This window comes from Acinetobacter sp. YH12043 (assembly GCF_013419915.1).
Taxonomy (GTDB): domain Bacteria; phylum Pseudomonadota; class Gammaproteobacteria; order Pseudomonadales; family Moraxellaceae; genus Acinetobacter.
In genome coordinates, this window is the sequence record NZ_VOZD01000017.1 from 1 (window position 1) to 57,671 (window position 57,671).

The 57,671-nt window shown below is 42.7% G+C and carries 44 protein-coding genes, 6 tRNA genes and 2 pseudogenes (1 of these 52 running past the window's edge); 18 read left to right on the forward strand and 34 right to left on the reverse strand.

The annotated features are described in order from the left end of the window. The 8 genes and pseudogenes from FTU01_RS09480 to FTU01_RS09515 all read right to left on the reverse strand — a co-directional run. Positions 1-88: pseudogene (locus FTU01_RS09480) on the reverse strand (IS1595 family transposase); the annotation flags it as partial. 39 nt (positions 89-127) lie between these two features. Next, positions 128-538 (reverse strand): annotated as a pseudogene (locus FTU01_RS09485) (glutathione S-transferase family protein); the annotation flags it as partial. A gap of 123 nt (positions 539-661) precedes the next feature. Next, the gene (locus tag FTU01_RS09490; RefSeq protein WP_159123387.1) at positions 662-1,558 is read right to left on the reverse strand and encodes a LysR substrate-binding domain-containing protein; all 897 of its coding nucleotides are present in this window, start codon (positions 1,556-1,558) and stop codon (positions 662-664) included. A 1-nt stretch (position 1,559) separates the two neighbouring features. Beyond that, entirely contained in the window at positions 1,560-2,762 is a 1,203-nt protein-coding gene (locus FTU01_RS09495; RefSeq protein WP_179992630.1) for an MFS transporter, read from the reverse strand. 41 nt (positions 2,763-2,803) lie between these two features. Then, positions 2,804-3,367 carry a TetR/AcrR family transcriptional regulator gene (locus FTU01_RS09500; protein ID WP_166137661.1) on the reverse strand — a complete coding sequence of 188 codons (564 nt, stop codon included), beginning with the start codon at positions 3,365-3,367 and terminating at the stop codon, positions 2,804-2,806. A 142-nt stretch (positions 3,368-3,509) separates the two neighbouring features. Next, positions 3,510-4,031: an acyl-CoA thioesterase gene (locus FTU01_RS09505; protein ID WP_004784949.1), complete on the reverse strand. Its 522-nt coding sequence runs from the start codon at positions 4,029-4,031 to the stop codon at positions 3,510-3,512. A 316-nt stretch (positions 4,032-4,347) separates the two neighbouring features. Next, positions 4,348-4,524, reverse strand: a complete 177-nt coding sequence (locus tag FTU01_RS09510) for a hypothetical protein (protein WP_162835329.1) — start codon at positions 4,522-4,524, stop codon at positions 4,348-4,350. Positions 4,525-4,857: 333 nt separating this feature from the next. Next, complete coding sequence (locus FTU01_RS09515) at positions 4,858-5,853, reverse strand: patatin-like phospholipase family protein (RefSeq protein WP_180105062.1); 996 nt, start codon at positions 5,851-5,853, stop codon at positions 4,858-4,860. A 121-nt stretch (positions 5,854-5,974) separates the two neighbouring features. Between FTU01_RS09515 and chrA the strand changes: the two genes are divergently transcribed. Continuing rightward, complete coding sequence (chrA, locus tag FTU01_RS09520; protein WP_180138885.1) at positions 5,975-7,189, forward strand: chromate efflux transporter; 1,215 nt, start codon at positions 5,975-5,977, stop codon at positions 7,187-7,189. Positions 7,190-7,241: 52 nt separating this feature from the next. On the opposite strand, the gene FTU01_RS09525 is transcribed toward chrA, so the two are convergent. Then, positions 7,242-8,717 carry a sodium:alanine symporter family protein gene (locus tag FTU01_RS09525; RefSeq protein WP_180138887.1) on the reverse strand — a complete coding sequence of 492 codons (1,476 nt, stop codon included), beginning with the start codon at positions 8,715-8,717 and terminating at the stop codon, positions 7,242-7,244. Between the two features lie 42 nt (positions 8,718-8,759). Beyond that, positions 8,760-9,998: a sodium/glutamate symporter gene (gene gltS, locus FTU01_RS09530; RefSeq protein WP_180138889.1), complete on the reverse strand. Its 1,239-nt coding sequence runs from the start codon at positions 9,996-9,998 to the stop codon at positions 8,760-8,762. Positions 9,999-10,924: 926 nt separating this feature from the next. Here gltS and FTU01_RS09535 point away from each other — a divergent pair. Beyond that, entirely contained in the window at positions 10,925-11,632 is a 708-nt protein-coding gene (locus tag FTU01_RS09535; RefSeq protein ID WP_180138892.1) for a nitroreductase, read from the forward strand. 79 nt (positions 11,633-11,711) lie between these two features. Here the strand turns inward: FTU01_RS09535 and FTU01_RS09540 are convergent, their stop codons facing one another. Further along, positions 11,712-12,923, reverse strand: a complete 1,212-nt coding sequence (locus FTU01_RS09540) for a multidrug effflux MFS transporter (RefSeq protein WP_180138894.1) — start codon at positions 12,921-12,923, stop codon at positions 11,712-11,714. A gap of 145 nt (positions 12,924-13,068) precedes the next feature. On the opposite strand from FTU01_RS09540, the gene yccS reads away from it, so the two are divergent. The 4 genes from yccS (at position 13,069) to FTU01_RS09560 (ending at position 19,551) form a co-directional block, all read left to right on the forward strand. Continuing rightward, complete coding sequence (gene yccS, locus FTU01_RS09545) at positions 13,069-15,243, forward strand: YccS family putative transporter (protein WP_180138896.1); 2,175 nt, start codon at positions 13,069-13,071, stop codon at positions 15,241-15,243. Positions 15,244-15,328: 85 nt separating this feature from the next. Continuing rightward, positions 15,329-15,889: a YcxB family protein gene (locus FTU01_RS09550; RefSeq protein ID WP_004784963.1), complete on the forward strand. Its 561-nt coding sequence runs from the start codon at positions 15,329-15,331 to the stop codon at positions 15,887-15,889. Positions 15,890-16,073: 184 nt separating this feature from the next. Continuing rightward, positions 16,074-18,659, forward strand: coding sequence for a sulfite reductase flavoprotein subunit alpha (locus tag FTU01_RS09555; protein WP_180138898.1), 2,586 nt, complete (start codon positions 16,074-16,076; stop codon positions 18,657-18,659). Positions 18,660-18,756: 97 nt separating this feature from the next. Further along, a complete protein-coding gene (locus FTU01_RS09560; protein WP_180138932.1) occupies positions 18,757-19,551 on the forward strand; it encodes a YdcF family protein in 795 nt (264 codons plus the stop codon). Between the two features lie 17 nt (positions 19,552-19,568). Here the strand turns inward: FTU01_RS09560 and FTU01_RS09565 are convergent, their stop codons facing one another. The 9 genes from FTU01_RS09565 to FTU01_RS09605 form a co-directional block, all read right to left on the reverse strand. After that, positions 19,569-20,030 carry a DUF2750 domain-containing protein gene (locus FTU01_RS09565; RefSeq protein ID WP_004784968.1) on the reverse strand — a complete coding sequence of 154 codons (462 nt, stop codon included), beginning with the start codon at positions 20,028-20,030 and terminating at the stop codon, positions 19,569-19,571. Between the two features lie 70 nt (positions 20,031-20,100). Further along, positions 20,101-20,176, reverse strand: a tRNA-Val gene (locus FTU01_RS09570). Between the two features lie 30 nt (positions 20,177-20,206). Continuing rightward, positions 20,207-20,283, reverse strand: a tRNA-Asp gene (locus FTU01_RS09575). Between the two features lie 13 nt (positions 20,284-20,296). After that, positions 20,297-20,372: transfer RNA gene (locus FTU01_RS09580), tRNA-Val, on the reverse strand. Positions 20,373-20,393: 21 nt separating this feature from the next. Then, positions 20,394-20,470 (reverse strand) — tRNA-Asp (locus FTU01_RS09585). 49 nt (positions 20,471-20,519) lie between these two features. Beyond that, positions 20,520-20,596: transfer RNA gene (locus tag FTU01_RS09590), tRNA-Asp, on the reverse strand. Positions 20,597-20,626: 30 nt separating this feature from the next. Beyond that, positions 20,627-20,702 (reverse strand) — tRNA-Val (locus FTU01_RS09595). A 510-nt stretch (positions 20,703-21,212) separates the two neighbouring features. After that, positions 21,213-21,725, reverse strand: coding sequence for a cell wall-recycling L,D-carboxypeptidase ElsL (gene elsL / locus FTU01_RS09600; RefSeq protein ID WP_159123377.1), 513 nt, complete (start codon positions 21,723-21,725; stop codon positions 21,213-21,215). After that, positions 21,722-22,159, reverse strand: coding sequence for a YbaN family protein (locus FTU01_RS09605; protein ID WP_125278257.1), 438 nt, complete (start codon positions 22,157-22,159; stop codon positions 21,722-21,724). Before FTU01_RS09605 ends, elsL begins: the two co-directional genes overlap by 4 nt. 88 nt (positions 22,160-22,247) lie before the next feature. On the opposite strand from FTU01_RS09605, the gene FTU01_RS09610 reads away from it, so the two are divergent. From FTU01_RS09610 to dapE, 3 genes are all read left to right on the forward strand, one after another. Then, complete coding sequence (locus tag FTU01_RS09610; RefSeq protein WP_004784973.1) at positions 22,248-23,123, forward strand: DUF1853 family protein; 876 nt, start codon at positions 22,248-22,250, stop codon at positions 23,121-23,123. A 115-nt stretch (positions 23,124-23,238) separates the two neighbouring features. Beyond that, complete coding sequence (locus FTU01_RS09615) at positions 23,239-23,388, forward strand: entericidin A/B family lipoprotein (protein ID WP_004784975.1); 150 nt, start codon at positions 23,239-23,241, stop codon at positions 23,386-23,388. Positions 23,389-23,511: 123 nt separating this feature from the next. After that, complete coding sequence (dapE, locus tag FTU01_RS09620; RefSeq protein ID WP_004784977.1) at positions 23,512-24,648, forward strand: succinyl-diaminopimelate desuccinylase; 1,137 nt, start codon at positions 23,512-23,514, stop codon at positions 24,646-24,648. A gap of 58 nt (positions 24,649-24,706) precedes the next feature. Here dapE and FTU01_RS09625 read toward each other — a convergent pair whose 3' ends face one another. The 6 genes from FTU01_RS09625 to pilG all read right to left on the reverse strand — a co-directional run bounded on the left by FTU01_RS09625 (position 24,707) and on the right by pilG (position 33,286). Further along, entirely contained in the window at positions 24,707-25,165 is a 459-nt protein-coding gene (locus FTU01_RS09625) for a hypothetical protein (RefSeq protein WP_159123374.1), read from the reverse strand. After that, positions 25,166-29,683 (reverse strand): Hpt domain-containing protein, encoded by a 4,518-nt coding sequence (locus tag FTU01_RS09630; RefSeq protein ID WP_180138900.1) that lies wholly within the window; start codon positions 29,681-29,683, stop codon positions 25,166-25,168. Between the two features lie 167 nt (positions 29,684-29,850). Beyond that, entirely contained in the window at positions 29,851-31,920 is a 2,070-nt protein-coding gene (locus FTU01_RS09635; RefSeq protein WP_159123372.1) for a methyl-accepting chemotaxis protein, read from the reverse strand. Positions 31,921-31,966: 46 nt separating this feature from the next. Continuing rightward, positions 31,967-32,503, reverse strand: a complete 537-nt coding sequence (locus FTU01_RS09640) for a chemotaxis protein CheW (RefSeq protein WP_159123371.1) — start codon at positions 32,501-32,503, stop codon at positions 31,967-31,969. A 5-nt stretch (positions 32,504-32,508) separates the two neighbouring features. Continuing rightward, positions 32,509-32,877: a response regulator gene (locus FTU01_RS09645; RefSeq protein ID WP_004784985.1), complete on the reverse strand. Its 369-nt coding sequence runs from the start codon at positions 32,875-32,877 to the stop codon at positions 32,509-32,511. Positions 32,878-32,902: 25 nt separating this feature from the next. Next, a complete protein-coding gene (gene pilG / locus FTU01_RS09650; protein WP_004784987.1) occupies positions 32,903-33,286 on the reverse strand; it encodes a twitching motility response regulator PilG in 384 nt (127 codons plus the stop codon). Positions 33,287-33,569: 283 nt separating this feature from the next. Between pilG and FTU01_RS09655 the strand changes: the two genes are divergently transcribed. From FTU01_RS09655 to FTU01_RS09670, 4 genes are all read left to right on the forward strand, one after another. Further along, entirely contained in the window at positions 33,570-34,214 is a 645-nt protein-coding gene (locus tag FTU01_RS09655) for a hypothetical protein (RefSeq protein ID WP_159123370.1), read from the forward strand. Positions 34,215-34,265: 51 nt separating this feature from the next. Next, positions 34,266-35,393 carry an efflux RND transporter periplasmic adaptor subunit gene (locus FTU01_RS09660; RefSeq protein ID WP_166139290.1) on the forward strand — a complete coding sequence of 376 codons (1,128 nt, stop codon included), beginning with the start codon at positions 34,266-34,268 and terminating at the stop codon, positions 35,391-35,393. An 18-nt stretch (positions 35,394-35,411) separates the two neighbouring features. Beyond that, positions 35,412-38,519: an efflux RND transporter permease subunit gene (locus FTU01_RS09665; protein ID WP_180105053.1), complete on the forward strand. Its 3,108-nt coding sequence runs from the start codon at positions 35,412-35,414 to the stop codon at positions 38,517-38,519. A 97-nt stretch (positions 38,520-38,616) separates the two neighbouring features. Further along, positions 38,617-40,335, forward strand: a complete 1,719-nt coding sequence (locus tag FTU01_RS09670; RefSeq protein WP_180138902.1) for a proline--tRNA ligase — start codon at positions 38,617-38,619, stop codon at positions 40,333-40,335. Positions 40,336-40,392: 57 nt separating this feature from the next. On the opposite strand, the gene FTU01_RS09675 is transcribed toward FTU01_RS09670, so the two are convergent. The 6 genes from FTU01_RS09675 to FTU01_RS09700 all read right to left on the reverse strand — a co-directional run bounded on the left by FTU01_RS09675 (position 40,393) and on the right by FTU01_RS09700 (position 48,301). Next, entirely contained in the window at positions 40,393-41,808 is a 1,416-nt protein-coding gene (locus FTU01_RS09675; protein WP_180138904.1) for a hypothetical protein, read from the reverse strand. Positions 41,809-41,824: 16 nt separating this feature from the next. Further along, complete coding sequence (locus FTU01_RS09680) at positions 41,825-43,999, reverse strand: DUF6160 family protein (RefSeq protein WP_180138906.1); 2,175 nt, start codon at positions 43,997-43,999, stop codon at positions 41,825-41,827. A 29-nt stretch (positions 44,000-44,028) separates the two neighbouring features. Then, positions 44,029-44,745, reverse strand: a complete 717-nt coding sequence (locus tag FTU01_RS09685) for a hypothetical protein (protein ID WP_159123364.1) — start codon at positions 44,743-44,745, stop codon at positions 44,029-44,031. Positions 44,746-44,757: 12 nt separating this feature from the next. After that, positions 44,758-46,782 (reverse strand): hypothetical protein, encoded by a 2,025-nt coding sequence (locus FTU01_RS09690; RefSeq protein WP_180138908.1) that lies wholly within the window; start codon positions 46,780-46,782, stop codon positions 44,758-44,760. A 233-nt stretch (positions 46,783-47,015) separates the two neighbouring features. Further along, positions 47,016-47,585, reverse strand: coding sequence for a dCTP deaminase (gene dcd / locus FTU01_RS09695; protein ID WP_004785008.1), 570 nt, complete (start codon positions 47,583-47,585; stop codon positions 47,016-47,018). Between the two features lie 122 nt (positions 47,586-47,707). Next, positions 47,708-48,301: a LysE family translocator gene (locus FTU01_RS09700; RefSeq protein ID WP_180129796.1), complete on the reverse strand. Its 594-nt coding sequence runs from the start codon at positions 48,299-48,301 to the stop codon at positions 47,708-47,710. Between the two features lie 647 nt (positions 48,302-48,948). Between FTU01_RS09700 and FTU01_RS09705 the strand changes: the two genes are divergently transcribed. The 3 genes from FTU01_RS09705 to FTU01_RS09715 are packed head-to-tail and all read left to right on the forward strand — an operon-like array spanning position 48,949 to position 52,450. Next, positions 48,949-49,953 (forward strand): TAXI family TRAP transporter solute-binding subunit, encoded by a 1,005-nt coding sequence (locus FTU01_RS09705; protein WP_159124389.1) that lies wholly within the window; start codon positions 48,949-48,951, stop codon positions 49,951-49,953. Further along, complete coding sequence (locus FTU01_RS09710; RefSeq protein WP_159124390.1) at positions 49,953-50,438, forward strand: DUF1850 domain-containing protein; 486 nt, start codon at positions 49,953-49,955, stop codon at positions 50,436-50,438. The genes FTU01_RS09705 and FTU01_RS09710 overlap by 1 nt, the downstream gene beginning before the upstream one ends. Continuing rightward, the gene (locus tag FTU01_RS09715) at positions 50,435-52,450 is read left to right on the forward strand and encodes a TRAP transporter permease (protein WP_034701993.1); all 2,016 of its coding nucleotides are present in this window, start codon (positions 50,435-50,437) and stop codon (positions 52,448-52,450) included. The genes FTU01_RS09710 and FTU01_RS09715 overlap by 4 nt, the downstream gene beginning before the upstream one ends. A 40-nt stretch (positions 52,451-52,490) precedes the next feature. On the opposite strand, the gene apbC is transcribed toward FTU01_RS09715, so the two are convergent. After that, positions 52,491-53,750, reverse strand: a complete 1,260-nt coding sequence (gene apbC, locus FTU01_RS09720) for an iron-sulfur cluster carrier protein ApbC (RefSeq protein WP_180138910.1) — start codon at positions 53,748-53,750, stop codon at positions 52,491-52,493. A gap of 289 nt (positions 53,751-54,039) precedes the next feature. Further along, a complete protein-coding gene (locus FTU01_RS09725; RefSeq protein WP_180138912.1) occupies positions 54,040-54,843 on the reverse strand; it encodes a hypothetical protein in 804 nt (267 codons plus the stop codon). Between the two features lie 314 nt (positions 54,844-55,157). Here FTU01_RS09725 and metG point away from each other — a divergent pair, with 314 nt between their 5' ends. After that, on the forward strand, positions 55,158-57,218 hold the full coding sequence (gene metG / locus FTU01_RS09730; RefSeq protein WP_180138914.1) for a methionine--tRNA ligase: 2,061 nt from the start codon (positions 55,158-55,160) through the stop codon (positions 57,216-57,218). Positions 57,219-57,412: 194 nt separating this feature from the next. Continuing rightward, on the forward strand, positions 57,413-57,671 hold the 5' portion of the coding sequence (locus FTU01_RS09735) for a hypothetical protein (protein WP_034581100.1). 98 nt of this gene lie beyond the right edge of the window; 259 of the gene's 357 nt are visible here — the first part of the coding sequence; the start codon lies at positions 57,413-57,415; its stop codon lies off the right edge, out of view.

Sequence of the window (57,671 nt, forward strand, 5' to 3'; positions counted from 1 at the left end):
AGGCTGTTTTGGAAGCAGGAATATCAACACAAAAGCATTGAATAATTTTTTTAATCTTGTAGTGACTTAATTTACTGTTTTCTATCATGATTCTAGACTAACATAATCATTTTGCTAGTCTAGAGCCAAAATCAAATACCGCGGCTTCGTTACCAAAACTTAAACTGGTTCGGACCTTTTCAATCTGTTCTTGAGATACTTGTAAATTTTTTACATCAATATATTCAGTCAGTGGCCCATGACAGAAGAAAATCCATTTTAAATAAGTACCACGCTTGGGATCATCTAAAGCGGGTGCCAATCCTTTGTCCTGATACTTATCTGCCAGATAGATGATAATAGCCGCCATTTCTGAAATTACGACGCCTTGATCAACCAGACAGGGAACTTTACCCATCGGATTGATCTGAAGATATTCAGGTTGATGCATATCTTTAAAAGGAACTTCCACCTGCTCAAGCTGGTCTTCAATCTGTAGTTCTTTAAGGATAGGCAGCAAGGTCATGCCGCGTGACTGAGGGTTGTTATAGAGCTTCATCATTCTGCTTCAACCGATTTCTTATTTTTTGAATTTCAGTATAAAGCGATTTTCCTCTGCGATTAAAAAGCATGTGCTACAGATCATTTCTGTAGCACATTTCATTTATGGAAGATCAATAATTTACTTAAAAAGGTCTACACAAAACTTTTCTTTAAGCACTTTCAGAATCAGTTCAATCGCAGGATGTTGGTTATTTTTACGGTAACTGACATAGAGAGCAATCATCGGTAAAGGTTCCAGCGTTTTCTTCACCACAATATTATCGCCGAGTAATGGAATCACATAGGCTGGTACCAGACTCCAGCCAACCCCCATGCCGACCAGATTGACATTCAGCAGAATATTGGTGGAATACTGCACCACATTCACGTTCAGTTTCGACTGCCTAAAGAAATCATCAATAATCTTATGCAGCTGTGGTGAGGCTTGTTCATCACTAATCACAAAGTCCTGATTTTCAAACTTCTTGATGCTGACATAGGGCATTTCTGCGACCGGAGAATTTTTCGGCACAATCAGCGTCAGTGGCTCATCAAAAATCTGAACGGACTCAAACTCATCCGACTGATCTCGGTAGCGGGTAAAGGCAATATCAATACTGCCCTGTCTCAGCGCGCTAAACTGTTCTGCATCGGTCAGGCTATGAAACAGTGCTTTCAGTTCAGGAAAATGTGCACGGATATTCGGCATGATATAAGGAAAAATTTTCATTTCCGCGACCGGTACGAAGCCGATATTCAGCTGACCCTTATGTGCATGGGCGATCTGACGGGCTGCCTGCACGGCACGTTCCGCATGTTCTAAGCTCAACAGAGCTTCCTTTAGAAAAGCCTGTCCAGCCTCGGTCAGCTCAACCTTGCGGTTATTCCGCTCCAGCAATTGCGCATCTACTTCACGCTCCAGATCCTTAATCTGCTGACTGAGTGAAGGCTGTACAGTATTCAGTTTTTCAGCTGCCCGGGTGAAGTTCAGCTCTTCAGCCACTGTAACAAAATAACGTAAATGTCTTAATTCCATTTTATTCTTCCGGTAAGGATGCTGAAATCGAAGGTCGCTTCCTGGCCACATATTGACGGTAAATCAATAAAGTGAAAATCACCATCACTGCACAGAACATATAGGTCTTTTCAAAACCGTATTGCGCAATGATCATACCCATCACTACTGAACCCACTGCCAGTCCAATATCAAAAAGGGTAAAAAAGGTAGAAATCGCATGGCCCATGCGCTGTTTTTCGACAGATTGAATCGCCAGCGTCTGTAAACATGGAAATAATGAACCGTAACCAATTCCGATAAATACCGCAGACAACCACATAGTCCATTGGCTGGACATGACACCGACAATCATCATGCCAATCGCAAAGAAAATAAAGGAAGGATAGATAACTGCACTTGGTCCTTTACGGTCGTAAATTTTGCCCACCCAAGGCCGTACCAACAACATTGAGGCCGCAAAAACAATAAAGAAGATGCCGGTATAAGCCAGTAGTTGCTTGGTTTCACTAAAGGGCGTGATAAAACTCATGATACTGGAGTAAGCAAAAGCCGTGAGCAGTGCCACAAAACTCACCGCCAGCACTTTGACTTCAATAATGTCATGCAGGCTGAATTTTGATTTTTCGACCACTGTAGCTTGAGGTTTTGCTAATTCGGTAATTTTCAGCATGAAGGAAAAGATCAAGCCGATAGAGATAATCACGGCAAGCAAGCCAAACAGCACTTTAAAGCTGGTGAACTGAACTACGGTTAAGGCCAGTAATGGACCAAATACCACACCCAGATTAGTCGACATGACAAAATAGCCCATGCCCTCACCCTTACGAGATTCCGGAATAAACTCATTTGCAACGGGAACGGTGACCGTCGTCAGTATGCTGAACCAGATCCCATGTAAGAAACGCACTGCCAATAATGACCACATGCTATCGACCAGCAGATAACTAAAGGAAAATAAGGCAAAAATAACTCCGGCTCCGCGCATTGCCAATTTCTTGCCGAGTTTCTCGATGATCATGCCAGAAAAAGGTCGAATGGCGATGGATGAAACTAAGAACAGGGTCAAAGCTAAACCTGCTTCTTTGACTGATCCGCCCAGATCTTTCATGATATAAACCGGCAGAATGGTCAGTAAGGCAAAGTAATAGACAAACAGGAACAAATTGTTCAATAAACACAGAATAAAGGAGCGATTCCATAAGCGCTCAGGACTAGCAGACATAACACGCAACTTTTAAAAACAAATTTAAGAACTGACTAAACTCAGGGAGAAATCAAAGCTGGGCTTAAGGCCAGATCTACCAGATTCTGGATATATTGATCATCCGGCATGCGGTTGAAGAAAATGATCTGGTAATGAATCGGCCCGTATAAGGTGTCCAGCATCAGATCAAAAGGATAATCCGCACGTAATTCCCCACGCTCGATGGCCTGTTGAATCAATTGGTGGGTTTGTTTTCGACGTGGTAATAGATACTGCTGAAAAAAGTCTGCAGCCAGCTCCCGATGATTGGCCATAACGACCAGCAAAGCTCGGCCTACCGGATGATTAAGCGCCTGAACCAGCAGAGTTAGCTGTTGAACCAGATTGCTGCGCAAGCTTTGTGAAGCATCCAGTTCAAATACCCCTGCTGTGCGCTGCTTGAAAGCATCTAGTACCAGTTCAGATTTATGTTTCCACCAGCGGTAAATCGTAGATTTGCCAACCCCTGCCCGTGCAGCCACATCTTCAATGGTTAGCTGATGATATTCACCTTCTGCCAGTGCATCCGAAACCGCCTGCAGAATACTGTGCTGACGCCGTGAACATTTTTCTTCTTCACTCATGCTTAAAACCAAAAAACGAAACGATACGTATCGTTTCATATTAGATTAAAAAAGAAGCTTAAGCTAGAGTTAAATGAATTTTATAGGCAAAAAAAAGACCTCACATTCAAGGTCTTTTTAATAAGCAAATTAAGTTTAGTTCTTAGCTATGCGCTGATTTTTTATAGATACTGCATGAAGGATGATGATTTTCCTGCAGACGGGCAACTTTACGTTGTTCAGCTGCTTCAAAACGGCAACGTTTCCAGTCATTGTCCAGATTCAGCGGTGGAATCTGTTTAGGCTTACCATTTTCATCAACAGCGACCATCGTGAAGTAGCAACTATTGGTATGGCGTACAGTACGTTTCTGAATATTTTGCGCTTCTACACGAATGCCAATTTCCATTGAAGTACGACCTACATGGTTCACACTTGCCAGGAAAGTCACCAGCTCACCCACATGAATCGGTTCTTTGAAATTTACTTTGTCTACAGACAGGGTTACGACATAACTACCCGAATAGCGACTCGCACAAGCATAAGCAACCTGGTCCAATAATTTCAGAATTGTTCCACCATGTACATTTCCTGAAAAGTTCGCCATATCTGGCGTCATAAGAACCGACATCGTTAACTCTGACTGGTCATCCGATGCTGTTGCAATTTGATCTAAAGGGGCCATCGTTTTCTCTGAACTCTTTGAATGACAATGATATAGACCATTATTATAGCGTTTTTGGTCTAAATAAAATGTTCAATTCGGCAAATAAAACATCATAATTCTTGATATGAAATTTTTCTCCATACAAAAAAAAAGATATCCCTCTGAGGATCCATAGAAATCATCAGAAAGTTATTTTCAGTAACTATAAAATAAACAGGAATTTATCCACTAAATTATTTTCTTGAATCAATGCACTGTGATGAAGAGATTTTCCATTAAACATGCAGAACTCGGTTTAAGAAAACTGCATGCATTAACAAAAAATAACCTCGAATTAAGCAGGCACCTGCCTCAACATTTCTCGCGCCACATTCTCATAACTTAAAGTCTGCTGGCCATGCAATATCGTTTCAACGGTAAAAGAACCATCGGGATGAACTTTAGTTACAGTAAAAATCGTATTTTCAAACTGAGCTAGTGTGACTTGCTGGCCAATTTCGATGTGATTCATATGGCTTTTACATTTATTAATCTGTCGATTTTTATTCTGTCATGATCTTCTAAGCTTTTGAACAGTTGTTTAACTTAAGTCTGTGAATAATTTTGTTAAAATCAAAAAATAGCCTTAAAATATTTTCATAAAATCACTATAGTTTTATAATTCAAAGATTTATTTCCCATTGAAACTTGGGCTTTAAGTGACTTTCAATAGGTAGAAAACATCAGCTCATCTCTAAAAACGATGAGCAAAAATGAACTGCTTTTCACCTATATGAGAAAAGCAGTGAATATTTTTATACATCTATTTGAAAATTAAATATTTTCTTAAAACCATCAGAGCAAACTATTGTTGCTGAGCCAAGAGCAATGGAATCTGATGACCTTGGCTATAATTATGCTTCTGATAGACCTGAGCAATTTCTGGTAGCTTGAGTTTAGCCGCCTCAATCCCAGCATCCATGGTCAATTCCCTGCCACGCACATCAAAGATATGACCTTTTTCGCGTAAGTCTGGCTGAATCACCACATCGGCGTATTGCAGTTCTTCAGAAGCTAAACGTTGCTGCATGATATTAATATTCTGGTTGAATAAGCCCCAGACATTGGTGGTTTCAGTATGGATGGGCTGCGCCAGAATATCGACAGCAATCACAATATCAGCGCCCAACTCACGAGCTACTTTGACCGGTACCGGACTGACCAGTCCTCCATCCACATATTCTTTTTTCTGGATGACAGTGGGAATAAACATGCTTGGAATAGAAACGGATGCACGTACTGCCTGACCGGTATTACCATAATTGAAGACTACCCGCTTACCCTCTTTCAAAGCTGTTGCTACCACAAACATCGGGATTTTCATGGCTTGCAGAGGCGTCTGATCAACCTGTAAATTCACATAATTTTCAACTTTTTTGCCATCAAAAAAGCCTTTGCGGTCTAGCTTGATGTCGCGAACATCAGTGGCTTTCATGCTTAATGCAATATTACGCAGTTCAATCGCTGGTTTACCACTAGCATAAATGGAACCTACGATACTGCCAGCACTGGTTCCCACAATAAAGTCAGGTTGTATGCCTGCCTGCTCCAACACTTCAATCGCACCGATATGCGCATAGCCACGCGCACCGCCACTGCCAAGAACCAGTGCTATCACTGGACGGTTTTCTGTTTGCTTGATCTTACGGAAATTGATCTGGTTTGGACGCGCCTGGGCTTCTGCTACTGAACTGGCAGATTTAATATGACTAGAGTTAGATGGATTAAAACTAGATGTCGTTTGGCAGCCGCTCAGACCTACCATTGTCATCGCCAATATACTCAGTACATATTTCTGCATGCAGAGCACGTCCTCGTTTTGTTAAAGCAGCATAGTGTATAAACACATGCTTAAATAATCTGTAGAATTTCGTAAAACTGTCATACAGTTGCACTAATGTCTTTCAATTTTCAGCCACTGTATGAATACACCTTCACTGTACCGGATCTTTCTCACTTTCCTGCAACTGGGCTGTATGGCATTCGGTGGACCGGCAGCGCATCTGGTGTTTTTTCACCGTAAATTTGTCGACCAATTACAGTGGTTAAATACGACACAATATGGCCAGCTGGTTGCATTAGCGCAGCTTTTGCCCGGCCCAAGCAGTAGTCAGGTAGGCCTTTCAATTGGCTATCTGCAAAGAGGTTATGCTGGGGCATTCGTGGCCTGGCTTGGATTTACTCTGCCTTCAACGCTTCTGATGAGCTTGATCGCCGTACTTGGTCAGTACTATTTCCATATTCTAAACTCAAACAGCTTTCATAGCATTCAATTGATCGTTTTTTCTGTAATCGTCTGGGCATTCTGGCAAATGCTCAATAGCTTCTGCAAGAGCATCTGGCAATATGTACTGGTCTTCATTTCCGTCCTGATTCTGAGCTTCATTAGTATCAGTTTGAACCAGCTACTGGTCATTATTTTAGGGGCAGTTTTTGGCCTCGTAATGGCAAAATTTTCCAATTCTCCTCAGGAAAATAAGCCTGCTTCAAATTCATCTACCATTCACTCAAGTTATATTCGTCCACGTCATGCACCCTACTGGTTCATCGCATTTTTATTACCGTTTTTCCTGATTCCTCTACTAGTCAAATCTGGTTCTTGGCCTGAACTCGCATTTTTTGCTGATTTCTATCAAACTGGCTCATTAGTCTTTGGTGGCGGGCATGTCATTCTGCCTTTGCTGCATCAGGACTTTGTGGCGACCAATTTACTTTCGCCCCAATCTTTCGATCTAGGTTATGCATTTGCCCAATTGATGCCGGGTCCATTATTTAGTTTTTCCAGCTATGTCGGTGCTCTGTTGCCTTGGACAGGTTCATCCTGGATTAATGCATTGTTAGCAACCTGTGCCATTTTCCTGCCTTCGTTTTTTCTGATTTTTGCTACTTTGCCTTATTGGTCATGGTTAATGCAGCAACGTATTATTTTTCAGGCGGTGAACGGGATTAATGCAGCGGTGGTCGGTCTGCTTTTATATTTGCTGATTGATCTCTCTCAGGCATATTTTCGTTTCTGGTCTGATCTGGTTTTTATCATCGTAATGATTTTACTGTTACGTTCGAAATTACCAGTCTGGTTCAGCCTGATTGCCGGATTTATCCTATATCAAAGCTATCTTAATGTTGTGTCATTCTAACCATTTAAACCCATAAAAAAGCCCCGAACCAGTCGGGGCTTTTGCTCAAGTCTTACCAGATATCTGATTTAACTTTATCTTTAAATTTCGGATGATCATCGAGCTTAAACTCTGGTTGCTCGATGCCACGTTTTAGCTGACCGGTATAGTCCTTGAGCAGCATCAAAATAAATGGCATCAGCAGCACAATCGCAATCAGGTTGATACTGGCCATGACACCCATGAACAGGTCCGCCATATTCCAGATCAACGGCACACTAGCAATCGAGCCGAAATACACCATAAACAATACCAGCAACCGGAAAATAAACATGACCTTGCTGTTATTATTGATGAACTGAATATTTCCTTCTGCATAGGCATAGTTACCAATGATAGAAGAATAGGCAAACAGGAACAGAATCAAGGCCAGGAAGTCATCGCCCCAAGCACCAATCTGGCTTTCAAGCGCCATCTGGGTCAAGGTCACGCCTTCAAAACCGGCATTTTCATATAGGCCAGAAACCAGAATCACGATAGCGGTACATGAACACACAACGAAGGTATCTACAAATACGCCAAGCATTTGAACCAGACCCTGATTCACCGGATGTTTCACGTCAGAGGCAGCCGCCGCATTCGGTGCTGAACCCATCCCCGCTTCATTCGAAAATAAACCGCGCTTAATCCCCATCATCATGGCCATCGAGATCATGGCACCGAAGAAACCGCCTGCAGCTGCTTCAAACTCAAATGCTTTGCTAAAGATCAGCTGAAAAATAGACGGCAACATATCGTAATTGATGACGGCGATATATAAAGCTACACCCAGATAAAGAACTGCCATGAAAGGGACCACCCCTTCAGCAACTTTTGCAATCCGTTTGATCCCGCCAAAAATAATCATGGCCGTAATCAAGACCAAGACCAGACCAATCCAGGAAACTTCCAGATCGAAACCACCTAATGGCAACATCAGATTGGCTTCATTCCAGCCCCAGGCATGTGAGGTTGCACCCGTAATGGCATTGGTCTGCACGGCATTGAACACAAAGCCATAGGTCGTAATCAGTGCAATTGCAAAGACAATTCCCAGCCATTTCTGTTTAAGACCCTGAGTAATGTAATACGCAGGTCCACCGCGGAATTGCTGATTCTTGTTATCCCGAACTTTAAACAACTGGGCTAATGATGATTCTACAAAAGCAGAACTCATTCCCAGAAATGCAGTAAACCACATCCAGAACACAGCACCTGGACCACCGACAGCAATCGCAATGGCAACACCTGCAACATTACCCACACCGACCCGGCTAGCCAGACCTGTTACAAAGGCCTGAAACGGCGTAATACCATGGTCATCATCGACCTTGCCACGACTACGTTTCATGACTTTGATACTGTGCCAGAATAAACGGATCTGTACTGCACCGGTCATGATCGTATACAAAATACCGACTGCGACTAGAAACACCACCAAAAAGTCCCAGAGTGGACCATTTAAGGCATCGACCCAGCCCAGTAAGGTTTCATTTAGCTGATCATTCATGTCATATCCTTATGAGCTTATGACTCATTATCAAGCTTAAAATTAGACGAAAAATTTCAAGATCATCTGGATGATCGTGGCATTAATCAAGTCAACGAAGAAAGCACCACATAATGGAACGATCAGAAAGGCTTTATGCGAAGCGCCATACATATTGGTAATCGCCTGCATATTGGCAACAGCCGTTGGGGTTGCACCCATCCCGAAACCACAGTGACCTGCAGCAAGTACTGCGGCATCGTAGTTTTTGCCCATCACCCCGAAAGTGACAAATGCTGCATATAAAGCCATAGTCAAGGTCTGTGCACCGAGAATCACCATCAATGGTCCTGCCAGATCCGCCAGTTGCCATAATTTTAATGACAGCAGCGCCATGGCCAGATAAAGCGACAATGAAGCATTACCAAACACATCAATCGCACGGTCGAAGATCTGGATTTTCAGGATGCCTTCCAGCACGTTACGCAGAATCACGCCACCTGCCAGTGCCCATACAAATGTTGGCAGTTCAAATACTGTATCTTTACTGAAGCCAGTCATCAGCTCCGCAAATGCCAGACAGCCTGCAAACAGACCAAGTGTGGTAATGGCATTATCGGCAGTGATCAGACGGACACGATGTGGATATTCAAATTGCACATATTCATCTGTCGTGCTGTCCATTGGCGTGTTGTCACGTTTTTCGATCTGCTGATCGGTACGGGCCACAGCAAGATTATGACGGTTAATCAACAGTTTCGCCAAAGGTCCACCGATAACACCACCAATGATCAGACCAAAGGTTGCACTTGCCATCCCGAGCGCCAAAGCCCCCTGAATACCATGCTCAACCTCCATAATTTCACCCCAGGCGCCAGCAGTACCGTGTCCACCAGTCAAGGTAATCGAACCGGCAATCAGACCGATCAGAGGATCAATACCTAACAAGCTTGCCAGCCCCATACCCACTGCATTTTGTAGGGCAATAAATGTTGAGATGGCAACCAGGAAGATCACCAGTCCGATCCCGCCTTCGCGTAATTTAGCGAAGTTCGCACTCAGACCGATCGAAGCAAAGAAAATCAGCATAAAACTGGTTTGCAGTTCCGCGCTCGTGGTAATGCTGTAGCCCCAGAACGAATGAACCAGCAGAGAGATAACCGCTGCAACCAGACCACCTGCGACAGGTTCAGGAATGTTGTAACGTTTTAGAAAATCGATTTTATCTACCAGAAACCGGCCCAGTAATAGCACAATTACTGCAGCGATCAGGGTATAAAATGCGTTAAAAGTAAAATCCATAATTTTTTTGTCCAAGATGGTTCTGAATTTTTGTCATTCTAAAAGTCGTGTTGCGATTCATTTCCACAGAAGAAAACCTTACATTACCCCATGTAATTGTCATCTACTTCATTCATCCATCGCCTTTAGAATCAACAAAGCATTCCGCATCTGTTTCAAACTTATGAATATCATCGTGATGATCATATTCAGTGAGAGATTTATAAAAGCGAAAAACAGCCTTTTGCTGATTGCATAAGCTACGCCAGATGCATAAATTCATCTAAGCGTGCAACTCATAGCGATAACATCCAGCCTATATTTTTTACTTCTCAACCAGCATGAATTGCTGCATGAGTGCTTTTAACCTAACTGAGTTCATCAAGTCATTTGCAATAAGATATTTCAAATAGAGCTTGACCATGCAATCTTCATTATTTCTTCAAAATGCATGTATTCAACTGAAAAGTCGCACATTATGCTGTTTCTTTGTATAAAGTTTTATTGTTTTTTATTAACTATAGTTAGTGAATATATAAAAAATAATTATAACTTCTTATTTTTTATAGTTTACTACCCCCAAATTTTAATCGAAATAAAATATTAATTGAACGTAAAAACGGATATTTAATTTTATTTTTAAGATTGAATTTTAATCATTCTATTTTGTTCTTAACTTTCCTTTTAGTTCCAGCCATCGATGTTAATTGCTCAAGATATCAGCATCTAAAATATCGGTTGCATGTTTAGAAGGAGTTTTGTTTAAGCATTCAATAAATTTCTAAGGCTATTTATATAACTTCTATATCTCTTAAGTGCATTCTCATTCATGTGATTTTTATTAATCATCATAATTCACTGTGAAACTAAAATTACCCCTGCCCGACAGAGTTTGTTTGGTTTATAGTCAGTTCACCATCATTAAGGATATGAGATTGGAAATTAGAATGGATCAAAACCTCGTTCGTGCTGTAGATCAAACCATTACTTCCCGTCATTCAGTTCGTGCTTTTCTGGATACGCCGGTCAGTACCGACATGCTCAAAGACATTTTGACTGTGGCCAGTCGCGCCCCTTCAGGAACCAATACCCAGCCATGGAAAGTGTATGTGCTGACAGGGAAAAAACGCGATGAGCTGGTGCAGCGTGTCTGTCAGGCGCAAATGGAGCTTTATCAAAATCCGGCATTGGCCGCACATTATAAAGAAACCTTTGCCTATTATCCCGAGCAATGGTTCTCTCCTTATATCGACCGACGCCGTGAAAATGGCTGGGGCTTATATGGTTTGCTGAATATCCAGAAAGGTGAAAAGGATAAAATGGCACGCCAGAACCTGCGTAATTTTGAATTGTTTGATGCACCAGTGGGGCTATTCTTCACCCTGCATAAGGATTTAGGCGTAGGTTCAAAAATGGATATTTCCATGATGATTCAAAACGTGATGCTGGCTGCCAAGGCACGTGGTCTGGATACCTGTCCGCAGGCTGCCTGGAATCATTTTCATAGCATTGTGCTAGATGTACTGGGAGCAGGTGAAGATGAAGAGCTGGTCTGTGGCATGTCACTAGGCTATGCAGATCCAGACCATATCGTAAATACCTTTATCACCCCACGTGTCCCGGTAGAGGAATTTGCCGTTTTTGTAGATGAATAAGATTTGATAAGCCATGATCCAAGCATCAACTTTGAGCTGCTTGGATTGTCTGACAGAGATATAGAGTTCTTGCAGCTCCTTATTTCTGTTTAACTCTAGGCAGTTCTAATTTCAATACAGATCTAAAGGCTATAACTACAAAGATCGCCATTACCAAGGCCATATTGAATAAAGCATCCCACAGCATAAAGTTCAGTAAAACCCCACCCAACAAACCGCAGGCAAATTGCATACTGCCCATGATCGCACTGGCGGTTCCCGCACGCGCGTCCTGCTCTGCCATGGCCAGCGCCATCGCATTCGGTCCCACAAAACCAATCGAGGCCACAACGACAAATAAGGCCACCATAACTAGGACAACAGATTCAATATTCAGATAGCCTAAAACCAGTAAAGCCAGGACACCGATTCCCTGTAAAGAAGCACCTAGTTTTAAGCGACTTAATACTGAAAGATATTGAGCCAGATGCTTATTCAGGGTCGAGAACAGCATGATTCCAACGGCATTCCCCCCGAAAGCATAAGCAAACTGCTGCTCGGTCAGATGATAATGATCCATCAGAATGGCTGAAGAAGCGCTGATATAGCAGAACATCACCGCCCCAGAAAAACAGCCCACCAGCATCGGTCGTCTGAAACTTTCATCCTGAAAAATGGTTCGGTATAAACTCAATACCTGTTGCAAATTCAGTTTAAGACGGCGTTCCGAGGGCAAGGTTTCCTGAAAGAAAAAATGCACACAGACCAGACTAAACAAGCCACAGCCCATCAGCACCAAGAAAATAATATTCCACTCAAAGAACATCAGTACCCATGCGCCGAGACTTGGCGCAATAATCGGTGCAATGGTCGTTACAATCATCATGCTGGCAAAGGCCTGTGCAGCCGCCTGCATATCCAGCCGATCACGAATGGTTGCTCGGGCAACCACGACTCCTACACATCCTCCTAAGGCTTGTAATACCCGTGCTGCAATCAGGCTCCATTCATTCTGTGCAAACATACATAACAGGCTGGCCAGAATATACAGACTCAATCCAAAATAAAGCGGTGGCTTACGTCCAATCCGGTCACTGATCGGGCCATATAGCAACTGCCCAACCGCCAGTCCAAGGAAATAAGCTGGCAGACTATTGGAGACCATCTGGGTACTGACACCAAAATCCGCTGCCATTTCTGGCAAGGCAGAGAGATACATATCAATGGATAAAGGACCAAGTGCAGTCAGTGAAGCCAGCAAAATAATCCAGGACATGGCATAAGGTCGTGGTGCTGTCGTATTGGAGTTCATGTAATTAAAGATTTTAATGCGCAGTAGGCAGACAAATTAACATAGCGCATAGTATGATTTACATGGAAATTAAAAGTTATAAATATACTTTTTCTCATATGTATATTCAGCTTTGCAGCAAAGACTGCAAGAGAAAGGATCACCGTTGAAATCTTGGCTCAATCGTCTTAAGCACGCGACTTATAATACGACCCTGATGTATAACCTGCGTATGCTGATCGCTTTTGCAGGCACTGCCTTTGTTCCCTATTTCATGGGACAGCAGTTAATGACTATTCCACTCACCCTTGGAGTGGTGGCCGCAGGTTTAAGCGATATTGATGACCGCTTTTCCGTACGTATCCTGAATCTGTTCTATACCTATTTAGGCTTCTTCATTACCGCAGTGGCAGTCTATCTGTTATTTCCTTATCCGCTGCTGTTTGCTTCTGCCCTCATTGTTTCTTGTATTGTCCTGATTCTGCTCGGCTCGCTTGGTCGACGTTATGCCACGATTTCCTATGGCTGTCTGGTGATTTCTGTCTATTCCATGCTGGGGGTTGAACTTTTTGATGGATGGTATCAGCAAGCGAGCTTGCTGCTGATTGGTGCGGTCTGGTATGGCTTTTTGTCGACTCTGAGCTTTCTACTGTTTCCTGCGCGACGTGCACAGGATAACTTAGCCAAGTGCTATGCTTCACTGGGTGATTTCCTCTATGCCAAATCGAATCTGTTCGATGTCGATATGACGGCAAAAAGTTATCAGCAAAGTATGATCGAGCTATCACTGGAAAATGGCAAACTGATTTCAATTTTTAATGAAATGAAGACTGTTCTTTTGACCCGTCTGAAAGGTGATCGTGGTCAAAAGGATACCCGTCGTAGCCTGCAATACTATTTTGTAGCGCAAGATATTCACGAGCGTGCCGATTCTGCGCATATTGATTATCAGAAACTGGCCAAGATTTTTGAACACAGCGACGTTTTGTTCCGTTTTCAGCGCATCCTGTCGATTCAGGGCAAAGCCTGTAAAGACCTGAGTGAAAGCATTCAGCAACGCAAAACCTATAAACATAATAAACGCTTCAAACATGCCTTTGAAAACCTGAGATTGTCCCTGGAAAAATTGCGTACAGAACAGCAGTATGATCAGGTCTGGATTAATGCCCTGTTTGCTTTATTCCAGAACCTAAAATCTATTGATGCGCAGTTACGCAACCTGGAAACTGAACGTAATATCAAATTTGATCGTGCTAAACATATTGAAAACCAGCTCAAAGATGACGACCTGAAAGGCTGGGAAGATATCAAGATTCGGGTCAAGCAGCATCTGACACCTGAATCGGTGTTGTTCCGTCATGCCATTCGTCTGTCGATTGTGCTGCTGATCAGCTATATCTTTGTCCAGCTGACCGATATTCAGTATGGTTACTGGATCCTGCTTACAGCACTATTCGTCAGCCAACCTAACTTTAATGCTACCAAACGCCGCTTACGTTTACGCATCGTAGGAACATTGGCAGGTATTCTTTTGGGATATGCCATTTTGTACTTCATTCCTTCCGTTGAAGGGCAATTATTACTGCTAATTTTGAGTGGGATTCTGTTCTTTGAATTACGCAGTAAACAGTATGCACAGGCCACTGCCTTTATTACCATTCTGGCCCTGATCAACTTTAATCTGGACGGTATGGGCTTTGCCGCAGCTATCCCCCGTATGATTGATACCCTGATTGGCTGTGCGATTGCCTGGTTTGGCGTGAGCTTTATCTTTCCAGACTGGAAATTCCGTCGCTTGCCGCGCAGCATTAGCCGTAGCCTGCAGGCAGAATGTGACTACTTGAGTGAAGTGATTGAACAGTATAAATCTGGACGAAATAATGGTCTGACCTACCGCGTGGTACGTCGTGCAGCCCATAATACGGATGCTGAAGTTGCTTCCCTGATCTCGACTTTGGCCACCGAACCTGATTTTGATCCAGTGCAAAAATCACAGGCTTTTGAGTTCCTGTGCCTGAATCATACTTTTATCAGTTATATTGCCGCGCTGGGCGCGCATCGTGAAAAAATTCAGGATCAGGATGTACTGGACCTACTGGACCAAGCCCTAGAAAATATTCGTGGTGCCCTGCTCTATGATGAAGTACCTGACCTAAGCACCCAGAATATGATCCAGAATATCCGTCAGCGTCTGTCACAACAGCTGGAAGAAGACCAGAAACCATTGATTATTTTGCAGCAACTGTCTTTAATGTTTAGTATCTTGAAGCAATTGAGTCAGTTAAAGCAAAGTTTAAGTCACGAACGTGATGAACAGGCCACTGAATTGGCTTCATTATAATTTGGCCGATTTTGGAACAATATACTCACTGAATCAGCATAATTAATGCTAAACTTTTTACAGTTTTAAATCTGTTAATTTCATTATGACCGCGAAAAATTTATACGCTTATACCCTACAGCCTGTGAACTATGAAATTTCAGAAGCTGAGCAGCGTCATGCTCAGCTGATGATCTGGCGTAGTACCAATAAAATTGGCATGAAAGCCTGGCTGATCATGGGTGCTATTGTTGCCTTGTCTATTCTGGGAATTATCCTGATCAAGAACTACTCAACAGTCATCTGCTGGGTAGCGATTGTCTGTGTAGTATTGTATTACCTGATCCGTACTTTCGGTCTGGAATGGTATGTTAAACGCAAGATGAATGAATTTCCGGTACAGGAAATTAAAGGTATCCGTCTGGGCGTACAGCCACATGGTATCGTGATGCGCCAAAAAATGGGCATGCAGGAAGGCGTGGGTGCTATTGGCTGGAAAGACATCTATGAATGGTATAATACGCCGGAATTCATGCTGATCAATTTTAAAGTCAAAGGTCAGCAAGGTGCTTATATCCTGCCTAAACGTTTAGACAGTAAAAACTTCTCTTTCGCGACCATTCGCAAGCATCTGCAAGAAGAAGTGGGTGCACCAAAAGAAATCTAAGACATATCCCGATTTTGAAAGACCTCCTGTTTCGACATGGAGGTTTTTTTATGACTATCTTTTATCCGACTCATCGACACAAATGATAATGAGAATAAATATTATCATCATAATCTATAATTTGTTCTGATTCTTCAGTTATAATTTGCCTACTTTTACACATACCACCATAAATCTGACCATCATGTTTAAAAAGACATTTTTCCAAATCCACTGGTTTCTGGGGATTACTGCAGGTTTGATTCTCTCAATTATGGGAGTCACGGGTGCTATTTATTCTTATGAGCCGCAAATCTTAAAATGGATGAATAGCGACAGTTATACTGTACAGGTTCAAGAGCGAGACAAGCTTAGCCCTGCCCAGCTGTATCAGCATTTCCAGAACCAAAACCCTGAAATGAAAATTAACAGTATTACCGTGGCACAGGATCCAAGTGCCTCCAGTACGGTCAATATTGTAAAAGAGGGAGCACGTCGTGGTTATAACATGATGGTCAACCCCTACACGGCTGAAGTATTGCCTGAAATTAAAGGCCGTGAATTCTTCCAGTTTGTACAGCAGTTACATCGTAATTTAACAGTAGGTCCCGTTGGTAAACAGATTACCGGTGCCTGTACCCTGATGCTGATCTTTTTCGTCCTGTCTGGCCTGTATTTACGCTGGCCAAAACGTCATTCAATTAAGCAATGGCTGGCAGTGAAGCCGCAACTGAAAGGCCGTAACTTTATCTGGGATCTGCATGCAGTGGTGGGTACCTGGGTGGTAATTTTCTACCTGATTCTGGCTTGTACCGGTCTTACCTGGTCTTATGGCTGGTGGCGTGATGGTATGTATAAAGTTCTGGGCGTAGAACGTCCACAACCAGAAATGCAGGCCAATGGCGGTCGCGGCGAAGGTAGTGAACGTGGTCCTCGTGGTGAACGCGGACAACGTAGTGAAGGCCGTGAAGAAGCTGGCATGAGTCCAGAAAGTATTTCACGTGCACTGGATCAAAGCTGGGCTGGCTTCAGTACTCAATTTGCAGGCAAATATTCAACTGTGACATTTAACCTGCCGAAAAAACCGGATGGTGAAATGCAGTTGAGTTTTGTTGACCCTGTGGCACAGCATGAACGTGCCCGCAACAATGCGACTTATAATTATCGCAGTGCTGAATTTACCGAAGTCCAGCTCTATGAAGATAAAAAGCTCAATGAAAAAATCATGAGCAGTATGTTACCTGTGCACCGTGGCAGCTTTTTTGGTCCTATTTACCAGTTCCTGGTCATGATTGCTGCATTATTAATGCCATTGTTCTTCGTGACCGGCTGGATGCTCTATCTGAAACGTCGTAAGCAGAAAAAACTTACTCTGGCTGCACGCCAAGGGGCAACTGCCCTGCCTCTGGATCCAAATGCCAAGCCTTGGCTGATTGCGTATGCTTCACAAACGGGTGTCTCTGAACAACTGGCATGGCGCACAGCTACTGCCTTACAGGAAGCACGTCAACCTGTCAGCGTTAAAGCAGTACAGCAACTAAGCCTTGAAGATCTGCAACAGGCAGAACAGGTTCTATTTGTAGCCAGTACTTATGGCACAGGTGAAGCACCTGACCTAGCCTCCTCTTTTGAAAAGAAAATTTTGTCTGCCAAAGCGGATCTTAATCATCTCAATTATGCAGTTTTGGCTCTAGGCTCCCAGGAATATCCTGATACCTATTGCAGCTTTGGTCATCGGATCGACCAGTGGTTACAACAGAGTGGTGCCAAACAGCTCTTCAAGACCATTGAAGTGGATAATGCCAATAATGAGCATATCCAGCAATGGACCAATGCCCTTGCCCATGTGACCCAGTTTGAATTGCAGGATATGGGTATCGATAAAACCTTTGATCAATGGACTTTGAGCAAACGTGAATTGCTGAATCCAGACAGTCTGGGTGCACCTGCGTTTAATATTGAACTGGTTCCACAGCATGAAGCCGTGTGGCAGGCAGGCGATATTGCCGAAATCCAACCAGGAAACAGCCCTGAACGTATCCGTGCATTTATGGAGAAATACCGTATTGCCGCGGGTACACAAGTGCCTTCTCTGAAGCAAAGTATCGAACAGGCACTTTGGAATCGTGATTTGACTCAGGTTGATCCTTTTGATTCAGTAGATGAGCTGTTACAGCAATTACCAACTCTTGCTACACGTGAATATTCAATCGCCAGTATTCCAAGTCAGCAAGTGCTACGTCTGGTCGTGCGTCAGCAATCTGATGCACAAGGCCAGTTAGGTCTGGGCTCAGGCTGGTTAACACAGCATACTGCCCTAAATTCACCGATTGCCCTGCGTATTCGCAAGAATGAATCTTTCCATCTGATTGCAGATAACCGTCCGATTATCTGTATTGGTAATGGTACGGGGATCGCAGGTTTGATGAGCTTGCTGAGTGCGCGTAACCGTCAGGACTATACTCAGAACTGGCTCATCTTTGGTGAACGTCAGCGTGCCCATGATTTCTTCTTTGAAGAAACCATTCAGGCCTGGCTGCAAATGGGTACATTAAAACGACTGGACCTTGCTTTCTCTCGTGACCAGCAGGAAAAAGTTTATGTGCATCATAAATTGCGTGAGCAGGCTGAAGAATTGAAACTCTGGGTCGCTCAAGGCGCCGTGATTTATGTGTGTGGTAGCATTAATGGCATGGCCAGCGATGTCGATCAGGCTCTGATTGAAATTCTCGGTGAAAGCACAGTGGATCAATTACGTCTGGATGGTCGTTATCGTCGTGATGTATATTAAGATCAGCTGATCTATAAAAGACCGGGCTTCATGCCCGGTTTTTTATTAATAAGATAGAAGAAGAGATAAGAAGATTAATAAAAATATGAATATCCGAATATCCAGCCCACTTAAACGAAGTCTCAGCCTGATCTTTGGTTTGATCCTTGGCATAAACAGCCTCTGGTTAATAAGTCAGGGACAAAGACATTTCGGTGTTCTTTTGCCAATTTTCATTAGCGTAGCACTGATCCTGTATGCTCTGCTCTTTTCAGGCATTCAACGCTGGAAACAGCATTCCAGATTTAGAATCTGGTTCTGGAACAACCTCTGGGCCGGATTTCTACTCTGGATAATCAGTGTCGCAATCTTCTTCGCTTATATCCAGATGTCCATTCATTCAAATGAATCTACACAGCCTCCTGCCGCTATTCTGGTTTTAGGCAGCGGGATTACGAATGGACAGCCCTCACCCATCTTAAAAAGCCGTCTGGATACTGCAGCTAAATATGCAGCACACTATCCAGATACTTTAATGATTATGACAGGTGGGCGTAATTATCGGGAAAGGCAAAGTGAAGCTGAGGTCATGCAGCACTATATCCACACCACCTATCCAGAACTCATCAACCCCATTCAACTTGAAGATCGAAGCAGAAGTACTGCTCAAAACCTGATGTATTCTCAAGTAATCTTGGAACAACAAAATATAAGTCAAAATGATCCTGTTGCGATTGCAACCAGTGATTTTCATAGTCCTCGTGCTCGTGCTATTGCCAGACACCAAGGTTATCAGCAAGTGATTAGTTTGAGTGCCAGTACTCCCCTTTATCTGCGCTATAACTCCTGGTTAAGAGAATATTTTGCCTTTTTGAGTGGCTGGCTGCTCAATGAATATTCACTATTTAAATAAGTAACTTAAACACTAAATTAATTTAAACGGATATGCCTTGGCGAAGGGATCGCTGGATTTTTGAATAGTTCAGGTTTCTGTACATAGACCTGATACAGGTAGTTTTTAAGATCCAGCAAAAGTTTTTCAGGCGCAACCAGAATATTCTGCCCTTCCGGTGTCAGATCCAATGACACAATAGTGCTTTCCTGACGTAAGAAAGGAATGACCTTTTCAACAAAATCTTTGAGGGTAATTTCCTGAATCTGGTAATTGGCCCAGTTATCTTTAATGAGTAGTCTGGCCAGACCTTTGCTTTGCCAGGTCGCGAAAGCACGCTGTCCTGTCGGCGTGGCACATAAAGCCCAGCCCTCTTGGTAAAGTGCAAAAATGCCACCTTGGGCAACAATAGCTTCAATAAAATTTTTATAAACTTGTAGCGGATCGTAGGCGGTATTTTGCGATTTGATCGCTGCCTTGCGCTGATATGGATTTCTCATAGTCTGAAATCTTCAAATTATTATAGACTTCGAATTCTATGAAATATTCAGGATTTAGGCAAGAAAGATATGGTGGGCGCTGACGGGATCGAACCGCCGACATTCTGCTTGTAAGGCAGACGCTCTACCAACTGAGCTAAGCGCCCTTAAAGGGTCAAACTGTTTGATTCTTAGGATGGCGCAGCGGACGGGACTCGAACCCGCGACCCCCGGCGTGACAGGCCGGTATTCTAACCAACTGAACTACCGCTGCATCACAAAAAATCTGGTGGGCGCTGACGGGATCGAACCGCCGACATTCTGCTTGTAAGGCAGACGCTCTACCAACTGAGCTAAGCGCCCTCAAAAGGTCTATCATGTAAATGGCGCAGCGGACGGGACTCGAACCCGCGACCCCCGGCGTGACAGGCCGGTATTCTAACCAACTGAACTACCGCTGCACTTACACAATGTCGCTATTGTGGCAAACGATTTATCAAGAACTTAAAGTGGCGCAGCGGACGGGACTCGAACCCGCGACCCCCGGCGTGACAGGCCGGTATTCTAACCAACTGAACTACCGCTGCACTATAAGTGTCTCAACTTTGAAAGAAGCTTGGTGGGCGCTGACGGGATCGAACCGCCGACATTCTGCTTGTAAGGCAGACGCTCTACCAACTGAGCTAAGCGCCCTTTCAAATCGACTTCATCGCTTGATGAGGTGCATTATAGAGAATCTTCACAGACTGTCAAACGCTTTTCTGACTGTTTTCTGCTTTTTCGGTGTGAGTGATTAAAAAATAGGTTGATTGTTAAAAAAAACAACACTTTTTGTTTATTTTTTAAGTCTATACCGATTTTTTAAAGATACTCTGTGAAACTAAAAGCCGGATTTTTACGGTTTTACTCATGAAAATTGAGACCAGAACATGCAACAGCCTTCAGTATTGCTGAAAGATTATACAAAGCCCAACTCACTGCAACGTTGTGATCCTGTAATCTTTATTTTAAAAGCTTGCAGCCCTCTAAAAACAAATCGATGACTTTTATTGGCAGACTATAAATCATGTTTCTAACTCTATTTGTCTATAAAAGTAGAGTACCTAGAAGATCGATGACCTCATCTATTTTCTTTTATTTAAATAGAAGATATTTCAATTAATTTTAAATCATCCACAAATTTTCTTATGTCATTTAAGTCATTTAAACAGTCAGATTCAGCGGCTGTTCTGAAATATAGACCAGTGCATCTTCATTCACCAGTTCAAACAGCTCGGCCACATCCGTATTCCGCATGCGGATACAGCCATGTGACATTGCAATACCCATCGGCTCAGAATCAGGCGTACCATGAATATAGATATAACGTTGGTAAGTATCACAACCCTCGCCCTGGTTAAAACCTTCTTCAAGCCCACTTAGCCATAAGATCCGGCTGAGAATCCAGTCTCGCTGCGGGAATTGCTGTGCCAGTTCTGCATTATAAATTTCACCTGTCGCTTGACGGGCAATAAACACACTATTTAAAGGTGTCTGCTGGCCAAACTTTTCAGCGACTTTATGCCATCCACGAGGCGTCTTGCCACTATTTTCTGCTTCACCTATGCCATTCTTACCCGTAGAAATCAGGTACTGCTTATTATATTTTGGCAAATATAGTTTTTGTTGGGCGAGATCAATCAGGATTTCTGCCTGATCCAGCTGCAAATGGCTCATGACTTCTCTTTCTCTGTCTTGATAGTTTCTAGTTCTACTTTCTTTGTGGCCATGTGTTCTGGATGGATTATGTCCTGAACTGGTTCGGGTCGACGCCATAACCAGATCGCCACAATCAGCATGGTCACATCAGTAAAGATTTTGACTGCCAGCGGTGCTGTCGTAAATAACATGATAATGCCACTGATGAACATCATGATACTGGCCAGCCATTTGGCCTTGCGTGGCACAGTACCATTGGCACGCCAGGCTCTTAAAGTCGGACCATATTTTGGATGATTCAGCAGCCATGCATCCATCTGTGGCCAGCCTTTGGATGCCGCCCAAGCCGCCAGAATTAAAAATACTGTAGTTGGCATGCCGGGCAAGATTGCACCGATAAAGCCTAGTACGACAAACAGTACGACCAGGCTTCGCCAAAACAATATTTTCATAAATCGATCCTACCCACAAAATTAGGGGTAGTATAAAGTGTTTTTAAAATCTGTCCGTTGTATTTGTGCACTTTTCACAGGATGTGCTATGCCCTTTTCCAGTCTAAATCATCATCTTGTAGAAGCATGGCAATATTATCAGCATCCTTTGGTGCGGCAACTGGCATTTGCTGTCGGTAGTCCAAACCTTCTGTCTCAAATTCCAGACGAACTTGAAGTCGTCCATGCTTTTGACTTACATGATTCTGAGACTTGGCAACATCACCTGCAAAATTATCATCCACGTCTGAAATATCTGGACCGGCATCCAGAAGAGCTGGAGCAATTCGTGCAGCAGCTTAAAAGCACCCGGCTGGGTTTGCGCTTTGAAATGCTGGTCTGGTTCTGGCTGCTGGATGATGCCTATCATCCTTATAAGCTTTTAGGTCATAGCATTCAGAAAATTGACGGCGCTAAAACACTGGGTGAACTGGATTTTCTGTTATTCAATACAGAGGCTGGTCTGACTGAACATTGGGAAGTGGCGCTGAAATACTACCTCGCAGAAGCCGATTTTAGCCTGCCAAACTGGTATGGCCTAAACCGCACCGATACTTTAATCCGTAAAATGAAGCATTTTACCCAGAAACAGTTTCAGTTTGATGAGGCTCTGGATCAGCAGATTGAGCAGCGTTTCTGCATGTTAAAAGGCCAGCTTTATCTTCCAGTGCATCGTGCCGATCAGACCTTACCTGACTGGGTCAATACCCAACGTCGCATAGGCTTATGGGGTCAGCAGATTCCCGACCCAGCGGCTAACTTCTATCGTTTACAACGTCATGAATGGATTTATCCTAATGCGCAGATCAGCAGTTCAAGTCCCTATTGGTGGACAAATGGACTTTATAAAAAGGCTGATCAAGAGGATTTTTATATGTATCGCAGCCCGCTTCTGCTGCCCTTTCCTGCACATAAACCCTTTTAAAACATTACATTTATTAACCGAAGCACTATGAAAACCACATATTTTTTATGTCGTATATTTTCTAATCTTAGTTCCACATCATAATAATTTTATTATCGATAATACGGAGATGATGATGAAAAAAATTCTTGCTGCTTCATTGGTAATGGCTTTTGTTTTAACTGGCTGTAACACTGTCAAAGGTGTGGGTAAAGACGTTTCTAAAGCAGGCGAAGCTGTAACAGGCACTGCAGAAAAAACTTCTGAAGAAATCCGTCAAAACTAAACTCTTTCTAGCTTCTCCACAAACCCTATCTCAGATAGGGTTTTTTTATGCGGAACATTCACATTATAGGCCATATTCGCCTATCATAGAGCCGACAAATTTATCGACTTATGAATTCACCATATGACATCTTCCGCGACTCTTGATTTAAGCCTGCAATTATTACGTCAGCCTTCTGTGACCCCTATTGATCATGACTGCCAGAATATCATGGCAGAACGTTTGAAGAAGGTGGGTTTCAATATTGAATCAATGCGCTTTGAAGATGTTGATAATATTTGGGCGCGTAAAGGTACTGAAGGCCCGGTTTTCTGTTTTGCTGGCCATACCGATGTTGTGCCAACCGGCAACCTGGATGCCTGGAACTCTGACCCATTTGCTCCAGAAATTCGTGACGGCAAGCTATATGGCCGTGGTAGTGCCGACATGAAAACCGCCTTGGCTGCGATGGTTGTAGCCACTGAACGTTTTGTCGAAAAATATCCGAATCATAAAGGTTCAATTGCCTATCTGATCACTTCAGATGAAGAAGGTCCATCGATCAATGGTACGGTAAAAGTGATTGAAACTCTGGAAGCCCGTAATGAGAAAATTACCTGGTGTCTGGTAGGTGAACCATCAAGTACCAACAAACTGGGTGATATTGTCAAAAATGGCCGTCGTGGTTCATTGAATGCCAACTTGACTGTAAAAGGCAAACAAGGTCATGTGGCTTATCCACACTTAGCAGTGAATCCAATTCATACAGCATCTAAAGCCATTGCCGAACTCTGCGAAACAGTCTGGGATAATGGCAATGAATACTTCCCTGCGACGTCTTTCCAGATTTCAAATATCAATGCCGGTACTGGTGCAACCAACGTTGTTCCAGGTACGATGAACCTGCTCTGCAACTGGCGTTATTCAACTGAAGTGACTGCTGAAGAACTAAAAGCACGTATGCTTGAAATTCTGGATCGTCATGGTGTGGACTATGATATTTCATGGACTTTATCTGGCCTGCCATTCCTGACACCAGTAGGTGAGCTGGTGAATGCCGCTAAAGATGCCATTTTAACGGTGACTGGTACTGAAACTGAATTATCAACTTCAGGCGGCACCTCAGATGGTCGCTTTATTGCGCCTACCGGTGCACAGGTGCTGGAACTCGGTGTACTGAATGCCACGATCCATCAGATTAATGAGCATGTCGATATTGCAGATCTTGAACCACTGGCTGAAATTTATGAGCAGATTCTGGTGAACCTGTTAGCCAATTAATCACCAGATGTAAAAAAAGGAACTCTTATGAGTTCCTTTTTTTATACATTCAAAAGAATTATAGACCGATTGAAGACTGGATATGGCCCATTTGCGGGATGTGAAATAACTGATCCCCCATACGCACATACTGGAATACTGCGGGGTCAGTCACTTGCTGATCGGCATCAACCACTTCAGAAATACGCAGACGAATGGTTTTCGGCATTTCATTGCACATCAGGGCAAAACGCTGATGCACCTCATCTCCTTCAATCACCAGCGCCACACCACTTTTACGTGTTGGATCATTAACTGCATAAACCGGTAATTGCGCATCATGCCACTCAACCACTTTAACCTGGGTATCACTATCCAGTGCAGACAGGACAATATTTTGTGGTAACAGCATTGGATCTTTGCCGTGACAGTCAATAATATAAGCATCAATAAATCCGGTAGATACCGTAATTAAATGCTGAAGTTCCTGCTGACTTATCTGATCAGCCATTTTGGCATTAGTCGTATTCTGACTCATTTATGACCCCTGTTTTTCAGCAATTAACTGTTGAATATTCGCCAGTAATTCAGCTTCCTGGAACGGTTTGCCCATGTAGTGGGTTACGCCCAGACTGAAGGCACGTTCACGGTGTTTTTCACCAGTACGTGAAGTAATCATGATGATTGGCAGGTCACGGTGAATATCGTGGTGACGAACCAGGTTCGTGACCTCAAAACCATCCATACGCGGCATTTCAATATCCAGCAGCATCAGATCCGGACGGACATTTTCAAGCTGCTCAATCGCATCTACACCATCTTTGGCGGTGACAATATCATAGCCCTGACGCTCAAGCAGACGCGAGGTCACCTTACGTACAGTCACCGAGTCATCCACGATCATCACCAGACGGCGAGCATTGCCAGAACGTGAACCATCGCGTTGATCCTGCATGTGTTTCACACGCTGCGTACCATGGATCTGACGGGCAATATTCTGACCATCCAGAATCAGACAAACCTGACCATCACCAAGAATCGTCGCACCAGTGACTACACCAATATTGGCGAACTGATGGCCGATTGGTTTCACCACGATCTGTGCACGTGAACCTACTAACTGATCCACAAGTAAGGCAATGGTTTGACCACTGTTGCCTTTAATCAGCAATACTGGCAGTGAATGCGCTACGTTGTTCAGACGAGGAATTGGCTGATTCGATACGAACTCAGACAGGTAACGCAATTTGTAATTAACGCCATCAATCTTGAAGAAATCGTCTTTACTGTTGAAGTAAGTTTCCAGAGTAGATGGTGCAATACGTACAATACGGTCGATTTGCGCCAGAGAAACGGCGTATTGCTGATCGCCCACTTTTACCATCAAGGCATCGCTGACCGCTACAGTCGTCGGTACGCGAATAGTGAAGGTTGTGCCTTTGCCGACTTCAGAGCTGACAGATACGTGACCGCCCAGAGACTTGATCTCGCTTTGTACTACATCCAGACCCACACCACGACCAGAAATCTGGGTTACAGATTTAGCGGTACTAAAGCCCGGGTGAAAAATGAATTGCAATAGCTCTTCCGAATCCAGTGTCTGATCTTCTTTGATCAGGCCTTGACTAAGTGCTTTCTCACGAATCTTCTCAGCATCGATACCTTTACCATCATCACTAAATGAGACGATGACATCTGTACCCTGACGGCTGATGTTCAACAGGATTGAACCGACTTCCGGTTTATTCAGAGCAATACGATCTGCTGTATCTTCCAAACCATGGTCAATCGCATTACGCAGCATATGCTCGAATGGCGTTACCAGACGTTCCAGAATATTACGGTCTAATTCACCTTCACTATTCTGAACAATCAATTCAGCTGGACGGTTCAAAGTCGTAGAAGTCTGACGTACGATACGTTGTAAACGTGGCAACATCCGGTCAAACGGTACCAGACGAGTACGCATCAGGCTTTCCTGAATCTCGGCCTGAATCCGTGATTGTTGCAATAACAAACCTTCAGTTTCACGAATCTTGTCAGATAGAGTGCTCTTGAAGTCAACCAAGTCCGAAGCAGATTCCGCAAGCGACTTGGACAACTGGTTCAGGGACGAATATTGGTCCATTTCCAGCGGGTCAAAGTCTGCATAACGCGAGTTTTCTGAACCATGTTTGGCAATAATTTGAGATTCTAGCTCGCCTTCCATTCGGCGCAACTGATCCGCCAGACGCTTGATCGCCAGTTCCATCTCGTTCAGAGTATTGCCGAGCTGACCCAAATCCATCTCGATACGCGAACGGTTAATTGCATTCTCGCCTGACAGGTCGATCATCTTCTCAACCAGATCAGCAGAGATACGGATCATCTCATGGCTGGTATCGGTATTACCGGTATCGACCCACTCACCCATCATACGTGGTGGCTCAGTACCATCACCTTCAACAAACTCGAAGCTATTTTCAGTGACCAACGTTTCTGTTTTAGCCAGACGTTCAGGCAGCTGCGCAGTAACATCCACATAAGCAATCTTTTTCAGGCTGCTTTGGATCTGTTCAAAATTGCTATAGTCACGCTGGAAGATCGCTTGTCTTAACCAAGCTAGCGTTTTTTGTAGCAGGCCATCATAAGCATTCGAGTTAAAGTGATATACCGCAAACTGTTCGAATGTGGTTTCCAGTTCATACGCAATGCTGGCCACCTTTTCGTTTTCAACCATGCGCGCACCACCCTTGATACTGTGGGCAGCACGTTGTAATTGAAGCAATAAGCTACGGTCACTACGCTGATCAAACCATTGGTTCAGCAGTTTTTCAGTATTGTCGAGAATCTCTTCTGACTCTTCAAGGAAAGTCTCTTCAACAATTGACTTCAGTTCATCTTCTTCAGAGCGCTCTTCTGCTACAATTTCAACTGGCTCAGTCAAAGTTTCTGTTTCAGTCAGCTCAACTTGTTCATCTTCTAAGTTTAGGGCCGGTTCTAGATCTGAATCTGTATTTTCTGATGCAATCTCTTCCGATACTTCATCCGCTGTTTGTTCGGAATCAGCAGTAGCTTCTGCATATTCAAATTCGACAACAGGAATCGATGTTTCTACTGGAGCTGCAACAGCTTGACCAGCCACCAATGCCTGAATATTTTGCAGAATCGAAATTGCTTCAACCGCTGGATAATCGATACCTTCATCACGGATCGACTGGATACGGTCAGAAACGTTATCTTGCACCAGACGAATGATTTGAATCAAAGTAGGCGTTACTGCAATCTGCTGACGGATGATTCGCTCATAAATACTTTCCAGTTCGTGCGAGATCGAACCGATATGAGAAGCGGTAATCATGTTTGCACCACCTTTTAAGGTGTGCAAGTGACGCATCAAGTTATTCAGTGAAGTCGTATCATCCTGCTTTTTACTCCAGGTATTCAGATCTTCATCAATACCTACCAGTAATTCATCCGCTTCTTCCAGGAAGATATTCAGTAGATCCTCATCGAAATCACGCTGAGTTTCTGCGCTGTCGATGTACTGGCGGTCAGAGGCAATACGCTGGCTTAAAGCAGCAAAGTCAATGCTGGCTGTGGTTGCAGCTTCAGGAATAGAAATTTCTTCTGATACTTGTTCAGCAGGGACATTGTCTTCGGTAAAGATCTCCAGATCCTGCTGTACGAATGCAGCCAGTTCACTCAAGGTTTTTTGCGTATCATCATTTAAAATGACACGCTGGCCTGCTGCCAGGGTATCGAATAAATGAATGAATTCCTGATGTGCCTGGGCAAACAGCTCATAGGCATAATCGCTGTTCAGCAGTACCGGTTTTTCTAGTAAGGCATCATAGGCAGATTTTAAATCTGTCGTAAACTCATGAATACCCAGTGCGGCACGGTTATCTGTATGTGCAAGCAGCTCGGCAGCCTGCTCGCTTAAAGCCTGAATATATTCTGGATAATCGACTTTAGCGCGTTTATCGAATTCAAACTCGGCATCCAGTAACAGGTCAATCTCCAGTTCAACCAGCTTGGTCACCAGACCTTGGGTTTCAACTGTTTCCGTTTCAGTGGCTGCGAAGCCATAATCATTCCAGACACGCTCAAAAGTCGCATACACTGCTGCCAGTTTGCTGCTATCACCCTGACGTAACAAATGCAGATAGTCGCTGACAAATTCAGCATACTGAATTAATACAGCAGTTTCTTTTGAGGTGGATGCAATTTCATCCTGAAGCAGTGTTTTAAACAGATGTTCTACTTTAGAGCTGGCCTCGAAGATTTCTTCGATCTGTGCCATGGACGAACTGCCGCGCAAAGTATGAATAGCACGAATCAATGCATTATAATCCTGCACTTTTTCATTTTCGCTACGCAGGAACTTGGCAATCGTTTCGAGATGCTCTTCCGCTTCCTCGATAAAGATCGCCACGGTTTCTTCTACATCACTACGTGCAGCATCTTCACTATCAGCTTCTTCAAGCTCAAATTCTGTTGTGCTTATTTCTATTGCTGCAGTTGTATCTTGATCTTCAGCCGAATCACCTAGCTCAAGACCTGTGATCTGGCCTTCGGCAGTCAGACTGTCTGCCAGTTGCAAGAGTTCTTCTAAAGCCGGTTCAGGTGTCATTTGTTGTTGTAATTGCTGACCTAAAAGCACGACTGGGCGCAGGTCAACATCGAGTTCCTGCACCTGTTTGAATTTTGGATATAAAGTAAACTGGTAAATATTCAGTACAGCTTTGGCATACTGTTGAATCGTAGGCGTTAACTGGATTGAACCTGAAAGTACCCGGTTTAAGGTATCTTCCACTGCCCATGCAATTTCACCCGCAGATTTAGCCCCCACCATACGGCCTGAACCTTTCAGGGTATGAAAATGGCGGCGAATGGTTTTCAGGTTTTCCTGATGAGCCGGATCACTCAACCATTCTGGAAATAAAGCATTTAACTCAACGAAAATTTCTTCGATTTCCTCGACAAAAATTTCAAGAATTTCTGCATCTTGATCAAGATAACTGTCTTCAGGAAGCGTTGTCGTTTCAACTAAATTTTTTAATATTTCTTTCATAGCTAATGCTTCTTACGTTGTGCCGCCAAGAAGGGCGCTCAAACTTAATTGTGACCGTCACGCGAGACCTATCCTTAATAGTTAGGTCCATCTTGTCGAGGCTTTATCTGTATTTCTGAATGTGCCTCAACCTGGGTTAAGGCACACTCCCCTCATACTTTCTGACTTTATTCGGGTAGTTTAAAGTCAGATACAGATTCACGTAATGCATCGGCCATGTTCGCCAATTCAGATACCGAACGTGCTGTATCGAAGGTTGCACTCGTAGTTTGTGAAGTAATTTCCTGTACGACATTCATCGTGGTCGCAATATGACCTGCAGATGCTGACTGAAGTTTCGCAGCATCGGAAATGTTTGCAATCAGTTTTGCCAGGTTATTCGATACGTTCTGAATCTCATCTAGTGCCACACCGGCATCTTTAGACAAGTTCGCACCACGTACAACTTCGGCTGTGGTTTGTTCCATTGAAATTACGGCTTCGTTGGTATCGGTCTGAATGGTTTTTACCAGGCCTTCAATCTGTTTAGTTGCAGATGCAGAACGTTCCGCAAGACGCTGGACCTCATCCGCTACCACGGCGAAACCACGACCAGCTTCACCCGCCATCGACGCTTGAATCGCTGCGTTCAAAGCCAGGATGTTCGTTTGGTCGGCAATATCGTTAATCAGGGCGACGATGTTACCAATTTCTTGTGAAGATTCACCCAGACGTTTAATACGTTTCGACGTTTCCTGAATCTGTTCACGAATCGTATCCATACCTTCAATTGAACGGTGTACAACGTCTGCACCATTTGCAGCAATTTGTACTGAACGTTCCGCAACGACTGCAGATTCTTCCGCGTTGGCAGATACCTGGTCAATGGACATCGCCATTTCGTTAATCGCAGCAGATGCACCGGCAATTTCTTGTGCCTGGTGTTCAGATGCTTCAGCTAACTGGTTGGTAATGCTTTGAGTTGTCGCTGTATATTGCGCAACTTCCTGAGAAGTTTCGGTAATACGAGATACCAGGTCACGTAACTGGTCGATCGCGAAGTTAATCGAGTCGGCAATCGCACCAGTAAAGTCTTCCGATACTGTTGCATATGAACGCAAGTCACCATCCGCAAGGTCGGCAATCTCGTCCAGTAAACGTAAAATCGCATTCTGGTTACGGTCATATTCTTCTTGAAGACGGGTTACACGCTGTTTATCCGATGCACCACGTAGGGTTAACAGACGGAATACACACAGCAGGAAGCCGATCAATAACAGAATTAACAGAACTGCTGGAACGATTGTTTTCAGACCAGAGTTACCAGATAGTTTGTTCAGGTTATCGAGCAGGACATCCGATTGCGAGAAAATTGACGCAGATGCCTGACGTACTTTTACGATTTGCGCAGAGTTTTTCAGGATTGTCGCAGATGCTGATTCAAGTACATCATCATATTCTGCTTTAATGCCTTCAAGAGACTCGCGCAGGTTTGGATCAGTAATACGTTGTACACCCAGTTCAGCAGAACCGTTTAACTGTGCATTTAAGTATGAACCGAAAGTTTCGGTATCGGCACTGAAGTCGTCCGCTGATTCACGTGAACCGTCGTTACCGGTCAATACCAAGCTGATCGAACGTAAAATACGTTCCGCAATGAATACCTGGTTTTTCGCAATAACCACCTGGTTAGACGGCATGTCTTGACGCGCCATCTGGTCGACCATCAAGTTATATTCGGCCTGAATCCCCGGGATCGCTTCACCAATTGCGATGTTGGTGTCATATAACTGGTTAATGATTTTTTGTTGCGATGCAATCAGGTCAATACTAGAAGACACTTCTGTCCACTGTTTATCTACTGCTTGCAGCGCTTCATTATTGGAGTGAATATTTTTTACAGTCTCAAGGTTTTCAGCAAAAGCTTTTTGAGAATCTGTCAGGTTTTTCATCGCCTCAGGTGTACCAGAAGCTGTTGCTTCAGTTGCCTGACGTGAAATGGTTTGTGAAAGCAGACGTAAATCACCCAGACTTTGTGTCAGCTGGTTGGCACGTGGCACACTGTAGAAAAGATACAATAAAGTGATGGTTGCCGCTAACAGACAGCCAGCTGCGCCATAAATAAACGGTTTAGACTTTTCACTATCACCAAATACACGTGACAACTGATCTGTTTGTGATTGAATCTTGGATAAAAAAGTATTGCCACTTTTGCGGCTACCTTCACCTGTATTTTTCTTTTTAAGTTTAAAGCCCATGCAGCCTCTCCCCGATTTACGTCTTTATTACTTTCGTGCGCGACGTTTAATTTATAAATTTTATAGATGCGTTCATAAATTTTGGATTTTGCAACAGACGACTGAATAAGAACACATGCCATTGTTGGTTATGCTGGTGGAAAAATCCCTGACAGTATTCTTGTAAGTTATTATCCAATTCAGTTGTTTTAGAAAAAAAACTTTTCTTATTAAAATGTTGTATACCCAAAACTTGATCAACAACCAAACCGACATATTGGTCATTATGGTGAATACATAATACTTTTTGAGTCGGTGAAAACTGGCTACTCTGTCCTGATACATATTGAGTCAAATCAGAAACTGATAATAACCTTCCCCGAATATTGGCCAACCCTAAAACCCATGATTGAGTATTAGGAACTGGCGTATATTTTGGAGGATAGATCACTTCGGATACTTCCCCCAGCGGGGCAACAAAATATTGCCCCATCATCTCAAAAGCAATGCCTGACCATCGGTTGACTTCATTTTCATTAGAAACGTAGTTTTTATTTCCCCGTTTCGCAATGCGAAGCAATTCGATAAATCCATTTGCTGCCATAGAGCTTATCCTGCGTTGAGGTGGTGCTTAATCACTTCAATCAACTGTTTTTCATCTACCGGTTTTGTAAGATAATCTGCGGCGCCCTGACGTTTACCCCAAACGCGGTCAGTGGCCTGATCTTTGGTACTTACAATCACAATCGGAATATGCTTGGTGGTTGCACCACGTGCAATTTGACGTGTTGCCTGGAAGCCATTCACGCCTGGCATGACCACATCCATCAATACCAGATCTGGCAACTCAGCCTGAGCCATGGTTACCCCATCTGCACCATTGGATGCTTCAATCACCTCAAAGCCATGTTTAGAAAGAATCTCTCTAAAACGGAATGTTTCTGTCGGTGAGTCATCTACGATTAAGATACGCGCCATGCCAATTCCCCTAAAAAATCAATTATTAAGCACTAATATGGTTACGGATTGCGTTAAGCAATTCATCTTTACTGAAAGGTTTAGTCAAGTATTCGTCCGAACCAACAACACGACCTTTGGCCTGATCAAATAAGCCATCTTTACTCGAAAGCATAATCACAGGAATATTCTGATAATTTTGAGAATTTTTAATCAATGCACAAGTTTGATAACCATCTAGACGAGGCATCATGATGTCTACAAATACGATATCCGGATTGGCTTCTGCGATTTTTGACAAAGCTTCAAAACCATCTACCGCAGTCACGACTTCATATCCTTCGCGCTGTAGAAGAGTTTCTGCTGTACGACGAATGGTCTTTGAGTCATCAATGACCATAACTTTTAGATTTTGGAATTTATCGTCCATTTTGACCCTTCCCATTTTAGAAACGATGCGCCATAAGGCTCATAGGATTATTTTATTACGATCGATAAACATTTTTAACACAAATCCACTTGTATTATCAATGAACATTTTCTGCACAAGTGTGCATAAATGGCGGATTTTCATTAACCATTTCACATTTTTATTTTGTCATTGCTTTTTTTTTGACTGATGGTAGTTTTTAATTCGTGAATTTGAGTCTAATATAGCATTATTATTACTTTAAAATAAGTAATTTAGTCAACTTTCAATTGGGGAGCCAATGATGAGTCAGTTTTCAGAAAAACTTGCTTTCATTGATAAAAATAAAATGACTGGCCGATTCATATTTGCAGTGACACTTTTTCTTCAGGTCACCATTTCTTATGCCTCAACTAACCAGCCACCAAAAGCCACCTGGTACCGCTATTATGATAATAAAGGTGTGGCCAATATCAGCACTAACGTTACCCCCAACCATATCCGCTATGGATATGAGGCACTTGACCAGAATATGCAGGTCATTAAACGTGCACGTCCTTATAATGTCGATAAAGATATTAAACAGGCGCCGCAACGTGCCCAGCAGGCTCAGCGCATCGCAGAAGACCAGAAACTGAAACGTGCCTATACCAATAGCCATGTTGCTCTACAAAAAAAGAATGAAAGTCTGAGCCAACTTAAAAAACAGATTGCCTTTCAGCAAGAGCAGATGAAACAGTTGCAGCAAGACCGGGTTATGTTTTTACGCCAAGAACGTGAATATTTACGTAAAGGCAATAATCCCCCGGCATCTTTGAAAGCCAACCTTGAAAACAACCAGAAAAACCTGATTTCTCAAAAAGAAAATATTCAATCTTTACAAACTCGCTATCGAAATATGGAAGCGGAATACGACAGAATTATTGCCCGTTTAAAAGCACTTGAATAAACACAAATAACTTGTTGTTGCTTTAAACGACCACAAGTGAAAAGGATTAATATGCCATTTGCACAGCATTTTCATATTTCAAAGACCCCTTCTTCGCGCTCTGTATTGATGGTGAGTGCACTTTGCTTAAGTCTTTTTCTAAGCGGCTGCAATAAAAATGAATCTACACCGCAAGCCGAAAGTCCCAAAACAATTGAACTAATTCTTCAGGATCTGGTAGCTGTAAAAACAGGTACTTCAATCCAGAAATCCGCATTTACCGGCACTATTCGCGCAGTCAACCAAAGCAGTATTCAAGCGCAGGTTTCGGCCACTGCCACCAGTGTTAATGCTCAGGTCGGTGACAATGTAGCTAAAGGTCAGGTACTGGTTCGCTTAAATAATCAGGACAATGCCGCACGTCTGGCTCAGGCCCGTGCCAATCTGGCATCTACCCAGGCACAGGCCAATCAGGCGCGTAACATGATGCAGCGCAAAAAGCGCCTGCTCGACCAAGGCTTTATTTCTAAAGTTGAATATGAGCAAAGTCAGGTTGACTATCAGGCCCAGGTTGAAAATGTCCGCGCACAGCAAGCCAATGTCGATATTGCCGTAAAAGCCGATCGTGATGGCATTATCACCAGCCCGATTAGTGGCGTGATCACCCAGCGTCAGGTTGAGCCCGGTCAAACCGTGGCGATCGGACAAACCCTGTTTGAAATCGTAAATCCAAATCAACTGGAAATTCAGGCCCGTGTCCCGAGTGAGATGCAGTCCAGTCTGCGTTTAGGTAGCAAAATTGAATACCAGATTCAGGGCAATCCAAACACATTTACCGCTGCTATTAGCCGGGTATCTCCAATTGCCGATCAAGCCAGCCGCCAGATTGAATTCTTCGCCAGACCGAATGAAAGTATTCCCTCTTTAAGTATTGGCTCTTTTGTTGAAGGCAATATTCTGAGTTCTCAACAAGTTTCTGGTCAGATCATTCCCCTCGATACCATTCAGGATATCCAGAATAAACCTTATGTCTGGGTTATTCGCCAGAACAAAATTATTAAAGTGAATGTTCAGGTTCTGGAACAGCGCTATAACCAGAATACCGCAGTGATCCAGGGTCTGGAAACAGGTGATCAGGTCAGTCGCATTCCATTTACCGAGGCAGATCTCAACAAACCAGTGACAGTGCGTTCCAACTAATCAGACAGGATCATTAATATGTGGTTTACCCGAATTAGTGTGAAGTATCCCGTCTTCACTATTATGATGATGTTCTGTTTGATGGTACTTGGACTGGCTTCCTGGCAGCGCATGGGTGTGGAAGAATTTCCGGATGTCGATTTCCCCTTTGTCGTAATTTATACGAATTATCCAGGTGCTTCTCCAGAAACTGTTGAATCGGAAATTACCAAAAAACTCGAAGACCAGATCAATACTATTTCCGGTTTAAAACAGGTGATTTCACAATCCAGTGAAGGCCTGTCGATGATTACGGCCGAATTCAATCTGGAAGTGCCTTCAACCACGGCAGCACAGGATGTCCGTGACAAAATTGCTTCAGTCACCGCTGAATTCCGTGATGAAATTCAGGAGCCAGTCGTCGAGCGTTATGATCCGACTGCCAATGCAATCATGTCGATCGTATTTGAGTCCGACAATATGGGTTTAAAGACACTAAGCTCCTATCTGGATCAGCGCATTGTTCCACAACTGAGAACTGTTCCGGGTGTAGGTACCGTCAACCTGCTCGGTGATGCACAGCGCCAGATTCGCATTCAGGTTGAACCACAGAAACTACAAGCTTTTGGCATTGGCGTGGATAGCGTCATCAATACTCTGAAATCTGAAAATATCGAAGTTCCGGGTGGTACATTAAAATCTGGCAACTCGGAACTGGTGATTGAGATCAATTCCAAAGTCCTGCATCCCCTCGCCTTTGGCGATCTGGTCATTGCCAATAAAAATGGTGCACCGATCTTTCTGAAACAGGTCGCAGAAATTGAAGATAGTCAGGCAGAACTTGAAACTGGTGCATTTCTGGATGGCAAGGCTGCAGTGGCTGTCGACATTCTGCGTAGCTCTGATTCTAATGTTATTGAAGTAGTAGACAGTACCTACAAAACTCTTGAAAGCATTAAAGCCCAATTGCCACAAGGAACCACCTTAAAAGTTGTGGTGGATTCTTCAAAAAGTATCCGCGGCACCATTGGGGATGTTGCGCGTACCATTATTGAGGGTGCGGTGCTTGCTGTGCTGATTGTTCTATTATTTTTAGGTTCTTTCCGCTCAACGGTCATTACTGGCCTCACTTTACCGATTGCATTGCTCGGAACTTTGACCTTTATCTGGGCTTTTGGTTTCAGCATCAATATGATGACCTTATTGGCCCTGTCTTTAAGTATCGGTTTGCTGATTGATGATGCAATTGTAGTACGGGAAAATATCGTACGGCATACCGATATGGGTAAAGACCATGTCACTGCCGCGCTGGACGGCACCAAAGAAATTGGCCTTGCCGTTCTGGCAACAACACTGACCATTGTCGCGGTATTCTTGCCTGTTGCCTTTATGGGCGGAATCATTGGCCGTTTCTTCTATCAGTTCGGTGTAACGGTGAGTACCGCCGTTCTGATTTCCATGTTTGTTAGCTTCACTCTAGATCCAATGCTATCTGCGCATTGGGCAGAAAAGAAAAAAGATCCCAATAAAAAGCCAGGGCGCATTAAACGTTTCTTTAACTGGATTTCAGGTAAATTAGACAATTTAAGCCATGTCTATGAAAAACTGCTGAAACTGGCTTTGCGCTTTAGATTCATTACTATTGTAATTGCAGTGGCGTCTTTGTTTGGCGCTCTAGCCCTGTCGAAACTGATTGGTACCGAGTTCGTACCTGTCCCGGATAAGGGTGAAATCCGGATCAAGTTTGAAACTCCAGTCGATGCTTCACTGGAATATTCACAAGCCAAACTGCAGCAGGTCGATAAAATTGTACGTCAGCATCCTGATGTACGTGCAACTTACGGCGTAATTAATGGTGTGACCGATCGCGGTAAAAACCATGTCAGCTTACGTGTCACTGTGACTCCGCGGACTGAACGCGAGAAAAGCTTGAATGATCTCAATAATGAATTCCGTCAACGTTTACAATCTGTGGGCGGCATTACCATTACCTCAGTCGCTTCCGCGGATGAAACCGTATCGGGTGGCCAAAAGCCGATTATGATTTCAATCAAAGGCCCTGATTTGAATGAACTACAGAAGATTTCCGATCGCTTTATGGTCGAGATGGCTAAAATTGATGGCATTGTCGATCTTGAATCCTCACTGAAAGAGCCAAAACCGACCTTAGGTGTACAGATCAATCGCGTTCTGGCCAGCGATCTTGGTTTATCAGTCAATCAAATTGCCAATGTGGTTCGCCCACTGATTGCCGGCGATGATGTCACCACCTGGCAGGATGAAAAAGGTGAAACTTATGATGTTAACTTACGCCTGACCGAAGACCGGCGCACCCTGCCGAGTGATCTGCAAAATATGTATATCACTTCATCTAAAATGGATGGCAATAATCAGCCGATCTTGATCCCACTTTCTAGCGTTGCTAATTTTGAAGAAAAACTGGGAGCTTCTCAGATTAATCGTCGAGATCTGGCGCGTGAGGTGCTGGTTGAAGCAAATACCTCTGGACGCCCCGCAGGTGACATCGGTACGGATATCAGCAGACTTCAGGATAGTTTCGACATGCCGCCGGGTTATAGTTTTGATACCCAAGGCGCCAATGCAGATATGGCAGAATCCGCAGGTTATGCGCTCACTGCGATTACCCTGTCAATTGTATTCATTTATATAGTACTCGGCTCCCAGTTCAACAGCTTTATTCACCCTGCTGCCATTATGGCTTCATTACCCTTGTCATTAATTGGTGTATTCCTGGCGCTATTCCTGTTTAATTCGACCATGAACCTGTTTTCAATTATCGGTATTATTATGCTGATGGGCCTGGTGACCAAAAATGCGATTCTGCTTATCGACTTCATCAAGAAAGCCATGGATCGGGGTGAAGCCCGTTATGATGCGATTCTGAATGCCGGCAAAACCCGTTTACGTCCAATTCTGATGACCACCAGTGCCATGGTCATGGGAATGGTGCCGCTCGCTCTGGGCTTAGGTGAAGGTGGTGAACAAAGTGCACCGATGGCACATGCCGTGATCGGCGGGGTAATTACCTCCACCCTGCTGACATTGGTCGTGGTTCCAGTGATTTTCACTTACCTGGATGACTTTAAGAATTTTATGCTGCGCCAAGCCCGTAAAATCATGGCATAATTTAAACCATCACAATGAGGTGACATTCACGAATGTTCACCTCATTTTTTATTGTATAATCTCTGCTTTAACGCTTAATTTTTTTAGGACAGTTTCCATGCGCGCGAGTCGCTTTTTATTTGCAACGTTGAGAGAAACCCCGAACGATGCTGAAGTTATTTCACATCAGCTGATGCTTCGTGCCGGTATGATTCGTAAGTTGGCTTCAGGTTTGTACACCTGGCTGCCGATGGGCGTTCGCGTATTAAATAAAGTTGCAGCGATCGTTCGCGAAGAGATGAATAACGCGGGTTCACTCGAAGTCTTGATGCCTGTGACCCAACCAGCTTCTCTTTGGGAAGAATCTGGTCGTTATGTGCAATACGGTCCTGAACTATTACGTTTTAAAGATCGTCATACTAATGACTTTGTGCTTGGCCCAACACATGAAGAAGTGATCACTGATCTGGCACGTAATGAGCTAAAAAGTTACAAACAACTGCCTGCAAACTTCTACCAGGTTCAAACCAAGTTCCGTGACGAAATTCGTCCTCGTTTTGGCGTAATGCGCTCACGTGAATTCATTATGAAAGATGCTTACTCTTTTCATGCGGATCAGGAATCTCTGCAAGCAACTTACGATAAAATGTACGAAGCGTACTGCAAGATCTTTACCCGTTTAGGTCTGGATTTCCGTCCAGTACAAGCGGATACCGGTTCAATCGGTGGTTCAGGTTCACACGAATTCCACGTCTTGGCTTCAAGTGGTGAAGATGATATCGCCTTCTCAACTGAATCTGATTATGCGGCTAACATCGAAATGGCTGAAGCGATTCTGGTGGGCGATCGTGCTGCTCCAACTCAAGAACTGAAAGTGGTTGATACCCCAAATCAAAAAACGATTGCTGATGTATCAAGCTTCCTTGGCACTGACCCTGCACATTCAGTGAAGGCATTACTGGTTCAAGGCGTTGCAGCTGAAGAAGGTAAAGCAGCTCCGGTCGTTGCCCTGTTCCTTCGTGGTGACCATGAACTGAATGAAATTAAAGCCGAAAAGCATCCAAAAATTGCTGCGCCTTTGGCTTTTGCTACTGAAGCTCAACTTGCTGAACTAGGTTTGACTGCTGGTTTTGTAGGTCCGCAAGGTTTAGTAGAGAAAGGCCTAACAGTGATTGTTGACCGTGCTGCTTCTGTACTGTCTGACTTTGTTGCAGGTGCAAACGAAGCAGACAAGCACTCAACTGGCGTGAACTGGGAACGTGATGCGCAGTTTAGCGAAGTTTATGACCTGCGTAATGTGGTTGAAGGCGATCCTTCTCCAGATGGTAAAGGTACACTTCAAATCAAACGTGGTATCGAAGTAGGTCATATCTTCCAGTTAGGCAAAAAATACTCTGAAGCTTTAGGCTGTAAAGTCTTAGGTGAAGATGGCAAACCATTCACTGTAACGATGGGTTGTTATGGTATCGGTGTGACACGTGTCGTAGCATCTGCAATTGAACAGAATTACGATGAAAAAGGTATCATCTGGCCGGCTGCGATCGCTCCATTTGAAGTGGCAATTGTGCCAATGAATGCGCATAAATCACCTCGCACTTTAGAAGCAGCTGAAAGCTTATATGCAGAACTGCAAGCTGCTGGTTTTGACGTATTGCTTGATGACCGTAACGAGCGTCCAGGTGTGAAATTCTCTGATCTTGAATTGACTGGTATTCCACATCGTATTGTGATTGGTGAAAAAGGTCTGGATGCAGGTACTTTTGAATATAAAGGTCGCCGTGATGCAGAATCAGTAAATCTTTCGAAAGAAGAACTACTGGCAAAAATTGCGAAATAATATTTTCTAACGAACACAAAAAATCCCGCCTAGAGCAGGATTTTTTATGTCTCTAACTTAGCAGAACTTATGCCCGCCAAAGCAGTTTGAGGTCACATTCTGGTTCTGTAGCAGCTTGTCCATTAAGGTTAAAGTTGCAGGAGTACCATCTACATAGTTAGTAAATTTACCCACATCAATATTCAATTTACGCACCACCGCGACATTCGCCAGAGACCCTAAAGCCTCGCCCACACTGACATCAATCAAGTTTTCAGGACGTAAAAGAAATTCAGAAATAGCAGTTGCTACCTGAGGTAACACGAATGAAATATCAACTTCATCTGTAGTTTTTAATACACCCAGTTGAATCGGGTCTTTAAAAGATAGCCACCAACCTGGTTTGGCAATATCAGCCGCGTCCGCACCTTGCCAATGCACATTCTGACTCTGTAAAGACAAATAACCGCCTGTACCATTTAATGGAATATTATGGATCATATTTAGAGCCTGAACAAAGGTGATGTCCATATTCAGGTTATCCAGACTTGAACCAGCACCCATTTGAAAGAAAGAATGTGTTCCTAAATTAAGAAATCCAATTAATGGATCAAACTCTACATACAGCTTATCTTTTGAAAAATCTGGTGTACCAATCACATCACTTGGCAAAGTTGAACCCGTTAAAGCCTTTGCTAATGGAATCGAAGCAATAGTAGAACGGATATTACTTACAGTCGCTGACTTTAAGCGTTGCCCAGTCACGACAGTTTCTGGCATAGTAAAGTCTACCCGCATGGAAGGCACTGTAATCCCGGTATGGCCATCAGCACCTGGCTTACTGGTAAAAGTACGTGTTTGTCCTAAAGCCTTTAGATTCCCTGAGATTTTTTCATCATTTGCAATACCAAAGGTTCCCGCTTTTGTAACAGACTCACCAGTGGTTTGCGCCATTTTCATATAACCACTAAAACTTTTGAGGCCATCATTCGGATTTTCGATGTTGTCAGTCCCCATGGTTAAGAGTCCGACAATTTTATCTGCACCTAGACGAAAACCGACCACTTCACGGGTAGAAGCACTTCCACCATTTTTAATTGCAAACTCAACAAAGGGATTACTCACACTGGCACTGGTATTAGCACGGTCGCCTAAAAAGACAGGGTTACCTTTATCATCAAGAGAGGTATTTAAGCCACTCAAAGCCAAGTTAGAAATATCAATATCACAACCATTAGTATTCCCAATACTGTTATTCGTTCCACCACAACCAAGCTGCAAAGTTTTGATATTAATATTCAATTCCATTAAAGCTTCAATACTTAGCTTATGGAAGTTAATCCCTTGTGATGAATCATAAGCATTTTCCAAATTTAATAAGGCCTGTGCATCAACTGCCGATAAAGCCTCATCGTCTAAGGCTGTCATTGCCATCGCCTGTTGAGTAAGGCCCATTAAAGTGACAATCAAGCTATTCAATATTATTTTTTTCATGAAATCATCCCTTATTTCAGCGCGGTGTAATGCCTAGCGTACTGCGCATGGTTCCGCCTGTGAGTGCAATTGTTGCTATATTCTGCATATTGCCATTTGTGGTCATGGCCATGTTGGTTCTAAACGGCTCGATAATCTTCTGATCTTTATTAAATTTAATTTGATTATCTAAAGTAACAGTATCTTCACTCACGCCTATTTTGGTGATTAATCCTAAATTCCCTTCCATACGATTAAAGTTAATCGCAGAAGTATGAACTGCACCTGTGCTATCTACATCTTCATTAATCAGACTAAAATAACTACCAAGATTATTAACATCACCTTTTTCTGTAGAAGTTAATGTTCGGAACTTAAAGTTTGCATCCAACGATAAATAATTTTCGCCTGCTACATCCAGTCCCGGAATAATCATTAACTCACCACTACCATCAAGCATCATGGCAATTGTTGTTAATACATCATCGCGTTTAGAAAAGTTGTCATCAGGAACAAACTGATCACATTTATTGCCTGATACACAGTTATATTTAGATCCCGGTAATTGGCCAATTGCCACTTCAGCTTTCGCTGCGATCAGCAATTTATCAGCTTTTACATAGATGCCTTCATCTTCATAACCAATCACCCCTTTGGATTCAATAAAGGCATCAATATTTCGAAGGCCAGCATAATAGTTTCGCGCATGGCCATTCTCTACACCACCATCAATTAAAAGAATTGAAGTTGTACTTGGTGCTCCAGTTTTGGCATCCTTTCCATAACCTTCAGTTGATGCCATCACGTTATAGGCAATACCATTCTTGTCACCGTCATATTTTGTACCCGACAAGGCAACATTGGCATTCAGGTTGTAAATTGGAATACCAATTCCCCAAGAACCACTATTCCCGGAAATAACACCAGTATCATTAGAAATAAAATTTGCTTTGGCTGCAATCGACTGGAAATCCATACCCCGTATGGCGATTAGTGCAAAATCCTGATTAGCAGACGTACTGCTTAAAGTTTGCTGCAAAATCGGATTACTTTGTCTAAGCGTTGACTTAATATTGTCATTCACTAAAAATTCTAGGCTCTGTGCCTGAATTGTATTGATATAAATATCGCCAAAATCGATATAAGCATTATTTTTTCCAGTTAATGAACGTAATTCATTAAACTGAACTGCATAGCTTCCTTTACCCGTATGACCAATTTCCAAAGTCGTTGGTTTTAAACCCTGTGCTGCTGCCACTTCCTGATTGGTAAAATCAGCTGATAAACCAAGATGCAAGCCGCCTTCACCTGCGTTATAGCTTGAAACACTACGATCTTGTCGCGTCAGCACACCACCAACTTTATTACTTATATCAAAAGAGTTCAGTTTTGACTGATCAGCACCTAACGACAAACGTGCATTACTCACTGCACCCGAAATACCATAGCGCATGATATTTTTTAAATCGCCATCTCCATTCTGATAGCGTAAATCAAAGTTTAATCCAGCTGTTTGCGCACCAGTTGTTCCTACAGCCACTGGTTTTAAATTAATTAGATGGTCTTGTGTGCCACTTTTACTGGCGAGTACGACGCCTTGTATCGGGTCTATATACATATAGCCCGTACCAGCGAAGTTAAAATTAAAGTTATCTAGAACTAAGCTATTTGTACCTAAAGTATGTTTGATCGTGGCATCTTGCAAATTGAAATCGATAGTAGCTGTTTCATTCTTATTGAATAAACCTGCTGTCGTATGAAGCACCATTTTAAATGGACTATCAATCGCAAGACCTAATTTGCCCAAATTTTGATTGTTTTCGACACAGCTTGTTCCAGCACAATCCTTACTCACAAGTTTAAAATCTGCATTGGCACTAAAGGGAGCTACGCTTGCTTCTAGACGGATCCCTGCACCAGCATCGGTCGCACCGACATCAAACTTAAGCTGGCTTAAAATCGCATTTTGATCTTTGCCTAAGATTTCTACTTTATGCAATCCCAGTCCCATCTTGGTATTTACATCAGCATTCGGGTCATACCAATTGAGCTGTTCAACTTCTACTTTTGATACCTCGTGTGTAATCGTAATACCGTCTTGACCAGTGATATGACCCAATTCTTGTTCTTCAATCAGCTCTAGTGCATAACTATGCTGTGCTAAACAGACACATGCCGTTAATAATTTAATTTGTGATTTTATTTTTTTCATTCTTTCATCCCTATACTGCATCCATGCAGTTAGCAACGGCTTTGTGCACTCCCAGCTGAGCAGTTAAAGCCAAATATTTTTAAGTTTCCTGACATGTGCATGTTGCCGTGCATATTGAGACCCATAAAGCCCTTCTCACGCCCCCGGTCAAATTCCGGAACGTCTGCAGAGGCAGTGGTATATGTACCGTCCGCTTTATAAACACGATTGGTGAAGGTCGTATACTTCTCTGAATTGGCATAGCCTTCTTTATCGCCCTCACCGGTTCCGGTTTCAATAGCCAAAGTATTAAAACCCAAGTTTCTGATTTTTAAAGGTTTATCATCATAAAAAGTGATTTTCATGGCTGTTTGAGGATCACCTGCCACATTAGTAATTGTAGTGCCATCGATAGAAAACTTATCAATTTGCAGGGTGCCTTGTATGCCTTTAAATACCAGCCATTTTTTATTGCCTTGAGCATCAACATGATTGTTCGGAGAAATAGCCAAGCGACAAAACAAGGTGTTAATTCCACAATCTGTTGTTGGCTTGTAATACACCTCTAACTTATTAGCGACCGTTTCAGAAATTTGAGATTTCGTTAAATCAGTAGCGTATTGATGGTTGAGTGACAAGGTCCAGCTTAAATCTGCTCCGCCTTGACCCGTTTCCGCTGTCATTTGCTGCGGATCAAGACTGACCAAGCCGGCTTGTGTCGCAAAAGAAATCCCAAGAACTGTAGCAAGCATTAACTTTTTCAACATTGCCCTATTCCTTTATAGACCTGTAGTTTTTATTTTTAGATGTTGAATCAACACACCATCAATCACTGCTGAACCAAAATTCCTCATTGAGTTATCAGTAGCCCCCCTAAATACCACACCAGTAGCATTATTATCATCTTTTGCCTTCAGCATATTAGTATTGGCAATACGTTCAACAGAACCAATGGCGATACTACTGTGAGTTGCATCGCGTCCTTGATACAAGGCAATGCTATCTGAAGCTTGAGCTTTAATTTCAGTACCACACGTATATACATTACATGTAGAGCCTAAAAGTGCTTCTGATCCTAAAAAACCACCTTTTCCATCTGGATAACGCTGATAAATCCGGTTGTAAATATCTGGAATTTTAGGAATACGTGTCACTTCCAAAATAATATTATTTCCTTCCGAACCCACAACAAAAGGCTGATACATACTTCCTAGTACCAAATTGATATTCGGGCTATATAAATACAATCCCTCGGTATCATGAAATATAGGAGCTGCAGAGCCATTTAAAGCAGGAGTCGGACCATCTCCATCAAGATTATTCTCTTTTGCTGCACTACTAATACGAATCCCTTTACTGTTCAAATTGTTTGAATCACTGGTCAAAGTAGAGGGATCATCATTAGTATTGAGTCGGATCAGACTCGCCAGGCCCAAGGTTTGACTATATGCAAGATCAGGCGATGTAAGGGTTTGAAATAATCGGACTTGCGAACCGTTCATGCTCAAGCCATTAGCAATAAACTGTGCACGAAAACGTTCAGAAATATCTAAGCCTGAAGTAGGTGCTCCAGTAGCATAATCTACGGTATTACTTGAATTTAAAGAACGTGAGAAAATATCAGTCCAGAAACCAAGCTTAATATTATTATCTGCTTCATTTGCAGCAACTGTTGCAAGAGGTGCTTCTAAAGCTAGATAGCCCACTTCTTTTCCCGTATCCGTAAACTGTTTTACTGTTTCGGCTCCGGCATGAAATAACCAAGGATTGCTGGCTGTTCCCCAATTAAACCCCTGATTGCTATAGCGGCTACTGAGTGAATTATCACTTTTTGATAAAGCTAAACCATAGATAAATACATCAGCCTTCGTACGAAGCGTACTGACTGAGGCACCCATTGCAGCTTCTTTGGCCGCTGTTGTTGCGCTCGCTTTAACCGCCTGCTCCATAGCAGTCACTGCATTTTTTGCCTGAATCAGTGCATACCTATCAGCTTCAATTACTAGTTTTTCTTGAGTCCTGTTTTCAACAATCGTTGTTACCCCAGGATCGATCAAATTACTTCGGGATCCTACAGCCTGAGTCCATTTATTATTAAGAGAAACGGATGCCCGATCCCCCCATAATAATTCAATCATTTCATAAGTATTGGCTAAAGCATATTCAGCCGACTTATTCTTTAGACCAAGAGTAGATTCCAATGACCCTGGTTTGGTTATTGTTCCATCATTACTTAGAGATAAAGGCCAAAGGTTACCATCATAATAATCTTGATAACGCTGATCATAATATTGCTTCATTAAAGCGGAATTACGATATTCTTCCACAATACCATTACGTGCATTAGCACCAATTTCATTACGGATTGCGGTTAAAGTCGTATTATAGTTTTGAGTTTTATAGGTACTGACACTATTGTCATAAGTCGTTTGATAAAGATTGGCATTTGCACTAATACCATTTAAATAGCTACTCGCATACACTCGATCATAGACTTTATTATAGGCACGCTCACCTAATTGAGCATAGTTTTCTCCAGTCGGAATAATACGAATAAAGCCTGTGTCTGCCTGACCTGGATTGGCAATGTTTCGTGCATAGCTTGAACCGCTGGAAGCATCATTCGGTGCCTGAAAAACCATTTTAAAGTCATCAAGTACCAGGGCAACACCTTCACCGGTAGTATCAGAAAGAGAAGAATCTGTTAATTCCTGCATTGCATGTGCGGATGGCAATAATCCTAAACCGATCATCATTGCCAAATAGCTTTTACGAAATTGAAATTTAGCTTTTATTTGAGCCATCTCGACCTATCCTTCTTATCTGATGCTCCGCATCTTTATCCTTCAGCTTCCCAGCCTTCAATTTTTGATTTTTATGATGCTTGGCACATCTTTTTTATATATTCATTCTTCATTATGCTTATTTTTAGAAGGATTACCAAAGCCAAAAGACTAAAAATCCCGAGTTTCCGATGAATGAAACAGCAAAAAAATAAGCGAGGCATTTGCCTCGCTTATTCAATGCTTTAAAACAATTAAGCTTTAGGCAAAGTAACGCCTGTCTGCCCTTGGTATTTACCACCACGATCTTTATAGGAGGTTTCACAAACTTCGTCTGATTCGAAGAACAACATTTGAGCCACACCCTCACCCGCATAAATACGTGCAGGCAGGTTAGTTGTATTTGAAAACTCTAGCGTGACATGACCTTCCCACTCAGGTTCAAGTGGAGTCACATTCACGATAATGCCGCAACGTGCATAGGTCGATTTACCCAAACAAACGGTCAGCACATTTCGTGGAATACGGAAGTATTCTACTGTACGCGCCAAAGCAAATGAGTTGGGTGGAATGATACAAACATCCGATTCAATATCGATAAAGCTTTTCTCGTCAAAGTTTTTCGGATCGACAATTGCAGAGTGAACATTGGTGAATACTTTAAACTCACGCGCACATCGCACGTCATAGCCATAGCTTGAAACACCATAAGAAATCAGCTTTTGACCATTTTCATCCAGACGAATCTGGTTTTCTGCATACGGTTCAATCATGCCGTGTTTTTCGCTCATTTCGCGAATCCAACGATCAGACTTAATTGCCATTGATATAATCCAAAAATCTTAAAAATAAGTAATTGCGACGTACTTTAACTGAAATTGACACTAATGAAAATAAGCGAAATTCTGACAGCTAAATTTCAGGAAATTTAGCTGCTTTTTCAGGTTTAAAGACTGAGGAGTGCTGAATAGGATAAAGGTACAGAAAAGCTCATTAAAATAATGGAAGCGGTCTTTTGTAAGTTCTTTTGATTCAGCCAGCGATTGTTTTTTCTGGCCAATAAGCTACCTAAAAAGGTCCAGAAAAATGCGATAGGAATAAGTAATGCCAAGAATGCCAGCATATAAGTCACATAATATTGACTGCTTTTCCACACCATGACCGGGAAAATAGCCGAAGCAAATAATAATGCCTTAGGATTCAGCAAAGTCGCCAAAAATAGTTCCCGTGCCCGAATCGAAATACATTGAAAATTTTCACCAAGTTCTGCGGTACGCCATAATTTTAAAGCTAAAAATAGAATATAAGTAGCACTACAGAGTTTGAGAATATGAGGTAATTCCGGTAAATAGACCGAGATTTTACCAATCAAAAAGCCCCAGAATGTAATTGCGATGAGATAGCCGAAAGCTTCTGCAGGAATAAGGCGAAAAGTTTTTCTAAATCCAACTTGAATACCTGACGATGCCAATAAAGTATTGGTTGGGCCCGGTGTTAATAGAATGGCTGCCACTAAACCAATAAATAACCATGAAATCATAGTTTGACCTCGCTCTTAGGTATTAAGCATAAAATAATCCGGTCAAATCTGCAAAAAAATAATTGTAAGAGAACATATTAAAAAAAAATATATTTTATTTTTTTATTTATTTTCATATAATTATATAAAAATAAAAGAAAATTTTATTTCAGTCAATTTTGTCAATTTATAAAGCTATAAGCTCATCATAAAATTGCTATAAAAGTAGAAGTTTCAATAGAGTATTCGGACTTAAAATTCCTGAAATACTAGTCTCTACAACATGAAAGAAAAATCATCCAAAACTTTAAAATCATTATTTCTAGTAATCTTTGATTGAATTTTAACTAACTAAAAATCCCTGCTCTTGCATATGAACTTTGCACACTTCTATAGAAAGATTTAGTGATGGGAGCAACTTTTACCTAACTCCTAATGATTAAATTTCCACTCTCCATTTAAGATGTCTATCTTGCTCAATTTGTTCAACATATTGATAAAGCAAAATTTCGAAAAAAATGTTATTAAAGGTATTCAGACAAAATAATTGCTGTTAAATTGTACAAGGACAACAATTGATAATTCACATTTTTTAACATCCAGACGGTTTAGTATATTGTTGTTTTAATTATATTTTAAGAACTACAGAATAATATCAGGAGTCATATATGAATAAATGGATCAAACTTTCAGTCATGAGCTTAGCGTTATCAGGCGTAGTTGCCTGCTCGAATGATAATGCACAAAATAAATCAGATAATCAGGCTGCATCTGGCGAGAGCGTAGCTGCAGATAAACTGCAAACCCGATTTGTCAATATTGCGACAGGCGGTGCCTCAGGCCCTTATAATGTCATCGGAACAGGATTGGCTGAAATCTATAACAAGACCTACGGCGTAAGTTCCAAAACCCAGACCACAGGGGCTTCTGTCGAAAATCTAAATTTATTAAAACAGAACAAGGTTGAAATGGCCTTTGTCATGAGCGACAGCTTAACTGAAGCAATTAATGGTCAAGGCAGTTTTAGTTCTAAAATTGACAACGTGCAGCAGATCGCTGCGCTTTATCCAAACTATGTACAGATTGTCACTTCAAAACGTTCTGGTATCAAAAATATTGAAGATCTCAAAGGCAAACGTATTGCAGTGGGCGCCCAGAATTCAGGTGTAGAAGTGAATGCCCGTACTCTATTGAACGGTTTTGGTATCACTTATAAGGATGTCAAAGTAGATTACTTAGGTTATGCCGAAGCAGCTGATGCCTTGAAAGGCGGTAAACTGGATGCAGCCTTCCTGACCAGTGGTCTTCCAAACTCTTCACTGATGGAGCTGCAACAGGGCTTTGATCTACAACTGGTGAGTATTAATCCAGATAAAGTGAAAGCGATTGCCAAAGATCAGGCGTATTTCCTGCCAATGACCATTCCTAAAGGGACCTATGGCAATGCTGAAGATATTCCTACAGCTGCGATCATGAATGCGCTGGTGGTTCGTTCTGATCTCTCTACAGATGATGTATATAAGCTAACCAAGACGTTCTTCTCCAGCTTGGATCAACTCGCCAATTCACATCAGGCTGCTAAAGAAATCACTTTAGAAGGTGCACAAAAAGGTCTGGTTGCTCAACTGCATCCGGGCGCGCAAAAATTCTATGATGAGAATAAAGCGAACTGATGAAATGGATACAAGGTGCAGCGATTGCTGCACTTTTTAGTTTGGCTACTTTTTTTATTAGCTGTGTTTGGATGACATTTCCGTATATTTTTGTGGAAGTGAAAGAGCAAAATTTTCAGTGCAAAATTGACCAGAAATCTTTTCAGCTCAGCTGGATGCATTCGGTAGAAAGAACACATTGGAAAGAACGTTATCTTCTAGACAAGGATCATTTCATTCTGACAGACACTCAGTTCATTTCATTTGGTGCGGGTACACCTGATCAAGGTACTATTACTCGACAGGATGATGGCAATATCCATATGCAAATCAACCGAGAGATGAAAGAACTCAACTGGGTCATTTCACGCAGAATGCAGGGACAAATTGAGAGTGCTGATCGGATCTGGAATATTTATCAGGATTTTCCCGACTACAGCACGGTACAACTTTCTATAAAAAAAGACAGCCCATGGAAAAAAAGAGGTTTAAATGATTGCCTATGAATCCACAAGAAACAAGAAATGTGACCGAAGCACTGGATGATCAACAGCAACAAGAATTATTAGAAAAATTTGACCGTGAATCTGTCACTCGCAATCCGATCAACAAATCGGTTCGCTGGTTTATTGCTGCCTTGGCAATATCCTATTCGTTATTTCATCTTTATATTACTTTTAATCCCTTGCCAGAACTGATTCAACGTGCAGCCCATGTATCCATTGGTCTGGCGCTGATTTTCTTGTTATATCCAGCACGTCAAGCAAGTAGCCGACAAAAAGTCGCATGGACAGACTGGATTTGGGTGATCGCCTCTTTTGCTTCTTTCTTTTATTTATTTAAAGAGTATCAAGCGATTATGACCACTCGGGGAGGCATTCCCAATACGCTGGACATTGTCTTCTCGATTATGACAGTAGTATTGGTGGTTGAGGCTGCTCGAAGGGTAATGGGCTGGATGTTGCCGATCTTAGGACTGATTTTCTTAAGCTATCCATTTGTCAGTCATTTTGAATGGATGCCGGATCGCTTGCTCACTCGCCCCTATACATTCAGTGATATTTTCGGACAAATGTATCTGAAGACTGAAGGTTTATATTCTTCAGCCATTGGTGCTTCAGTCACCTTTATTTTCCTGTTTATCCTGTTTGGTGCCTTTCTGGCGAAATCAGGAATGGGAAAATTATTTAATGATCTCGCCATGGCACTTGCGGGACATAAGCAAGGTGGACCAGCCAAGGTCGCGGTGATTTCCAGCGGTTTTATGGGCAGTATCAACGGGACGGCGGTTGCCAATGTCGTAGGAACAGGTTCATTTACCATTCCTTTAATGAAGAAAATTGGCTATCACAAAAACTTTGCCGGTGCAGTGGAAGCCAGTGCTTCTGTCGGCGGGCAGATATTGCCGCCAGTAATGGGTGCCAGTGCCTTCATCATGGCAGAAACCACGGGTGTCAGTTATGGCACGATTGCCTTAGCTGCGGTATTACCTGCCCTGCTGTATTATCTCGGTGTGATGGCACAAGTCCATTTCAGAGCTGGCCGAGATCACCTGAAAGGCGTTCCCAAAGCTGACCTACCACGAGTCAAAGAAGTCCTGAAAGAACGAGGACATTTATTATTTCCAATCGTTGCTTTGGTATTCTTTTTATTCCAGTCGATTCCAGTGAGTTATGCCGCTGTTTATACAATTTTGTTGACCATTGTGGTGGCAGCATTCAGAAAATCCACCCGTATGGGACCTAAGGAAATTCTGGAGGCTTTAGCTGATGGCGCCAAGCAGTCACTTTCAGTGATGGCTGCCTGTGCGGTCGTGGGTATCATTATTGGTGTGGTGAGCTTGACTAGCTTTGGTTCTGTCATGACTTCTTCAATCATGAGTATTGGTGCTGGCAGTCTGTTCCTCACTCTGTTCTTCACCATGATTGCATCGATGATTTTGGGCATGGGTCTACCATCGATTCCAGCCTATATCATTACCGCGACGATGGCAGCACCTGCTTTGGCCAACTTTGATATTCCAATCCTAGTCGCGCATATGTTTGTGTTCTATTTTGGCCTGTTTGCCAATATTACCCCACCCGTCGCTTTGGCCGCCTTTGCCGGTGCCGGGATTGCCGGGGGTGACCCAATGCGGACTGGATTCCTGGCCTTGCGCCTATCCCTAGCCGGATTTATTGTGCCCTTCCTGTTTGTCTATAACCCGGCGATGCTAATGATTGATACAACAGATATTGCCGTGAATGCCAAAGAATTTGGCTTACCGGCATGGAATGTCATTTTAAGCATTACCGTAACATCCATTGTCGGCATTCTGGCACTTGGCGCTGCAGTAGAAGGCTACTTTAAAACCGCGATGAATTGGTTCTGGCGCATCTTCCTAGGGGTTGGCGCTCTCATGATGATTGTGCCTGAGACCATGACCGATATTATCGGCACCATCATGGTGATTATTGCAATTGGCTTTAATATCATTCAGGCAAGAAAAGAAAATACAGCTACGACTAAAACCTCATAAAAAAAAGAGAGCTTAAGCTCTCTTTTTTTATTATAGAATCTTAGAAAATACGAGTTTTATCTTTTTCTGCTTTTGGCAATTTTGCTGCAATTTTCTGAGCAATGGCCATATAACTTTCAGCAGCATCATCTCCAGCAATCACTGAAGGCTTACCGGCATCGGCATTTTCACGAATCACTGCATTCAAAGGCAAGCGGCCGAGCAATGGAATATTGTATTGCTCTGACAGTTTATCACCGCCGCCTGTACCAAAGATCTGTTCTTCATGACCGCAGTTCGAGCAGATATGGGTCGACATATTTTCGACTACCCCCATCACTGTAATCTGCACACGGTTAAACAGTTCAATGCCTTTAGTTGCATCCAGCAATGCCACATTTTGCGGTGTGGTGACGATCACAGCACCTGTGACTGGAATACGCTGAGCAAGCGTTAACTGGATATCACCTGTACCTGGCGGCATGTCAATCATCAATACATCCAGATCTGGCCATAGGGTTTGATTGAATAGCTGCATCAAGGCACCTGTTGCTTTCGGACCGCGCCAAGCAACCGGCGTATTATTATCACCTGTTAAGTGACCAATCGACAGCACTGCCATACCATAGGCATCGAGTGGGACAAACTGTTCGGCTTCGATCATCGGGGTTTTGCCGGCATTGCCGAGCATCGTTGGAATACTTGGACCATAAATATCCGCATCCAGTACACCCACTTTCAAACCTAATTTTTGCAAAGCCAAAGCCAGATTCACAGTTGTGGTTGATTTACCTACACCGCCCTTACCTGAAGAGACCAGAATGACATTCTGAATGCGTGGATGCTTCGGCACATCACGTTGCTGTGGAGCAGCTTTCTGGATCGGTGGATTATTTGGATCAGCTTCTGCTTGAGCTACGCTGCCTGAAGCATCAACTACAGGTGGCAGATTCGATTTTGAAGCAGCAGTTTGCGGCTGGCTGGAACAGCTCTCGCCTTCTGCATGATGATGTCCACAACCGCCTTCTTTTTTATGACCCGTCTTTTGCTGAATCACATGCAGGTTTAGTTCTTTAATACCGCATTTCTCTAGCGCATCCGCCAGTTCATCATGAATCTGCTGTAACTGCTCTTTTTCTTCCGGATAGGTATTAATGGTGATTTGCAGAATCTCGCCTTGCACATTGACCTGAGTAATCCGGTCTTTCAGCGCATTGCTAGAATTTGGCAAGATATAGTTTTGCAGTACGTTCTGCACAGCTTCTTCGTTCACCTCCTTGGAAGGCGAAAAAACCGATTTAAGCGAAGAAAGCCAGGACATAGGTTACTCCAAAAATATAGATAGACATCTGAATAGCTTAGTTTAACGAGGTTTTAGTCTCAGGTTAAGCAATCTGTATTCAGAAGCCTGAAAGACAAATATAATTTCCAACTATTTTACTTGGTTTTAAAGAGTTACAGGGAAGAAAATTTATAAAGTCAGCATTACATCTTATTTATTGTTTTATATTATTGATATTTTAAAATTTTAAATAAAATTAATTAGATAGTATCCATTAAAAAGCCACTTCATTCAAAAACTGAATGAAGTGGCTTTCAACATGAAATGATTATTTATGATTTTTATCTTGGTCGGTCTTGTTTTGCCCAGATTGATCAGCCTTATCCTGATCCTTTTTAGCATCATTTTTGTTATTGGTCTGATCTGAATTTTGGTCCTTATCCTTAGCCTCTTTAGATGAAGAATCCTGATCCTGCTTTTTCGAATCATCTGACTGAGACTGGTCATCGCCTTTCATTTTAGTCATGGTTTCAGCCGCCATCTGTTTCAACTCATTCAGTTTCGTAGCAGCTTCATTCACCAACTCACTAATTTTGACCTTAGTATCTTCAAATTTGTGTAGCGCTTCATCTTTTAAATTTGCCATACGATCCTGGTCAGCCTGATTTGCCGATTTATCTCCAGAACTTTTATCCTGTGCCTTTTTCGAATCATCTGAACCTTGCTCGCCATTTTTCTGGCTGTCTGATTTGCCATTTTTTAGCTCATTCAGAATCTTTTCGCCTTTTTGCAACAGCTCTTCACCGATCGCGATGGCTTTCGCTTTTAAGTCATCCATTTTGGTACTTTCAGCTTTTTTATCGGATTGATCACCATGATTAGATTGGTCATTTTTAGACGCATCTTTTTGCTCTGATTGCTGATGACCAGATGCTTTAGAGTCTTGCTGATGATCAGACTTTTCATCAGCACCATTTTTTTGGGCTTCTAGGACTTCTTCATGTTTCTGCTTATGCTGTTTATCAATCTCATTCTGCTTTTGCTCTTGTTCAATCTTGTCATGCAGCTCTCGTGCATGTTGTTCTTTATCTTGATTCTGTTTTGAAGTACTTGTCTGGTTATTCTGAGTCATGAGTACCCTCCTAAGGCGTCATAATAAAAATGATCAGCCAAATTTTTAGCACAAAGCATGCAATGACGTGGGGGAATTAAGCAAACTGCAACAAAGCCTGTACATGTTGTTGCTATTGCTTGCAGGAAGTAGCATCAACTTATCTCAATCGAATTTTTAAGGGTCAATTTCCCGTCTATAGCCAGTTTTTGTATTCTGAATATTCAGCCTGATTTATTCCTAACGCTTATGTAAAAGCATTTCTTTGTAATCCCTTCTGCATCATGTAAAATTATGGCCCATTGCATAATGAATACGAATGAGAGAGTGAATCCGTGCGTAAAATCCTAGTCACCAATGCCCTTCCTTACGCCAATGGCCCGATTCATATGGGTCACTTACTCGGCTATATCCAGGCTGATATATGGGTACGTGCGATGCGTGCAATGGGTCATGACGTGACGTATGTCTGTGCGGATGATGCTCATGGTACAGCGATCATGCTGCGTGCTGAGGCAAATGGCATTTCACCTGAAGCACAGATCGCCAATGTGCAAAAAGAACACATTCGTGACTTTGACGGTTTCGGTGTGCATTTCGATCATTATGACTCTACCCACAGTGATACCAACCGCGCCCGCGCTTCAGAAATCTATATCAAAAACCGTGAAGCCGGCAATATTGCAGTTCGCCCTGTAACCCAGTTATTTGATCCTGAAAAAGGCATGTTCCTGTCAGACCGTTTTATTAAGGGTACATGCCCAAAATGTAAGGCAGAAGATCAATACGGCGATTCATGTGAAGTCTGCGGTACAACTTACAACGCAACTGAATTATTAAATCCAAAATCGACTTTAAGCGGCGCGACTCCTGTTGAGAAATCATCAGATCATTACTTCTTTAAACTGCCAAATTTTGGTGAATACCTGCAAAAATGGACCCGTGACGAAGGTCGTCTACCCGTATCTATCGCCAACAAACTGGATGAATGGTTTGATAATGGCTTAAACGACTGGGACATCTCACGTGATGCGCCTTATTTCGGTTTTGAAATTCCAGATGCACCAAACAAATATTTCTATGTTTGGGTGGATGCGCCAATCGGCTATATGTCGAGCTTCGAGAATTACATCAAAACTAAACGTCCTGACTTAAGCTTTGATGATTTCTGGAAAAAAGATTCTAAAAATGAAGTCTATCACTTCATTGGTAAAGACATCGTTTACTTCCATGCCCTGTTCTGGCCTGCAATGCTGGAAGGTGCAGACTACCGTACACCAACCGGTTTATTCGTGAACGGCTTCTTGACTGTAAATGGTCAGAAGATGTCTAAATCTCGCGGTACCTTCATTAAAGCTGAAACTTATTTACAGCATTTGAACCCTGAATACCTGCGTTATTACTTTGCTTCTAAACTTTCTGATAAGGTTGAAGATTCTGACCTGAATCTGGATGACTTCGTTCAGAAAGTGAATTCGGACCTAGTGGGTAAAGTAGTGAATATCGCCAGCCGTTGTGCAAAATTCATCAATACCAAGTTTGACAACAAGCTAAGTGCAACTTGTGCCGAGCCTGAACTGGTTCAAAGCTTTATTGATGCTGGCGATTCAATTGCCAAAGCTTATGAAACCCGTGAATTCTCGGCAGCGATCCGTGAAATCATGGCACTTGCAGATAAAGCCAACCAGTACATCGATGAGAAAAAACCTTGGGCTTTAGCGAAAATTGAAGGCGAAGAACAACAGGTTCACGGTGTGTGTTCTGTAGGTATCAACCTGTTCCGTCAATTGGCTGTGTATTTAGCTCCAGTACTTCCAACTTTGGCTGCTCAGGTTCAGGACTTCCTAAAACTGGCTTCTTTCGACTTTGCTTCTCGCACTGAAATTTTGACTGGTCATGAAATTGCATTGTTCCAGCCACTGATGCAACGTGTTGATCCGAAAGCTGTGGCTGCGATGGTCGATGCATCTAAAGATTCTTTAGCTGCACCTGCTGCTGAACCAGCAAAAGCTGAGAAGAAAAAAGAGAAAGCCAAAGAGAAGAAAGCTGAACCTAAAGTTGGTGAAGCTGAGATCATCACGATTGATGACTTCATTAAAGTTGATTTACGTGTGGCTGAAGTTCTGGACGCTGCAACGGTTGAAGGTTCTGACAAACTACTGCAATTGACTTTAAATGTTGGAGAAGCTGAACCACGTAATGTGTTCAGTGGTATCCGTGAGTTCTATAAACCGGAAGACCTGAAAGGCAAACTGGTGGTGATGGTCGCTAACCTTGCTCCACGTAAGATGCGTTTTGGTATTTCGAACGGTATGGTACTTGCCGCTGGTAATGGCGACGGTGTTTGGGTGATTTCGCCTGAATCTGGTGCTAAACCAGGTGATAAAGTGTCTTAAGATTTAGGTCTTAGATAGAGGAAAAGCCTCTACATTGTAGGGGCTTTTTACTTAGTCTACTAAAATAATACTCAGCCAATAAAAGTTCTTCATCTTTAGTTTTTTACCATTTATACAATTTATTTTCTTGTTTTTTAAAAATATATCTATAGAATCTAAACGCTTTTTTATTTTTAGAATTATTCGGGGTAAACATGAAAAAATTACTAGTTTCAGCTTTAGCAGCATCAACAATTGTATTCACAGGATGTTCAGTTCGTATGGCTGATATGACTGTAGCTTCAACTAAAAACTTTAACCTAAACTCAACTCAGTTCGTTAAAGGCGAACGCGTTAAAGGCGAAGATAAAGTTCCAGTAATTTTATTCCCTTTAGGTATTCCAAATTTCAAAACAGCAGTAGATCGTGCCATTGAAAAAGATCGTTGTGCAGTAGCACTTTCTGATGTAGTCA

What these genes read in the sequence shown, in the direction of transcription:
- FTU01_RS09690 (WP_180138908.1), bottom strand. Translation starts at nt 46,782, where the DNA reads ATGGCTCAAATAAAAGCTAAATTTCAATTTCGTAAAAGCTATTTGGCA.
- FTU01_RS09660 (WP_166139290.1), top strand. Translation starts at nt 34,266, where the DNA reads ATGCCATTTGCACAGCATTTTCATATTTCAAAGACCCCTTCTTCGCGC.
- FTU01_RS09525 (WP_180138887.1), bottom strand. Translation starts at nt 8,717, where the DNA reads ATGAATGATCAGCTAAATGAAACCTTACTGGGCTGGGTCGATGCCTTA.
- chrA (WP_180138885.1), top strand. Translation starts at nt 5,975, where the DNA reads ATGAATACACCTTCACTGTACCGGATCTTTCTCACTTTCCTGCAACTG.
- FTU01_RS09630 (WP_180138900.1), bottom strand. Translation starts at nt 29,683, where the DNA reads ATGAAAGAAATATTAAAAAATTTAGTTGAAACGACAACGCTTCCTGAA.
- FTU01_RS09640 (WP_159123371.1), bottom strand. Translation starts at nt 32,503, where the DNA reads ATGGCAGCAAATGGATTTATCGAATTGCTTCGCATTGCGAAACGGGGA.
- FTU01_RS09615 (WP_004784975.1), top strand. Translation starts at nt 23,239, where the DNA reads ATGAAAAAAATTCTTGCTGCTTCATTGGTAATGGCTTTTGTTTTAACT.
- FTU01_RS09610 (WP_004784973.1), top strand. Translation starts at nt 22,248, where the DNA reads ATGCCCTTTTCCAGTCTAAATCATCATCTTGTAGAAGCATGGCAATAT.
- FTU01_RS09505 (WP_004784949.1), bottom strand. Translation starts at nt 4,031, where the DNA reads ATGGCCCCTTTAGATCAAATTGCAACAGCATCGGATGACCAGTCAGAG.
- FTU01_RS09635 (WP_159123372.1), bottom strand. Translation starts at nt 31,920, where the DNA reads ATGGGCTTTAAACTTAAAAAGAAAAATACAGGTGAAGGTAGCCGCAAA.
- FTU01_RS09710 (WP_159124390.1), top strand. Translation starts at nt 49,953, where the DNA reads ATGAAATGGATACAAGGTGCAGCGATTGCTGCACTTTTTAGTTTGGCT.
- FTU01_RS09550 (WP_004784963.1), top strand. Translation starts at nt 15,329, where the DNA reads ATGACCGCGAAAAATTTATACGCTTATACCCTACAGCCTGTGAACTAT.
- FTU01_RS09605 (WP_125278257.1), bottom strand. Translation starts at nt 22,159, where the DNA reads ATGAAAATATTGTTTTGGCGAAGCCTGGTCGTACTGTTTGTCGTACTA.
- FTU01_RS09685 (WP_159123364.1), bottom strand. Translation starts at nt 44,745, where the DNA reads ATGTTGAAAAAGTTAATGCTTGCTACAGTTCTTGGGATTTCTTTTGCG.
- dcd (WP_004785008.1), bottom strand. Translation starts at nt 47,585, where the DNA reads ATGGCAATTAAGTCTGATCGTTGGATTCGCGAAATGAGCGAAAAACAC.
- FTU01_RS09725 (WP_180138912.1), bottom strand. Translation starts at nt 54,843, where the DNA reads ATGACTCAGAATAACCAGACAAGTACTTCAAAACAGAATCAAGATAAA.
- pilG (WP_004784987.1), bottom strand. Translation starts at nt 33,286, where the DNA reads ATGGACGATAAATTCCAAAATCTAAAAGTTATGGTCATTGATGACTCA.
- elsL (WP_159123377.1), bottom strand. Translation starts at nt 21,725, where the DNA reads ATGAGCCATTTGCAGCTGGATCAGGCAGAAATCCTGATTGATCTCGCC.
- FTU01_RS09715 (WP_034701993.1), top strand. Translation starts at nt 50,435, where the DNA reads ATGAATCCACAAGAAACAAGAAATGTGACCGAAGCACTGGATGATCAA.
- apbC (WP_180138910.1), bottom strand. Translation starts at nt 53,750, where the DNA reads ATGTCCTGGCTTTCTTCGCTTAAATCGGTTTTTTCGCCTTCCAAGGAG.
- FTU01_RS09670 (WP_180138902.1), top strand. Translation starts at nt 38,617, where the DNA reads ATGCGCGCGAGTCGCTTTTTATTTGCAACGTTGAGAGAAACCCCGAAC.
- FTU01_RS09665 (WP_180105053.1), top strand. Translation starts at nt 35,412, where the DNA reads ATGTGGTTTACCCGAATTAGTGTGAAGTATCCCGTCTTCACTATTATG.
- FTU01_RS09515 (WP_180105062.1), bottom strand. Translation starts at nt 5,853, where the DNA reads ATGCAGAAATATGTACTGAGTATATTGGCGATGACAATGGTAGGTCTG.
- gltS (WP_180138889.1), bottom strand. Translation starts at nt 9,998, where the DNA reads ATGGATTTTACTTTTAACGCATTTTATACCCTGATCGCTGCAGTAATT.
- dapE (WP_004784977.1), top strand. Translation starts at nt 23,512, where the DNA reads ATGACATCTTCCGCGACTCTTGATTTAAGCCTGCAATTATTACGTCAG.
- FTU01_RS09680 (WP_180138906.1), bottom strand. Translation starts at nt 43,999, where the DNA reads ATGAAAAAAATAAAATCACAAATTAAATTATTAACGGCATGTGTCTGT.
- FTU01_RS09625 (WP_159123374.1), bottom strand. Translation starts at nt 25,165, where the DNA reads ATGAGTCAGAATACGACTAATGCCAAAATGGCTGATCAGATAAGTCAG.
- FTU01_RS09700 (WP_180129796.1), bottom strand. Translation starts at nt 48,301, where the DNA reads ATGATTTCATGGTTATTTATTGGTTTAGTGGCAGCCATTCTATTAACA.
- FTU01_RS09540 (WP_180138894.1), bottom strand. Translation starts at nt 12,923, where the DNA reads ATGAACTCCAATACGACAGCACCACGACCTTATGCCATGTCCTGGATT.
- FTU01_RS09645 (WP_004784985.1), bottom strand. Translation starts at nt 32,877, where the DNA reads ATGGCGCGTATCTTAATCGTAGATGACTCACCGACAGAAACATTCCGT.
- FTU01_RS09490 (WP_159123387.1), bottom strand. Translation starts at nt 1,558, where the DNA reads ATGGAATTAAGACATTTACGTTATTTTGTTACAGTGGCTGAAGAGCTG.
- FTU01_RS09675 (WP_180138904.1), bottom strand. Translation starts at nt 41,808, where the DNA reads ATGAAAAAAATAATATTGAATAGCTTGATTGTCACTTTAATGGGCCTT.
- FTU01_RS09535 (WP_180138892.1), top strand. Translation starts at nt 10,925, where the DNA reads ATGGATCAAAACCTCGTTCGTGCTGTAGATCAAACCATTACTTCCCGT.
- FTU01_RS09510 (WP_162835329.1), bottom strand. Translation starts at nt 4,524, where the DNA reads ATGAATCACATCGAAATTGGCCAGCAAGTCACACTAGCTCAGTTTGAA.
- FTU01_RS09705 (WP_159124389.1), top strand. Translation starts at nt 48,949, where the DNA reads ATGAATAAATGGATCAAACTTTCAGTCATGAGCTTAGCGTTATCAGGC.
- FTU01_RS09565 (WP_004784968.1), bottom strand. Translation starts at nt 20,030, where the DNA reads ATGAGAAATCCATATCAGCGCAAGGCAGCGATCAAATCGCAAAATACC.
- FTU01_RS09555 (WP_180138898.1), top strand. Translation starts at nt 16,074, where the DNA reads ATGTTTAAAAAGACATTTTTCCAAATCCACTGGTTTCTGGGGATTACT.
- FTU01_RS09500 (WP_166137661.1), bottom strand. Translation starts at nt 3,367, where the DNA reads ATGAGTGAAGAAGAAAAATGTTCACGGCGTCAGCACAGTATTCTGCAG.
- FTU01_RS09655 (WP_159123370.1), top strand. Translation starts at nt 33,570, where the DNA reads ATGAGTCAGTTTTCAGAAAAACTTGCTTTCATTGATAAAAATAAAATG.
- FTU01_RS09495 (WP_179992630.1), bottom strand. Translation starts at nt 2,762, where the DNA reads ATGTCTGCTAGTCCTGAGCGCTTATGGAATCGCTCCTTTATTCTGTGT.